This is a genomic window from Aquabacterium sp. A3, assembly GCF_038069945.1.
GTDB lineage: Bacteria > Pseudomonadota > Gammaproteobacteria > Burkholderiales > Burkholderiaceae_C > Aquabacterium.
This window is the reverse complement of sequence record NZ_JBBPEV010000004.1, coordinates 112,170-169,627: the sequence shown is the minus strand read 5'-3', so window position 1 is coordinate 169,627 and position 57,458 is coordinate 112,170. Positions and strand designations below refer to the sequence as shown.

Genomic DNA, 57,458 nt, shown 5'->3' with positions numbered 1-57,458 from the left:
CACCTCGCCCACCTGGGCGTGTTGCACGAGGTGGGTGCTCAGCGCACCACCCTCCACCCGTTTGACGGTGATGCTGATCGTGTCTTGAGAGGGCAGGCTGGTCAGGCTGTAGCTGCGCGTGACCTTGCGGCCACGCACTTCGGCCGACACATTCACGTGTTGACCAGGCAGGTAGGTGCCCACGTGCCGATTGGGCCTGAGCACCAAGGTCACGGTGTCCAGCGCCTCGATGCGGCGCGAGACGATGCGCGCCAGCGGGCGCGACCACGACCAGGTCGGGTTGACGTGGCTGGCCCAGAAATCGAACACCGACGGATCGACCATGGGCTCAAGCCAGCGCTTCAAAAGCGGCGCAGAGGAGGTGGAGAGGTTCGACGACATGCGATCAGTATACGCACATCAACACAATTGTCTATACACTTGTGCATTAATGTGGGCGCGTTATGATGTGCCCTGACCTGACAGAGGCCAGCCGGCAACGGCCTGTTCACCACTGCGGGTTTCGATGTCATGCACACCTCACCCCACGATCTTCACGCACAGCGCACCGATGCGTCGCATCGCGCGGCTGGCGCCGCCTCGCCTGGTCGCAAGGCGGTGATCTCGCGAGAAGACATCATTGCCGCGGCGCTGACCTTGCTGGGGCCCCACCGCAGTGTGTCCACCCTCAGCCTGCGTGAGGTGGCCCGCGAGGCGGGCATCGCCCCCAACAGTTTTTACCGCCAGTTCAGAGACATGGACGAACTGGCCGTGGCCCTGATCGATCGGGCGGGGCAGTCACTTCGGCGCATCATCGGTGAGGCACGTCAGCGGGCCACCGTGGAGCGCAGCGTGGTGCGTGCCTCGGTCGAGGCCTTCATGGATCAACTGCGCAGCGATGACAAGCTGCTGCACATCCTGTTGCGAGAGGGCTTGGTAGGCTCGGATGCCTTCAAGCAGGCGGTGGACCGTCAGCTGTCGTATTTCGAAGACGAGCTTCGGCAAGACCTGATCAGGCTGGCCCAGGCCCATCAGACCGGGCTGTACGAGCCGGCCCTCACCGCCAAGGCCATCACCCGCCTGGTGTTCACCATGGGCGCCACGGCCATGAACCTGCCGGCTCAGCAGCATGCCGAGTTCACGGAGCAGGTGGTCTTGATGGTGCGCATGATCGTGGCGGGCACCCAGACCATGGCGGCGGTGGCGCCTGAATTGCTGACGAGGTGAGACCCCGTTTGGTGGCGTCGCCACCGCGATGGTGGCCGTGTCACATGGCGCAGGCACGATGACCCTCGTTGTGCACCAACTTGGCCCATAACTTGCTCGTGCTCCTGTCAGTGTCCGAGCCAGCCCCGGGCCCACCTCAGCGGAGATCCGAGTGTCCATTCACGTTGCCCTCAACCACGTCACCCATTACCGTTACGACCGTCCGGTCAACCTGTCGCCCCAGGTGATCCGACTTCGTCCCGCGCCGCATTGCCGCACGCGCATCCTGTCGTACTCGATGCGTGTCGACCCGGTGGTGCACTTCATCAATTGGCAGCAAGACCCGTTTTCCAACCACCTGGCCCGCCTGGTGTTTCCAGAGCAGACGACCGAGTTCAAGATCACGGTCGATCTGGTGGCCGAGATGGCCGTCTACAACCCCTTTGACTTTTTTCTTGAGCCGCACGCCGAGAACTATCCCTTCCAGTACGACGAGGCCTCGCTACACGATCTGCAGCCCTACCTGGCCAAGGCCGAGCTGACCCCGGCGTTCAAGGCCTTTGTGGACAGCATTGACCGCACCGAGGTGCGCACCATCGACTTCCTGGTGGCCCTCAACCAGCGGCTGCAACGCGACATCAGCTACACCATCCGCATGGAGCCTGGCGTGCAGACGCCCGAGCAAACGCTCACGCTGAAGTCCGGTTCATGCCGGGATACGGGCTGGTTGCTGGTGCAGGCCCTGCGTCACATGGGCCTGGCAGCCCGGTTTGTGTCGGGCTACCTCATCCAGCTCAAGGCCGATGTGGCCTCGCTGGACGGCCCGTCGGGCACCGAGGTCGATTTCACCGACCTGCACGCCTGGTGCGAGGTGTTCCTGCCCGGTGCAGGCTGGATCGGGCTGGACCCCACCTCCGGCCTGCTGGCCGGCGAGGGCCACATTCCCGTGGCTTGTACCCCTGACCCCACGGGGGCGGCCCCGGTGACGGGTGCGGTGGACGAGTGCGAGTGCGAGTTTGATCACCACATGGCCATCACGCGCATCTACGAAAGCCCGCGCGTGACCAAGCCCTACACCGACGAGCAGTGGCAGGCCATCGACGCCCTGGGCCGAGAGGTTGATGCGCAACTGGTGCAAGGTGATGTGCGCCTGACCATGGGGGGCGAGCCCACCTTCGTGTCGGTGGACGACCGCGACGGCGCCGAGTGGAACACCGACGCCCTGGGCCCCACCAAGCGTGGCCTGGCCACCACCTTGGTGCACAAACTGCGTGCCCGCTACGGCGAGGGCGGCTTTCTGCACTTTGGGCAAGGCAAATGGTACCCAGGCGAGCAATTGCCACGCTGGGCGCTGTCGATTTTCTGGCGCACCGATGGCCAGCCCTGCTGGCACGACCCCTCGCTGTTCGCCGACGAGCGCAACAGCGTGCACTACACCACCGACGACGCCAAGCTGTTCATCGACACGCTGGCCACCAAGCTGGGGGTGGGCAGCGCCCACGTGCAAACCGGTTATGAAGACACCTGGTACTACCTGTGGCGCGAACGTCGCCTGCCCGTGAATGTGGATCCGATGGACTCGCGTCTGGATGACGAGCTGGAGCGCGTGCGATTGCGTCGGGTGTTTGATCAAGGGCTGGACCATCGGGTGGGCTACGCCTTGCCGCTCAAGCGCGAGCAGGCCCTGGGCCTGAGCGGCCCGCGCTGGATCACGGGCCCGTGGTTCTTTCGTGACGAACGCATGTACCTGATCCCGGGCGACTCCCCCATGGGCTACCGGTTGCCGCTGGATTCTCTGCCCTGGGTGACCGCGTCTCAATACCCCTTCCTGCACGAGCACGACCCCTTCGCGCCCAAGGATGCGCTGGCCGACGCGGCGGTGCTGCGCGCCCAGTACGGCGCGCACCAGGTAGGGGGCGGTGTGGCCGAAGGTGGGGTCGTGGGTGTGCAAAACCTGGGCGTCGCTGGTGCCGCTGGCGCTGGGCTCAATGGGGAATGGGGGCAACTGCCGGCCAATCCTCGTGCGGCCCGTGGGCCGGGGGCGCCCACTGCCTCGGTGGACCCCAGCCGCGTGCCCAGCCGCTTCGAGTCGGCCCACTGGATCACCCGCACCGCCCTGTGCGTGGAAGTGCGCAACCCCGACCGCGCCAGCGGCCCCAGGGTCGAGACCGAAGGGCAGGGCGGTGGTGTGATGTACGTGTTCATGCCACCGCTGGCCAGCCTGGACGACTACCTGGACCTGGTGGCCGCCGTGGAGGCCACGGCGGCCGATCTGGGCATGCACATCGTGCTGGAGGGCTACCCGCCACCGCGCGATTCGCGCCTGAAGGTGCTGCAGGTCACCCCCGACCCAGGCGTCATCGAAGTCAACATCCACCCTGCACATGACTGGGACGAGCTGGTGGACCACACCGAGTTCCTGTACCAGGCCGCACATGAAACCCGCTTGTCCACCGAGAAGTTCATGGTCGATGGCCGCCACACCGGCACCGGCGGGGGCAACCACTTCGTGCTGGGCGGCGCCACCCCGGCCGACAGCCCCTTCCTGCGTCGCCCGGATCTGCTGTCGTCACTGCTGACCTTCTGGCACAACCACCCGTCCCTGTCGTATCTGTTCTCGGGGCTGTTCATCGGGCCCACCAGCCAGGCGCCGCGGGTGGACGAGGCCCGCACCGACCAGGTCTACGAGGTCGAGCTGGGCCTGCAAGAGATCGAGCGCCAGCTGGCCATCTGGGGCCAATGCCCGCCCTGGATGATCGACCGCACGCTGCGCAACCTGCTGATCGACGCCACCGGCAACACCCATCGCAGCGAGTTCTGCATCGACAAGCTGTACTCGCCCGACGGTCCCACCGGCCGCCTGGGCCTGCTGGAGCTGCGCGCCTTCGAGATGCCCCCGCACTCGAAGATGAGCCTGGTGCAGCAACTGCTGCTGCGCGCCTTGCTGGCCTGGTTCTGGAAAGAGCCTTACACCGGCCATGGCGCCCAACGCCTGACCCGCTGGGGCACGGGCCTGCACGATCGCTTCTTGCTGCCCACCTTCGTGGAGCAGGATTTTGCCGATGTGCTGGCCGAGCTCAACCAGGCCGGCTACGACTTCCTGCCTGAGTGGTTTGCGCCGCACTTCGAGTTCCGGTTCCCGTTCGTGGGGGATGTGGCCGCAGGCGGTCTGCGGCTGACCTTGCGCACGGCCCTGGAGCCCTGGCATGTGATGGGCGAAGAGGGGGCCCCTGGCGGCACCGTGCGCTATGTGGATTCGTCCATGGAGCGCATGGAGGTGCGCGTGACCGGCCTGAACGGCAACCGACACGTTGTCACCGTCAATGGCCATGTGCTGCCCTTGCACCCCACCGGGCGCGTGGGCGAGTACGTGGCCGGCGTGCGCTACCGTGCCTGGCAGCCGCCTTCGTGCCTGCACCCCACCATCGGGGTCGATGCACCGCTCACCTTCGATGTGGTCGACAGCTGGTTGCAGCGTTCGCTGGGCGGGTGCCAATACCACGTGGCGCACCCGGGTGGCCGCAATTACGACACGTTCCCCATCAATGCGTACGAGGCCGAAAGCCGTCGCCTGGCGCGTTTCTTCCGCATGGGGCACACGCCGGGCAAGATGGTGGTCAAACCCTTGATGCCCGGCATCGAGCATCCGCTTACACTCGACCTGCGTCGGGCCAAAACCGCGTGATGCCCGTGAGTGACGGCCTGACCATGAAGCGATTGCTCCCACCCCATGTCCTCGTCCCTGCAGCTGTTTGACGATCCGGTGTCACCGTCCCTGGTGGCCCAGGATCTGCTGCGCCGGGCTCGCTCAGCCGATGCGGGCCACCACGACGAACTGCGCGACGACGAAGGGGCGATCAAGCCGGCCTGGGCCGACTTCGCATCCCACCTGGGCGCGCCGTTGGACGACCTGGAGCGTCGCCGCGAAATCCTGGCACGCCAGATTCGCGAAGATGGCGTCACCTACAACGTTTACGGTGGCGAGCAGGGCATGGCCCGCCCCTGGTCGCTGGAGGTCTTGCCGCGCATCGTCGCTGCCGACGAATGGCGCCAGCTTGAGCGTGGCGTGGCCCAGCGCGCCCGCCTGCTCAACCAGATCCTGCTGGACGCCTATGGCGATCAGCACCTGCTGAAGAAAGCCATGCTGCCGGCGGCCCTGGTGCTGGGTCATCCGGGTTACCTGCGGGGCCTGCAGGGTGTGCGTCCCCTGGGAGACATCTACCTGCATGTCATGGCCTTTGACCTCGTCCGTGGGCCCGATGGTGCCTGGTGGGTGGTGTCTCAACGCACCCAGGCCCCATCGGGGCTGGGTTATGTGATGCAGAACCGGCTCATCGTCTCGCGCCTGTTTCCAGAGGCCTATCGGCAGATGAGTGTGCAGCACCTGGCCAGCAGCTATCGGCGCATGGTTGAAACCGTGTCAGAGCTGGCAAGCCCCTGTGCAGGAGGCGACACCCCCCGCCTGGCCTTGCTCACGCCAGGCCCTTACAACGAAACCTATTTCGAGCATGCCTACCTGGCCCGTTACCTCGGACTGCCCCTCGTCGAAGGGGGCGACCTGGTCGTGCGTGACGAGCGTGTCTTCATCAAGACCGTGCAGGGCCTGGAGCCCATCCATGGGCTCTTGCGTCGCCTGGATGACGACTTCTGTGATCCGCTGGAGTTGCGCTCCGATTCCACCCTGGGCGTGCCGGGGTTGATGCAGGCCGTGCGTGCCGGCCATGTCGTGCTGGCCAATGCCCTGGGTACCGGCTTTCTGGAGTCGCCAGCCGTGCACGGATTTCTGCCCGCCCTGTCCAGGCACTTGCTTGGTGAAGAGCTGGCCTTGCCCTCGCTGCCCACCTGGTGGTGTGGCGAAGGCGCTGTGTGGGATGCCGTGCGCCCCGAGCTGGCAGAGCACGTCATCCGCCCGAGCTTTCCGCACATGGGCACGCCCGGGTTTGGCAGCCACACCCAGCGCCTGGATTTCGACACGGTGGTGGCGCGCACGCTCACGGCCCCGGCGCTGGCCGCCTGGCGAGATCGCATTGACCGGCGTCCGGCCGACTACACCCTGCAGCGCTTCCAGCCCTATGCCCAGACGCCCGTGTGGGACGCTGGCATGGTGCGGTTGCGCAGCGCCTCGTTGCGCGTGTATGCCCTGGCCGACGGGCGGGGACAGTGGCATGTGCTGCCCGGTGGCATGACCCGGATCGCCACCCGAGATGCCGGCCCGGTGTCCATGCAACTGGGCGGCTCCAGCCTGGACACCTGGGTGCTGACCCAAGGCCCGGTGGACACCTTCTCGATGCTGCCCTCCGCGGTGCGCCTGGACGAACTGGTGCAGCGGCAACGGCCGGTGGCCAGCCGCACGGGCGAAAACCTGTTCTGGATGGGGCGTTACACCGAGCGTGCCGAGCTGCAGTTGCGCCTGGTGCAGTCCCTCCTGGATTTGCGCGCCAGTGACGACGATCTGGTGCCGGCCCCCCTGCACGCCGTCTCTCAACTGGCCGAGTTCAATGGCCTGGTGCCGCCGGCGGTGCCCTCGCTGGTGAAATCGCCGCGCGTGTTCGAGCGGGCCATGCTGGAAGCCCTGGGCGACGGGCGCGCCTCTCAGGGAGCCTGCAGCCTGGGCTACAACCTGGTGGCCATCGAGCGCACGGCGCAAGCCCTGCGTGACCGACTCTCGCCCGCCCATGCGCGCCTGCTCAGGCAGATGTCGCGAGACTTTGAGTCGGCCTTGCGCCCTCCTGACGACTCGGTAGACGCCTTGAGCCTGGACGCACAAGCCGAACGCGCGCAGGCGGCCCTGGATCACCTGGCGGTGCAACTGGCGGCTGCCACCGGCGCCCAGACCGACCGCATGACGCGAGATGCCGGCTGGCGCCTGTTGTCGGTGGGGCGCCTGATCGAGCGCCTGTCCGGGCACGTCAGCATGCTCAAATCGTTCTGGAGCGCCGATGCGCTGGCGCACCCGCAAGGAGGCGATCTCTTGCTGGACCTCTTTGACAGCGCCATCACCTTCCGCGCCCGCTTTCAGCGGCGGCTGGAGCAGGGGCCCTTGCTGGCCCTGCTGGTCATGGACGAGGCCAACCCCCGGTCTCTGGCCTGCGTGCTGCGCCGTTTGCGCACCGAGTTGGGCAAGTTGCCCGACCGTGGCAGCGGCACCACCGACCTGCTGGCCCTGCTGCCGCACCAGGGCGTGGGCGCCACGTTGCAAGAGCTCTGTGATCCCGAGCACGGGCATGAGGCGGTGCTCAACCTCCTCAACCGGCTGCTGGACGCCAGTTGGCGCCTGTCTGACGAGGTGGGGCGGCTGTACTTCGCCCACGCCGAGCCTGAAGATGCGATGGTGAGTGCATGAGCACACCGATCGAGTCCCCATCGCTGCTGCACGAAGCGATCACCGCCGCCCGAGACCCTGACTGGTCGCAGGATTGGGCCCGGTTGTCGGTCGAGCACGAAACCCTGTACGACTACGCCTCGGCGGTGGACCACGCCCAGCACATCGCCTGCCTGCGGCCGCTCACCGACCAGGGCCAGACCCTGTTGCAGTTCGAGATGGACGTGCGCCCCGCGCCGGCACAGCACAGCGTGCGCCGCGATGCACATGGCAACAGCCGCGCCTATTTCGCACTCAATGCGCCGCACCACGAACTGCGGGTGGTGGCGCGCAGCCAGGTGCTGGTGCGCCGTCGCCATGCCTCACTGGACCCCACTCAAAGCCTGAGCTGTGCCGCCTTGCGCGACCACCTCACCTACCGTGCCAAGGCCCCCTTCGAGCCAGCCAGCGAGTTCCTGTTTGCCTCACCGTTCGTGCCACTGCATGCCGACCTCAAGCGCTACGCCGAGGTCTCCTTGCGTCCGGATCGCCCCGTCGCCGAGGCGGCCATCGACCTGATGCGGCGCATCCACACCGACTTCGAGTACGCCCCGGCGTCCACCGACATTTCCACGCCCGTCATCGAAGTGCTGCGTCAGCGCAAAGGCGTCTGCCAGGATTTTGCCCACCTCATGATCGCCTGCCTGCGCTCATGCGGCCTGGCTGCGCGGTATGTCAGTGGCTATTTGCTCACCCGCCCGCCGCCGGGGCAGGCGCCCCTGGTGGGTGCGGACGCCTCGCACGCCTGGCTGAGCCTGTGGGTGCCTGGTTTGAGCCCGGACGGGCAGGACGACTGGCTGGATCTGGACCCCACCAACAACTGTGTGCCAGCCTTGCACCATGTCAGGGTGGCGCAAGGGCGTGACTTTGGCGACGTCACCCCCCTGCGGGGCGTGATCCGAGGTGGCGGTGAGCACACCTTGGTGGTGCGCGTGACCACCCGCCTGCTGGACGAATCCGCCCAATCTGGGGGCTAAGGCGCCATCTTGGTGCGATCATGTGCCTTCATGTGGCAAGCTGTGCTGGATGTGCCCGAAATCTGTGCCCAACGGCCGATGCCCGGGACAAAGCTGGCACAGTCCATGCATCTGCTGAGTAAACGCAGCAACCACACCCTTCACGGGGACCATCGATGCGATTTTTCGACGAGATGCACGCTGGCGGCACCGAGGTGCGCGACCACTACAAAACCTACGATCGCTGGCTGAACCGACAGCCCACCGATCAGATGCGCTCTCGGCGTGAAGAAGCCGAGATGATCTTTCGGCGGGTGGGCATCACGTTCGCGGTGTATGGCGACAAGGACGAGGATGGTTCGGGCACCGAGCGCCTCATTCCTTTCGACCTGATTCCCCGCATCATCCCGGCGGCCGAATGGCGCGAGATGGAAAAGGGCCTCAAGCAGCGGGTGACCGCGTTGAACCGGTTCCTGGAAGACGTCTACCACGACCAGGAAATTCTCAAGGCGGGCGTGATCCCGTCAGAGCCCGTGCTGCACAACGCCCAGTTCCGCAAGGAGATGATGGGCCTGAATGTGCCTGGTGGCATCTACTCCATCATCTCGGGCATCGACATCGTGCGGGCCTGCAACCCCGATGGCAGTGGCACCTACTACGTGCTGGAAGACAATCTGCGCGTGCCCAGCGGCGTGAGCTACATGCTCGAGAACCGCAAGATGAGCATGCGCCTCTTCCCGGAGCTGTTCTCGGAGCACCGGGTGGCGCCTGTCGCGCACTATCCTGACTTGCTGCTGGACACCCTGCACGCCATGTCACCCGCAGGGGTCAACGACCCGGTCGCGGTCGTGCTCACCCCGGGCATGTACAACTCAGCCTATTTCGAGCACGCCTTCCTGGCCCAGCAAATGGGCATCGAACTGGTGGAGGGGCAAGACCTCTTCGTCAAGGACGACTTCGTCTACATGCGCACCACGCGCGGACCGCAGCGTGTGGACGTGATCTATCGCCGCGTGGACGACGATTTCATGGACCCGGAGGTCTTCCGCAAGGACTCGACCCTGGGCGTGGCCGGCCTGCTGCGTGCTTACCGTGCGGGCAACGTCACGCTGGCCAACGCGTTTGGCACCGGCATTGCCGATGACAAGTCCATCTATCCGTACGTGCCGCGCATGATCGAGTTCTACCTGGGCGAAAAACCCATTCTGCAGAACGTGCCCACCTACATCTGCCGCGAAGCCGACGACCTCAAGTACACCCTGGACAACCTGTCCGAGCTGGTGGTCAAGGAAGTGCACGGCGCGGGCGGCTACGGCATGCTGGTGGGGCCTGCGGCCACCAAGGCCGAGGTCGAGACCTTCCGCAAGGTGCTGCTGGCCAACCCGAGCAACTACATCGCTCAGCCGACGCTGTCGCTGTCCACCTGTCCCACCTTCGTGGACAGCGGCATCGCGCCGCGCCACATTGATTTGCGCCCCTTTGTGCTGTCGAGCAGCAAGGAAGTGCGCATGGTGCCGGGGGGGCTGACCCGTGTGGCGCTCAAGGAGGGCTCCCTGGTGGTCAACAGCTCGCAAGGCGGGGGCACCAAGGACACCTGGGTGCTGGAAAGCTGAACACCATCGCCATCAAAGGGGAGGCCACATGCTCAATGAACGCATCGAACACCATCTGCCCCGGCACCTGCTGACACACACACCGGGCCGCGCTCGCCGCCGTGCCGCCCATCTGGAGACCAAACCCATGCTCTCGCGCACCGCCGACCATTTGTTCTGGATGGCCCGCTACATGGAGCGCGCCGAAAACACCGCGCGCCTGCTGGACGTGAATTACCAGACGTCCTTGCTGCCGCAATCCAGCGAGGCGGCGCAGGCCGGCTGGCGTGGCTTGCTGGGCATCAGCGAGCTGACGGCCGAATACCTCAAAAAGCACGACTCCATCAATGCCCGTGAGGTCATGGAGTTCATGGTGGTCGACCCGGGCAACCCGTCCAGCATCGTCAACTGCCTGCGTGCCGCCCGAGAAAACGCCCGTGCGGTGCGTGGCGCCCTGACCACCGAAGTCTGGGAAACCATGAACCAGACCTGGCTCGAGTTCCATCGCCTGATCAAATCAGGCGCCATGGCGCGGGACCCGGCCGATGTGTTCGAGTGGGTGAAGTTTCGCTCGCACCTGTCGCGTGGTGTCACGCTGGGCACCATGCTGCAAGACGAGTCTTTCCACTTCCAGCGCATTGGCACCTTCCTGGAGCGGGCCGACAACACGGCGCGCCTGCTGGATGTGAAGTTCCATGCCCGCAACACCGAGTACTTCGGCACCGGCATCGGCAACGAGGCCAAAGAGGTGGATTTTTACCACTGGTCGGCCGTGCTGCGCTCGGTCTCGGCCTTCGAGGTGTACCGCAAGGTCTACCGCAACGTGATCCGCCCCGAAAAGGTGGCCGAGTTGCTGATCTTGCGCCCCGACATGCCGCGCTCACTGCTGGCCTGCGTCAACGAGGTGGTCTCCAACCTCGAGGCCGTGGCCAATGACCACAGCGACGACACCCTGCGCCGCGCAGGCCGCCTGCGCGCCGATTTGCAGTTTGGTCGCATCGACGAAATCGTGGCCACCGGGCTGCACGCCTACCTGACGCAGTTCCTGGACCGCGTCAGTGACCTGGGCTATGGCATCAGCCGCGACTTCCTGATGCCCGCCTGACAGGCTCGTGCTCAGGCCTGATCAGGCCGACGGGGGCACGTAGCCCTGCACCTGCTCGGCCCCGTCGCCAAAGAAGAACTGCTCCATCTGGCGGGCCAGGTACTGGCGCGCGCGCGAGTCGGCCAGGTTCAGGCGGTTTTCATTCACCAGCATGGTCTGGTGCTTCATCCACAGTTGCCAGGCTTCCTTGCTGATCTCGTTGTAGATGCGCTTGCCCAACTCGCCCGGGTACGGCGGGAAGTCCATGCCCTCGGCTTCTTTGTTGAGGTGCTTGCAATGAATGGTGCGTGCCATGGTGTGTCCAGGTCTCGGTTATTTCAAGGGTTTGACCAGCACTTGTGATCGCCGGTCCCATTTGTAATGACGTTTTCGGGCCTCGGGCAACCAGCCCGGGTCCACCGGGGCGAACCCCCGTTTGATGAACCAGTGCATGGTACGCGTGGTCAATACAAACAGTGTGGACAGGCCCATTGCCCGAGCGCGTTGCTCGATGCGCTTGAGGATGCGCTCGCCGTCGCCCTGGCCCTGCACCGCCGGTGAGATCGTCAGGGCGGCCATCTCGGCCGTGCCGGCCTCTGGGTAGGCGTGCAGGGCCGCGCAGCCAAAGATCACGCCATCGTGCTCGATCACCGTGTACTGGGCAATGTCACGTTCAATCTCGGTGCGGCTGCGTTTGACCAGGGTGCCGTCTTGTTCGAAGGGCTCAATCAGTTGCAGGATGCCGCCCACATCGTCCGGGGTGGCCTCGCGCAGGCTTTCCAGTTTCTCGTCGACGATCATGGTGCCCACCCCGTCGTGGGTGAACACCTCCATCAACAGGGCCCCATCCACCTTGAAGGGGATGATGTGCACGCGCTCCACGCCGCCCTCGCTGGCCTTGACCGCGTGCTGCAGGTAGTAGGCGGTGTCGGTGGGCTCGGTGGGGTTGGGCAGGGCGCCCAGCAGGCGCTTGGCGTCGGCCAGGGCCAGTTCCTGGTCGATTTCTTCATCAGGGTCGTGCTGCCGCGCCTCCAGTTCCACCGCGCGCAGTGGCTCGGCCACGATGCTTTGCAGGATGCCGCGCACTTCCGTCACGAACACCAGCTTGTCGGCCTTCAGGGCGATCGCGGCGCTGGTGGCCACGTCTTCCATGCTGAGGTTGAAGGCCTCGCCAGTGTGCGAAAAGCCGAATGGCGAGAGCATCACCAGCGCACCGGTGTCCAGGGCCCGGCGCACCGCCATGGCGTCGATTTTGCGCACCAGGCCCGTGTGCATGAAGTCCACGCCATCCACGATGCCCACCGGACGTGCCGTGACGAAATTGCCCGAGATCACGCTGATCGAGGCGCCGGCCATGGGCGTGTTGGGCAACCCTTGAGAAAAGGCAGCCTCGATTTCATAGCGCAGTTGCCCGGCAGCCTCTTGTGCGCAGTCCAGGGCCAGCTCATCGGTGATGCGCATGCCGTGACTGAACTTCGAGCTGTGGCCTTTGGCGCGCAGCTGTTCTTCCAGTTGGGGCCGAAAGCCATGGGCCAGCACGATGCGGATGCCCATGGCATGCATCAGCGCCAGGTCTTGCACGAAGGCCGCCAGCTTGCCGGCGGCCACCAGCTCGCCGGTCAGGCCCACGACGAAGGTTTTGCCACGGTGAGCGTGGATGTGGGGCGCCACCGAGCGAAACCAGGGCACGAAGAGATGGGGAAAGACCAGGTCCATGCAGGCTGCAGACAAGACAATGCAAAAAAGCCGGCGCAACCTCTGCACCGGCCAGACAGTTCTCAGCCGTGATGTTACGGGATCACGACCCCGTGTGCAGCGCCGGGCGACGCTCAAACCAGGGTTGAGCCTGTTCCAGTTGGGCGGCCAGCCGCAGCAGCAGCCCTTCGCCATCCAGTGGCGCCACGAACTGCACGCCCAGCGGCAGGTTCTGTGATGTCCAGTACAGCGGTACCGACATGGCCGGTCTCCCTGTCAGGTTGGCCAGTTGGGTGTAGGGCGTCCACCCCAGGTTTTGCAGCACGGTGTTTTTGAAGCTGCTGGTGTGGCGCATCACGCCGGCCAGGCCCATTCGCCTGGCCACATCGCTCAGTTGCGCCAGGAGCCAGGGGGTGTCCATCGAGCCGATGGTCACGGGGGGCGCGGCCACGGTGGGGGTCAGCCAGAGGTCGTGGTGCGCATGAAAACGCGCCACGTCGTGGATGTGCGTGTTCCAGCGTGCCTCGCAGGCCAGCAGTTCCACCGCCGAGATGCTGCGCCCCACGGCGGCCATCAACAGGCTGTCGGGCTCGAACTGGTCGTCGCTGGCGCCGGTCTGGGCCTTGACGGTGTCGATGATCAAGGCTTGCGCACAGAACCAGGCCAGCAGAAAGTCCTCTGCCAGTTGCACACCATTGACCGGGCTGGCAACTTCTTCCACATGGTGTCCGAGTTGCGTCAGCAGGCGGGCCGCGTGCTCCACCGCGCGCACCGCCTCGGCATCCACGGGCGTGCCGATGGGCGATGCCGTGGTGAATCCGATTCGCAGCGGCCCCGGTGGGGTGTGAATCTGCTCGGCATAGGGTGTGGTGGGCGCCGGCATGAAGTAGGGGGCGTGAGGCTCAGGGCCTTGCAGCACGTCCATCATGGTGGCGCTGTCGCGCACGCTGCGCGAGACGATGCCCTGCACGGCGATGCCGTTGAGGCCTTCGGCCATCAGGGGGCCCATGGAGATGCGCCCCCGTCCAGGCTTGAGGCCGAACAGGCCGCAGGCCGACGCCGGGATGCGGATGGACCCCCCGCCGTCGTTGGCACCCGCCATGGGCACGATGCCGGCGGCCACGGCGGCGGCCGATCCCCCAGACGATCCGCCAGGGGTGCGGCTCGGATCCCACGGGTTGCGCGCCGGCCCCCAGGCTTGGGGCTCGGTCACGTTGCGTGCGCCGAACTCAGGTGTGTTGGTTTTGCCAAAAATCACCAGGCCAGCGCGCTTCCAGCGTTTGACGACGTCGCTGTCTTCGGCCGCCGGCACCTGGCGCAGGGCCTGGTTGCCACAAGAAGAGGGCAGGCCGCCGATGTCTTGAAACAAGTCCTTGGCCAGAAATGGCACGCCGGCAAACGGAGCATCAGACGGCGGCGGGACCTGCGCAGCCGCACGCGCCATGTCGTCCATTCGGCGCACGATCGCGTTCAGCGATTGGCATTCATCAGCACGGCTGAGCGCCGCCGTGAGCAACTCGTCCGGATGCACCTCACCTTGCCGTACCAGCTGAGCCAGACCGACCGCATCGTGGCGCACGTAGTCATCAAATCGCATGGTGAAATTCCGCTTTGAAGAACACAGCGCCGGATAATGCGGCACTTTTCGCTCATTCGGCCCCCCGTTGTTTCCCGTGTTGCCAGCCATCACCTTTCCCGAATCCTTGCCTGTCTCTGGCAAACGCCACGAGATCGAAGTCGCCCTGCGCGAGCACCAGGTCATCATCGTGTGTGGCGAGACGGGCTCGGGCAAGACGACGCAGTTGCCCAAGATTGCGCTGTCGCTGGGGCGGGGCGGTTGGGGGCAGCCGCGCGAGCATGGCAAACGCCCGAAGCTGATTGGCCACACGCAGCCTCGCCGCATTGCGGCCTCCAGTGTGGCCAAGCGCATTGCCGAAGAGCTCAATACCCCTTTGGGCGAGGTGGTGGGCTACAAGGTGCGCTTCCAGGACCGGCTGCAGCCCGGCTCATCGGTCAAGCTGATGACCGACGGCATCTTGCTGGCCGAAACCCAGGGTGATCCGGACCTCAAGGCCTACGACACCATCATCATCGACGAGGCCCACGAGCGCAGCCTGAACATCGACTTCCTGCTGGGCTACCTGCGGCAGTTGCTGCCGCGCCGGCCGGATCTGAAGGTCATCGTCACCTCGGCCACCATCGACGCCGAGCGTTTTGCCAAGCACTTCGAATCCGCCAAGGGGCCGGCGCCGATCATCCTGGTGTCGGGGCGCCTTTTTCCCGTCGAGCAGCGCTACCGGCCGTTTGAAGAAAGCCGCGAGTACGGCCTGAACGAAGCCATCGCCGATGGGGTGGACGAACTGTGGCGCGAGGGGTCGGGCGACATCCTCGTCTTTTTGCCTGGTGAGCGCGAGATCCGCGAAGCCGCCGACCACCTGCGCAAGCACCTGGCCCACGGCCGCATCGTGGCCGAGGTGCTGCCGCTGTTCGCGCGCCTGAGCCAGCAAGAGCAAGACCGCGTCTTCCAGACCGGCAACGGCCGGCGCATCGTGCTGGCCACCAACGTGGCCGAAACCTCGCTGACGGTGCCGGGTATCCGCTACGTGATCGACAGCGGCAGCGCGCGCGTCAAGCGCTACTCGTTCCGCAACAAGGTCGAGCAACTGCAGGTCGAGCCCATCAGCCAGGCGGCGGCCAACCAGCGCGCGGGCCGCTGCGGCCGGGTGGCCAACGGCATCTGCATCCGCCTGTACGACGAGAAGGACTTCAACGCGCGCCCGCGCTTCACCGACCCCGAGATCCTGCGCTCGTCGCTGGCGGGGGTGATCCTGCGGATGAAGTCGCTGCACCTGGGACATGTGGAGGACTTTCCCTTCATCGAGCCGCCGCTGCGCAAGGCGATTGCCGACGGCTACCAGCTGCTCAATGAGCTGGGCGCGGTGGATGACGACAATCAGATCACCAAGCTGGGCACCGAGCTGGCGCGCCTGCCGCTGGACCCGCGCGTGGGCCGCATGATCCTGGAGGCCAAAGACCGTCAGGCCCTGGCCGAGGTGCTGGTGATCGCCGCGAGCTTGAGCGTGCAGGACGTGCGCGACCGGCCCATCGATCAGCAACAGCAGGCCGACACCAAGCACAAGCAATTCGACGACGAGAAGTCGGAGTTCATGGGCACGCTCAAGCTGTGGAAGTGGCTGGATGAATCGCGTGGTGGGCATGGGCACCATGAGCCTGGCGCCCCCGAGAAACACAAGCTCAGCCACCGCAAGTACGAAGCCCTGCTGCGCGAGAACTTCATCAACCCGCGCCGCGTGCGCGAGTGGAAGGACGTGCACACGCAACTGCACACCGTCGTGGCCGAGCACAACTGGCGCTTGAACGGCTCGCCCGCCACCTACGAGCAGGTGCACCTGTCGCTGCTGTCGGGCCTGCTGGGCAACGTGGGTTGCAAGAGCGATGACGAAGAGTGGTACCTGGGCGCACGGGGCATCAAGTTCTGGAAGCACCCGGGCGCCAACCTGAGCAAGAAGCCCGGGCGCTGGATCCTGGCGGCCGAGCTGGTCGAAACCACCAAGCTGTATGGTCGTGGCGTGGCCAACATCGACCCGCAGTGGCTGGTGTTCATGGGGCAGCACCTGCTCAAAAAGCAGCTGCTGGAGCCGCACTGGGAAAAGAAGGCCGCCGAGGTGGTTGCCCTGGAGCGTGCGACGTTGTATGGCCTGGTCGTCTACAACAACAAGCGCGTCAACTTCGGCCTGGTCAACGCCCGCGAGGCCCGCGAGGTCTTCATCCGCGAGGCCCTGGTGGGGCAGGAGTGGGAGACCCGTCTGCCCTTCCTGGCGCACAACCGCAAGCTGATCGCCCAGGTGGAGCAGCTGGAGCACAAATCCCGCCGGCAAGACGTGCTGGTGGACGACGAGCTGATCCACGCCTTCTACGACGCGCAGGTGCCGCCCGATGTCATGAGCGGCGCCACCTTCGAGCGTTGGTACAAGCACGCCAGCCGCGAGAACCCCAAGCTGCTCTACCTGAGCAAAGAAGAGTTGATGCGCCACGAGGCGGCGGGCATCACCAGCGCGGCCTTCCCGAAGTACATCCGTCTGGGCGGTGTGGACTGTGCGGCCGCCTACCTGCACGAGCCCGGCGATGCCCGCGATGGCGTGACGGTGACGGTGCCCATCTACGCGCTCAACCAGGTCAGCGAAGAGCGCGGCGAGTGGCTGGTGCCGGGCATGCTCAAAGACAAGGTGCTGGCCCTGGTGAAGAGCCTGCACCAAAAGCCACGCGCGCGCCTGGTGCCCTTGCCCGATTACGCCGAAGGCTTTGTGCAGTCGGCCGAATTTGGGCAGGGCAGCCTGATGGAGGCCTTGCTCAAGGCCGTGCGCGACAAGACCCAGCTGGACGTGAAGCGCAACGACTTCAAGCTGGACATGCTGTCGCCACACCTGTTCATGAACTACCGCGTGGTGGATGAGCACGGCCGCCAGTTGGGCATGGGCCGCAACCTGCCGGCGCTCAAGGCCGAGCTGGGCTCGCTGGCCCGTGGGGCCTTCCAGGCGCTGGCGGCGCTCAAGGCCAAAGAGGTGGTGCAGGGGGGCGATGCCCAGCCCGATGCGGGCAAGGTGGTCCAGGCGGTCAAAGCCGCGCCTGCACGAGCGCCCGGCACCGCGGTGGCCACCAAGACCCAGCCCCCCGCTGCGTCAGCCAGCACGCCCTTGACCGACTGGACCTTCGGCGAGCTGCCCGAGCTGATGGAGATCCAGCGCGGCGGCCACACCCTGATCGGCTTTCCTGCCTTGATCGACAAGGGCACGCACGTCGAGATCGACATCTTCGACGAGCCCGATGTGGCCGCCGCCAAGCACCGCGCGGGTCTGCGCCGCTTGGTGGCCCTGCAGATCAAGGAGCCCCTGAAGTACCTGGAAAAGAACATCCCGGGCCTGCAGAAGATGGCCATGGTCTACATGCCGCTGGGCACGGCCGACGAGCTGCGCGACCAGATCATCGAGGTGGCGCTGGACCGCGCCTACCTGGCCGACCCCCTGCCCAGTGATGCGGCCAGCTTCAAGGCCCGGGTGGAGGAGGGGCGCACGCGCCTGAACCTGATTGCGCAGGAGGTGGCCCGGCTGGCGTCGGGCATCCTGACCGAGTACGCGGCGGCGGCGCGCAAGCTCAAAGACGCCAAGCCACCCAAGGATGTGGCCGATGACGTGAACGCTCAACTGCAGCGCCTGATGCCCAAGCGCTTCATCGCACAGGCGCCCTATGCTCAACTGCAGCACTTCTCACGCTACCTGAAGGGCATCACCCTGCGCCTGGACAAGCTGCGCGGTGACCCTGCGCGCGACAACCAGCGCATGGCCGAGCTGCGGCCGCTGGACCAGCGCTACACCCGCCGTCTGGCCGAGCTGAAGGGCACCCACGACGCGCGGCTGGACGAGTTCCGCTGGCTGCTGGAAGAGCTGCGCATCAGCCTGTTTGCGCAAGAGCTGCGCACCCCGCAGCCCGTCAGCCTCAAGCGCCTGGAGAAGGTGTGGGCGCAGATGTCGGCGTGAGCGGAGACGCGGGCGGCGGACTGACGTTCAACACCTTGACCAGGGACTCGGCCAAGGCCTTGTTCATGCGGGCCAGGGCGGCCACCTGGGCCTCAGGCGTGTCGCCATCGATGGCTTGACGGTGTTGCCATTGGCCTTGCAGCCCTCCACCCTCAGGCACGCGGGGCCCTGGCGGTTGGATTTGCCACTGCACCACGGCCACCACCTCGCCTGCCGCGCGTTGAATCTCCAGACTTTGGTAGCTCACCTGCACGGTGCCCGCGCCGGGGGCGCTGCAAGGCGCTTCGCACCAGCGCCAGTCTGGCTGCAGCGCCTGCAGGCTTTGCGCCAGGTGGCGCGTCAGGTTCACTTCCACACGTTCTGCCCAGCGCGCCTGGGGCCATTCGGCAAAGCTGTTGAGGCCATCCCGATAGCGCAGGGCGGTGGTCTGCAGGTACTCCGGCACGCGCAGCCGTTGCACCACGACCCACGGCGTTGTGGCCGAGGTGCTGTCGCTGTGGTCGGCGGCGGACGTGACCGCAGGCAATGCCAGCCAGGTTGTGGGCGTTGGCGGGGCAGAGCCGCAACCAATCAGGCTGGTGGCGGCCAGCAGCAGCCCCCACCGGATCGACGTGTTGATGCCATTCATGGGGCCTTGCCTCCAAAGAGCAGGGTGCTGGGGTGCCGGTCAAGCTGATCGGCAAACGAACGCAGGCTGCGCGAGGTTTGCGACAAATCGGCCAGGGCGCTTTCCAGGTCGGCCCGCATCGGGGCGCCCGGGGCGCTGAGCTCGGCGATGCGGCTCATGGCCAGTTGCGCCGCGTCGGCCGCTTGGCGCGTGTGCAGCAGGGTTTGGGCGATGTCAGGCTGGGCTTGGGTCACTGTCTTGGTCGAGGCCTCTGCCAGCGTCTGCACCGACACCAGCGTGGCCTGGGTCTGGGTCCGCACATCTTTGAGCACCTCCGACACGGTGCCCAGCGTGGCGCGCGTCTGTGCGGCGGTGGCATTGATTTCCCGGCCACTGGTTTGCAGCGTGCGCTGTGTCACCAGCAGGGTCTGGTCCAGGGTGTCGAGCGTGCGCAGCAGCTTGGCCATCAGGTCCGCCACAGGCAGGTCTTGCACCTGCGCGATCAGTGCGTCCAGCTTGTCTTGGGTGGTGGGGATTTCAGGCAGTTTGTTGCGGCCTCCGCCCAGCAAGGCCGGCGGGGTGTCTGCCCTGAAGTCCAGCTCAACGCCCATCTGCCCGGTCACGAAACTTTGCAGGCTCAGTCGGGCCCGCAGACCTCGCTGCACAAAGTCGGCGATGTCCAGTTCACCATCGCGGCTTCCGTTGGACTGGATGCGCAGCGCAGTGCCGGTTTGCAAAGCGATTTCCACGGGGATGCGTGTGTCCAGGCTGTCGCCATCCACCACCAGGCCGATGCGACGAACCTCGCCTACCTTCACGCCCCGAAAGCTCACCGGCGCCCCCACGTACAGGCCTTTGACGCTGCCGTCGAAGTACACCACCGCGTCATGTTGCTGGTTGAACAGGCCGGTTTGCCCCACGGCCAGGATGCCGCCGACGATCAGGGCCAGCGCGGCCATCACGAAGGTGCCTACCCAGAATCCAGCGCGTTTCATGGTGTCAAGATCTCCTGTCGGCGCATGAAGGCCTGCACCGTCGGGTGCATCACCTCCTCGCGCAATTGTCGTGGGCTGCCCTTGCCTATCGGTTGCTTGCTGTCGGCATCCAGGAAGAGCGCATCATCCACGATGCCATCGATGCTGGCCAATTCATGCGTCACGATGATGATGGCCGCCTGCGTGCGCTCGCGCACCGCCAGGATGAGTTGGTCCAGACGCACCGAGCTGATCGGGTCCAGCCCGGCCGAAGGTTCGTCCAGAAACAGCAGGCGCGGTTGGGCCACGATCGCTCGGGCCAGGCCCACCCGCTTCTTCATGCCGCCGCTCAGCTCGGCGGGCAGCCGGTGCGCGGCCTCGGCCATGCCCACCCAACCCAGGGTTTCCAGCGCCACTTCGCGACAACGTGCCTCGGGCCAGCCCTTCAATTGGGCCAGCGGCAGCATGACGTTTTCCAGCGTGGTCATGGATGACCACAGGGCTGCGCTTTGAAACAACACCCCCATCTGCGCACGCAGGGCCTGTTGCCTGTCAGGTGATGCCGCCCAGAAGTCATCACCATCGATGCACACCTGGCCGCCGCTCGGACGATGCAGGCCCATCAGGCTGCGCAGCAGCGTGCTCTTGCCGCAACCACTGCCCCCCAGCACGCCAAAGATGGTGCCTGGCGCCACGTCGAACGACACGTTCTCCTGGATGAGGCGCTCGCCATGGCGAAGCGCCAGTTGGTGCACGATCAACAATGCCATGCTCACACTCCCAGCGCGTTGGCGCACACCGCGAACACCGCGTCGATGGCGATCACCCCCACGATGCCAGCCACCACGGCGCGGGTGGTGGCCTGGCCCACGCCAGCCGCATCACGATCGGCCTGCAGGCCGTGGTGACAGCCCGCCAGCGCCACCAGCAGACCAAACGCAAAGCACTTGCTGAAACCCAAGCCCAGGTGGGCCAGGCTCAGTGCCTCGATGCTGCGGTTGGTGTAGACGACAGGCGGCAGGTCCAGCAAGCTGGCACTGACGGCGTAGCCGCCAGCAAGACCTGCCACGCAGGCGAAGCCGTACAACAAGGGCAGCATCAGCAAGAGTGCCAGCACACGCGGCACCACCAGATAGGCCACGGGCTGAATGCCCAGCACCTCCAGTGCGTCGATCTCTTCGTTGGCCTTCATGCTGGCCAGCTCGGCCGCGAAGGCGGCACCCGTGCGGCCTGCCATCACCACGGCGGTGATCACGGCCGCCATCTCGCGCGACACCGCAATCGCCACCAGATCCGCCACGAACACGCCCGCGCCAAACTTCAGCAACTGCACGGCGCCCACGAAGGCGATGATCGCCCCCACCAGCAGGTTGACGACCAGCACGATCGGCAGGGCCTGGGCGCTGGACGCCAGCAACACGCGCACAAAATCGGCACGCCGGAAGCGCCAGCCGTGGCCCAGGCCTTTGATGAGGGCCAGACCCACATCGCCCAGCAGGGTGATGGACTGGGCCAGGCCGTGGTGCAGCGTCATCGATCGCATGAGGCCCGAGTGTGCACCGAATGTCGGGTGTTGCCGACACGGGGCTGTCATGCAGTCATCCCCGCGCGGCATGATCAGCCGGGCGATGTACAATCTCAGTCTTCGGGGTGTAGCGCAGCCTGGTAGCGCATCTGCTTTGGGAGCAGAGGGTCGTGAGTTCGAATCCCACCACCCCGACCAATCAAACAACGGGTTGGCTCTTCTTGAGCCAGCCCGTTTTTTTTTAAATATCAACGCCCTTTTTGATGGCGCGCGGCTTTGCTTCCATCTTCGCTGCTTTCAGCGCCTCAACTGTGCGTTGTCCTGGAACGGCACGCTGAGTGGTCTTGGCCCCGCCGTGGTGAAACAAGTCAACCCAATGCCTGTGGCTGTTTGGTCTCGCAGTGCGCATTGCGCTGATGCGGGTGGCTGTGCATGGCTTTGGACTTCACTTTGCAAAAGTGCACAGCGTGAGCTTGTCTGGCCTGAACTCAGTGGACCAGCCAGGTCCGGAAGTCACGCAGGTCAACACAGATCCACCCCTGCTGTTGTAGTGCGGTGCGTTGCAAGTCAGTGAAGCGAGGGGCATACAAGGCACGTTCCTGTTTCCATCCTTTGAAGCGCTTGCCGTTGCTGGTGGACAGAAAGTCCTGGATGTGTTGATGAGTTTTGGCAAGTGAGGCGCGGTCGTGTTTGGTCTCTGAGCGTTTGCAACTCCCAAAGCGCACGGTTTGCTCGGTTTCGTTGAGGGCCACGATGTCGATTTCAACGAGGCGAGAGGCATCGTGTGGCCGGTTCCAGTAGCCGGTGACCATGTCGGTCAGGGCAAAGTCGCCCACAGCTCGCCGAGAGGCTTCGGCCATGAGCTTTCTGATCATCCGCTCGAACACATGCCCCTCGTGGGTCGCGAGCTTGTGCGCGGTGATGTCGAGTGCGCGAGACAAGGGCTGTACTCGCGCAGCTTGCACACCGGGCTCGATGGCGGCCAACCAGGCCGCCAGGAAGTTGTCGCTGATTTGATAGCGTGCCTGACGGCTGCCGCTGGCTTTGGCAAAGACGGGTTGCTGCCGTTCGACCAGGCGGTATCGGTCAATCAAGGTATTGAGGTAGTTGGCAATGGGCTTGTCGTCACCCGTACTTTGCTGGTAAGCGTCACTGAGTTGCTGGTGTGCGCAGGGCTGTTGTTGGGCCAACAGGCGCAAGATCGAGACACTGGCGCCGCGTAACTCACGCATGAACCAGGTTCCAGCTTCCTCAGCCAATGGGGCGGAGGTAGAGAAAAACAAGGCCTCTGCTGCACGCATGCCCAGGTTATCCATGGGGGCGGAAAGGCCCGGGTTGATCGGCACAAAAACGCCCTGGTTGGCGCAATCGCGGTAGAACTTGGGCACGCCTTCAAACAGTCCCCACAGGCTGAGCCAGTCTTCAGGTTCGGTCACACCATGGTCATCAAACACCTGAAACAGGGTGTGGAAGTCCCAGTGGTCGAGCGCCATGCGGTCAGTGACCCGGGCGTAAAGGGGTGAGCTGCGATCTTCGAGCAGCGCGGTCATCTCGGTGTGGATGGAGCCCAGCACAAAGATGCCCCCACAGGCGCTTCCTGTGAGTTGATCAACCTCGGCCTGCAGCAACGAGGTGAAGGCCGACAGCGATTTGCGATTGAAGTACTGGAATTCGTCGAGGATGACGACCCAGCCCGCATGGCACAAGGTGCCGATGGCTTTGGCCATGTCCGAGAATCGGCGCAAGCTGTCGGGGTGCAGGGTGGCTGGCAGCCCCATGGGGCTGGCCGCTTTGAGGGCGTCAGCAAACACGGCCACCACGTCACGCTCGTCACTGTCAGGCACTTGCAGGTACACGGCCTTTGCGGCCTGGGGCAGCGCCTGGAGCGCTTCGCGGATGAGCGAGGTCTTGCCGATGCGACGTCGGCCACTGATGGCGCAGAAGAACCAACGCTGACGCGACAGCAGTCTGTGCATGCTGTCGAGTTCGTCGCTGCGGCCGTAGAATTTCCAGGACATCGCTTAAGGTGATTTGTTTATTGCTATTCAATTTTTGCTCAAATCACCAATAAATTCAATGATTTATTGGTGAGTTGATCTGCTGTTTGCCAAGGCTCCAGCAGTGGCCGTTTCACAAGAGTGATGGTCGGTGAAGGGGCGTTGTTGCATCTCGGCGCGGTCACGGTCTCGCGCCCGCGTCACCTCGGCAATCGATACTTAACACACGGCTTGATCCAGCACTTGAATCCGCTCCATCGCGCCCAGGGCTCAGCGGCGCAGATCTTGGTTGGTGCGGACCCGGCATCCTGACACCTGGTGCGACGCAGAGTATGAGCGGTTGGGGCAATACCTCGCGCTGCCAGGTCGTGTTGCGCGAGCCAGTGTGGTTCGCGGACGCCAAGCGTTGGCGGTTCAGCAGGCTTTCGATTTTGACGAGTCGATCAGTCTGTGCAATCACCTCGCCCCAGGGGCGGTGTCATCTGGTGCCGCAGGCATGGGGTGATAGAGTGATTTGCATCCGTGTGCTCAGGGAGGGCGACGGATCGGCCAAATACCCGATTGCATTCATGAGATCTGCCCTGTTTGTTGACTTTGACAATGTGTTTTCCGGGCTGATGCGCCTGGGCCCCGACTATGCGGAGGCCTTTGCACGCAACCCCTCGCGCTGGTTGAACTGGCTGATCGAGTCGCTGGAGGCGCCCGATGGCGCTGAAGACCAAGCCAAGAGGCGCGTGCTGGTGCGGCGCTGCTACCTCAACCCTGAGCCGTACAAGCGCTTTCGGATTGGGTTCAGCCGCGCAGGCTTCGAAATCGTGGACTGTCCACCCATGACGGCGGCCGGCAAGACCAGCACCGACATCCACATGGTGCTGGACATGGTGGACGTGCTGCAAAGCGCCACGCGCTACGACGAGTTCATCGTGTTCTCGGCCGACGCCGACTTCACGCCGCTGCTGCGCAAGCTTCGACGTGAAGACCGTCGCACCACCATTTTTGCGGCCGGGGCCACCTCGGCGTCGTACGACGCCTCTGCCGATCTGATCATCGACCCGGAAGCCTTCATCATCGGCGCCTTGGGCTTTGACGAAGAAGAGGCCACACCCACACCGCCCAACCTGGACACCTTGATTGCCCAGGCCGAAGCACTGGTGTGGCGCACGGTAGACCACGCCAACCAACCCGTGCCGTTGCCGGCCATGACCAAGATCCTGGCCACACAGGTGCCTGGGCTGGTGCAGACCAACTGGGCAGGCAAGGGCACCTTTTACGGGTTGCTGACATCCCTTCCGCTGGAGCCCCTGCGAATCGACCGCAACATCAACGCATTGGTAGACCCCAGACGTCTGGCCTCAGAAGCCCGTGCTGACCGGCAAACCACCCACGCCAATCCTGGCGTGACACCTCACAGCAGGCCTGCACCGGCTGCCCCAGACACCGCCACGCCAGAGCTTGCGCAGGCGTTGGGAGCTGAGCCGGTAGAGGAGGGCAGGGACATCGACCCTGCTGACGTGGGCGCCATGCTGGCCCGCGAGTTGGCCGAGTCGGACCGCCCCATCGCCGTGGCCCGCCTGGCGCAGCTTGCTCGTGGTCAGTTTCCAGGGATTGAGAAGTCGTGGCTGGGGTGCGGCACCTGGAAGAAGCTGCTGGATCAGCTTCAAGGCCCGAAGCTGCAGGTGGTGTGGGAGAGCCAGGTGGGATATGCCCTGGACCCCGCCCGACACACCATGCACATTGCTGAGGTGCCGCCTGTGCTGGAGGACACGGTAGGCGCAGCCAAGTGTTCACCTGAGGTGATGACCTGGCTTGCGGCAGCCGGCCTGCCCACGCTGGAGCGTGGTCGTTATCGCATCCTCGTGGAAGGCTTGTCGAACGCCATGGGCGTTGAGCCGTTCTCACTGGCCGCTGTGACCAAGCTGGCCCGAGACCGAAGCGTGGCTGCCGGTAAGCCCGTGAATCGTCAGCACGCCAACACAGTGATGCGCGGCTTGCTGTTCAACGGCTTTGACCTCACTCGTGATGGCCACAGTACTGACGACTTGGTGGCCTATCTGTGCGGCATGGTGGTGTCCGCCTGTCGCCGCGAGGGCGTCAAGATGAGCGACCAAGACAAACTTGTTTTGGTGGAGTGGGTGGGGGCCTGAGGCGGCTTGTCGCTTGAGGGCGCGGAGCGTCACAAACTCTTGAGTTTTCATGATTGGCTAGCGACCGACAGGTTCGGCAGGCGCACAGCCCATCTTTAACGGATATTCAACGACTCGGCGTTGACTATCTGGGCCGCAGGCTGGTCACACAGGTAACAAAGAATGTGTTGAGAGTAGGTGCCATGACTGGGCAGCAATTACCCATTGCCACACTGATCGCTTCAAAGCCAAAGCACCCAGATTTGCTGCGCCGCGCACTGACCTCTGTCGTCAAACAGCAGTGTCGTCCAGACTTTTTGTTGCTCGCGTTTGACAGCCGATTGCCAGACCCCGGCGTGTTGGATGAATCGATCAGCCACTCGTTGATCAAAGAGGCTGTTGTTCTGTTGAACCAACGCAGGCCGGGGGCAGCTGGCGCGTGGAACACTGGCTTGTCGTGGCTTCGGTCGCATGGTTTTGATGGCTACGTGGCGATACTCGATGACGACGACGAATGGGACCCCGATCACCTGAGCCAATGTGAACTCGCAGGTACGTTGGACGACGCCGACGTGGTCTTGTCCGGCCTTCGTGTGATGAAGGACGGTGTTGAGATTCCGCGTTCGCCGTTGTCCTCTGTCTCTAGGGATGACTTCCTGGCTGGCAACCCCGGGTGGCAAGGCAGCAATACCTTTGTCAAGTTGGAAGCCTTGATGCGTGTTGGTGGCTTCACTGATGGTTTGCCCAGCACCAATGACCGAGACTTGGCTGTGCGTTTACTCGGCCTGCCAGACTTGAAAGTGGCGTTCACCCATCGCATGACAGCAACCTGGCACATTGACAGCCAGGCAGATGCTTTATCTCGCCCCGGCAGCCCCCAGAAGCGGGCAGGCCTGCTCCAGTTCCTGGCCATGCATGGTCACCTGATGTCGCCTGATGTTATGACCAAGTTCAAGTCTCGTGCCCGTGATCTCTTTGGCATTGATTTGCCATGATCGGACACCTGCATGAGCAGCCTTGCCTGCCAGATTGGTCGGAGCCGAGACTACCCAAGATACGACTGACACATCGGAACATCCACTTTCTGAAGTCGCCCAGCGAGGCGGCATTGCAAGCCTCGGTCATTGTGGGTTTGTCACACCGCAACCATCCTGAGGGCTTGATGGAGGCCTTGAGGAGCGCCATGGCGCAAAGCCTGGCCGAGGAAATCGCGTTCCTGGTGTTGGACGACAGCTCTGACGAAGGGTGGGTGCAGCAGCTGGACGCTGATCTTTTGTCTGATCCTCGGGTGGTGGTGGCAGCAGGGCGCTTTGGCTCGCCTCCGCAGGCCAGGAACGGTCTCCTCGATCTGGTGGACCAATGCTTTCCTCGCGCAAAATGGGTTGCACGCATGGATGCCGACGATCGTTTCGCAGAGACCGACAGCCTGCGAGCATTGGTTCAGGCTGGCAATCTGAGCGACAGCTTGTACGTCATCGGCAGCAATCGCCTGTGTGTCGACGGGGAGGTCCTGTCCGCAGTGAACTGGGCCTTGGGTGAGACTTTGCTGAATCGAAGTCGGCTCAACGCCTTCATTCAAGCTTTTTGCCGGCAGCAGGTTGCCAATGAGTTGCCCTCATGCAACCTCTTGCTCCGCGCGAGGTCAGGCATACGGTATCCCAATGCCAATAGTGCCGAGGATCATTGGCTGGTTGCCGGCTTGTTGATGCACCGACCGCAGGATGGCTGTGTGGTGACCGAGCCTGCGTATGCTGTTTATGCGCTGGGTGGTGCCGTGACACAGGTCAATCAGAGATCGGATGCATGGGCAAAGTCCAGGCTGGCGTTGGCTCAGGCCGCCGAAGCATGGCATGCAGCACTGATGTTGTCGGGTGCCACGGTACTTGGATGGGGGCAAGAAGGCGTGGTTTGGCGCGAATCCGCTGGCGTCTTCAAACGCTTCTATCCCTACTCGCTCAGAACGGATGAACTTCGCCAGATCAAACAGCTTGTCGCTTGCGCTGGCCATGCCGTCATTTCATTTGACATATACGATGCCCCCTCCCCGGGAGCGCTGATCAAGTTGGGCGCAGAACCCTTGCGGGAGGTCGGGCAACGATGGCCATTGGCTTTGTCTCGTCGCTTCTTGCAGGCGATTTACCGCGCCGGTGTGGTGACCAGCAACGTCAAGCGGGACAACCTGCGCATCACCAGCTCGGGTGAACTGCAGTACATCGACATCGGGCGAGACATCGTGCGGTTGAGCGCTTCGCGCTTCCTGGATTGCGCTGCTCGGCTGTATGCCGTTGGGGAGTTGGGCTGGTCTGATCATGAATTGGCGAGACGAAAAACCTCTGAGCGATCGGTTGAGGCCTTGGACGCTCTGGCTGGCTTCGATGCCTTCTATGCCGAGGTGATGCGATCACTGCATCCTGCTTGCCTGCTGGATGCAAGCGAAGCTCTGCCGATTCCAGTGCATCCACATCATCCTGATGTCACGCTACTGATCAAGTGTTGCCCCCAGGATGTGAGTTCAGCCACCCTGCAGGTACAGCATTTGGTCAGCGAGTTGGAGGTGCGTGCGCGTTTCGCGAAGAAGGTTCTTCTGATTGACCCCTTCGAAGGTCCTTACCTTCGGCAATACGCCAAGGGCGATCTTCCCCTGCTGCTTGTTGCGGCCGATCAATGGATCCACGCTGGACTGGTGGATGAGGTGTGGGTGGCGCCCACCGAGCGGGTCGAGATTCGTGAGATCAACCAGCGATGGTTTGCTGCTCCGCAAGTTGATGCATCGCACACGGCCGAAGGGGCGCCTGTGGCTTCCCAGCTGTGGGCATTTGACCGTGTGGACACGGCATTTGTCCTTCAGATGGACATTGATGTGCTGATCGGTGGCACAGATGTGCGCCACGACGTCATCGCGGACATGAAGCGTGCGTGTACTGAGCCAGGCGTCTGGTGCGTCGGTTTCAACATCCCTCAACCGGATGTGGGCTTCAAGGCCTACACAGGTGAACCTGACCAGTTCGCACCGGAGGTTCGCTGTGGCTTGCTGAACCTGGAAAGGATCAAGGCGCGTCGGCCGTTCGCGAATCCAATCAGCGGTTCAAAGCTGACGTGGATGTGGCATCGAGCGTTGAAGCAATCCCAGCCGGAAAAGGGCATGCGCAGCGTCAGAGGTGGCGACTGTCGCAGCTTCTACATCCATCCTCGGAACGAAGACAAATGTGTGGTGCCCATGGGTCGCGTGCGTGATCTGGTGGGGCAGGGTCGAGTTCCTGCTGAGCAGCGAGGCGAATGGGATCTCATGGGCTCGGCGAATTGGGCATACCCGCGCCGAAGCGAAGACATGGTTTTCCTGCTGTTTGGCCGAGAGACGCCAGCAGGCAAGCTGGATCGTTGTCTGGCTTCACTGCGCGCACAGTCTTGTCAGGACTTCGGCGTGATCATGATTGACGACGGTGGATGTCCACGGCGTGCCGTCGAATTGCCTGATCGATTGGGTTCGATGAGTGGTCGGGTGACCTTGATCAGACGGACGGATCGAGTTGGGTACATGGAAAACTTTCGCGAGTCAGTTGAGCGCATTTGTGTGAACCCTGACACCCTGCTGGTTGTGCTGGACCAGGATGATGCCCTCATGCATGTGAATGCGGTTCAGGCGTTGATGGACGCTTGGCATTCCGGTGCGGATCTCATCAACGGACCGATGTTCAGGCCAGACAAACCCCTGACGCTCTACGAGATCAGTCATGACTCTCCGCGCAAGTGTGGGGGCGGCAATGTCTGGGCCCACCTGCGAGCATTCAGGAAGTCTCTTTTCGACCGCGTACCGGCAGCGGTATGGGACACCGCGCCTGACCACGACTGCTTGAGTGATTTCCTGACCATGGTTCCCATGACGGAATTGGCTCACAAGCCGGTTTATCTGGATGGGCCTTACCTTTACTGGCATGAGCGATCGCCGTACACGGCCGAGCGAAAGGTGCGAGAGCAGGCCATGAAGACCTGGCTGTTCAGTCAGCCGCCTTTGGCTTCAAGGCAGCTTGGCTGAACGCCAAGTATTGGGCATGCCTCAAGCGCTCTGCTATCTGCTCGATCACCGTTGAGGCATGGGTGTCGTACAGCCACCAGTTTTTCGTATTGGACTGCGAACGATGAAGGTGGAACATTTGCTCCAGTTGAATCGTCTTATCCGATGCCTGCAGAAGCTCTGGTGAGGGTTCAATGCTGGCTTGGGTGATTTCTTCAAGCTCGTGCATTTCTCCAGTTCTTGTTGACCTGAGCATCGCGTCCAATAGCTGGGTGTGGTGGATGCGTCCTTGGGGAGCGGCTGTACCGGCTTGCGCGTCTTGGGGGGTATGTCCATTAATCAAAGGCCATGACCAGTCGATCGGCGGCTTGGTCAGCCAGCGCTGAAATGTGGTGCGGCGCTCGCCAAGCCAGTTGTGAAAGGCTTGAGGTAGTGGCTTGCGTTGACCCAGATCAGCGGGCCTGGTCAGGCTTGGGTTGAACCAGATGCCGTCAACCATCACGTCTTCATGGCTGGACCACAGTCCGTGGACCAAAGCGTAGCCCGACGAAGGCAGACATCCCAGAGTTTGGGCATGCTCATCAAGCATCTGGTTCAGTCGATGCTCTAGGTCTGCCAATCCATCTGGGTTGCCTGAAGACCTCAGCACCAATTGATGTCGTCCGTGGGCATCTCGCGTCATCTGGACATTGACTTCCTGGCTCCTTGCGTCAACAGCGCCCAGGCCGTTGAAGATGAACGTCACGTCAGGGGTTCCGGTTTCAGTCTCGTAGCGGAGCCCGTTGCCCAGGATGAGCAGGTTTCTTTCTGGGTGTCGGCGCGGCAGCGTGTAGGAGGAGCACATTATCAGTCCCGATTCAAAATTAACCACCAGGGATGCGGCAGAAAACTTGGGCTGGTTAAACCCCTTTCATAGGCTACTGCAATATCTGATCGTGCTTCGGGCCTTGGCCAGCGCCTCGTTTTGCCATTGGATTTAGACGGCACAGCAGGCAATGAATTCGTCGATGGCCGCGTCCAGCATCGCGTTGGCCGACTCGGTATTTGGTCGTGTACAGATGACCACCTCACGATCAGGCCATCAAGGCAGTCGATCATCGGCCATGGGTATGCCTTGGCTGCCTGAAATTGGAGCTCAGTGATGTCATTGAGCCACTTCTAGTTCGGTGCACCGGCGTTGAATGCGCCTTTGAGAAGGTTGTCCTGAGCGAAGCAGCGCTTACCTATGTATGAGCCGTATCGACGACGCTTTTGGGTGCTAAGGGCCCTCGCTTCATCTGACGCCGATTACCCCGCCTGACGCCTTCGTCGACCACTTGGTCAGTGAGCCGAGAGTCCTCAGGGACCCTTGGTACTTGGCGTTGCACAAAAAGATGTCGGTCATGACTTGGCGCAAGTTGGCGTACTTGTCGGCGACCTTAAGCGGGGCCTAATTGTAAAAGTAGGGCCTGCGTGGCAGTTTCAGGCCGCAGAGTCGGTCCGACACGGTGTAGGTTAACTTTCAGGGCACCAGCCTGCAGCGTCTTCTTCCGACTCGTCTGATTCGCTGATCGATGCCCAGTTTTTTGCCTGGCGCAAGCGTGTGGAACCTGGGCGACACCAGGTCCTTCATGGCTCATGCATCACCCGGTTCTGCGGGGTGGATCGTGACGTCGTGCACGGGCAGAATTGGCAACATGCGGTTGGGCTTCAAGACACGGACACAGTGCCGGAGCCCTCGTTCATGACCAGGGAGTTCTGCATGCTGCTTCGCCGTCGCCCGTGTTCTCGTCGCACCCAAGGTGGTTGGTCCTTGGTGGAGGTGCTCAGCACCGTCACGATCATGGGTGTGGTGTCCGCGTCGGCGTTGCCCCGCCTGACGGAATGGACCCAGCACGCGCGAACGGCTTCCATCGAGCACCTGGCGGGCACGCTGCAGGTGGCTGGCACCATGGCCCGCATGCGCTGCGCCATCGAGAAGGGCTGCGACATGTACGCGGGCGTGTCCCAGATCCGGTATGACGGCCAGCAGGTGCGCTTGCTTCGAGGCTACCCGCAAGGTGGCACGCCGGAGGGGATCGCGCGGGTGGTGGACACCAAAGGCTGGGTGGCGGTGCATGAAAGCAATCGCACCATGTTCCATCTGCCCGGCACCGCTCCCAATCAGGCGTGCCGGGTGGTCTACCAGGCGCCTGATCGTGAGGGCGCCCCCCCGGTCATCCAGGCCCAGGTGGACGATTGCTGAGCTGCCGAATCAGAAACGGCACCACGGCCTGCGCCACGCCTTCGGGGTCGTCGGCAAAGGGGAAATGACCGCTGTCCGGTAGTCGGTGAATTTCAGCCCGAGTAAAGAACTGGCGCTGATCATCCGCCAGGCGGGCGGGCAGGTAAGGATCAGCCTCGCCCCAGACCACCAGGGTGCTCGGGTTCAGTGGTTTGAGCATGCGCCCCAGCATGTCGCTGCGTTGAGCGACGTCGCTGGTGGCCCGATACAGCTTGAGGATGGCCCGTTTGGTGCCCGCATCCAGATCGTCGTACATCCGGTCCACAAACTCGCGTGGCAAGGGCTTGCGCTGCCCCACGTTCAACGCCCAGCGAAAGCCGCGTCGGGTGGTCAGCATCTGTTGCAATTCGCCCAGCACCGGTGTGCGCCAGATGCGGGCCATGAGGTGCCAGCGGTAGTTCAACATCAGGCCAGTGTTGACCAGGGTCAGGCTGGCCAGCCCCATGGGGTTCATGGCGGCCCAGGCCAGGCCCCAGGGCCCCCCGAAGTCGTGTAACACCAGGTGGGCTCGCCACACGCCCAGTCGCTGCAAGGCCTCGCCCAGGAAGGTGGCGCCCGCTTCGACCGAATAGGGACAGTCTGCCGGCTTGTCGGCCCGGCCGAATCCGGGCATGTCCATCGCGATCACGCGCCCGTGCGGTGCAACGCGCGCCATCAGGGCGCGCCAGTCCTCACTGGAGCCCGGATTGCCGTGGACAAAGACCACGGCCTCTGTGGCACGGTCGTTTGCGCCACCCTGCAGCACGCGGGTGCTGATGCCGCAGGCTGTCAAGCGTTGCTCAGAGATCGGCCATGGGGTGTTCATGGTGTGCGGGTGCCGTGGTGCGCGAGCACAGACTCATGCCTGGACGACATAACCTTCTTCTTCAATCAGATGGGCCACGGTGTCACGAGCCAATGTCGTGGTCACGCGGGTCAGCCCCTGAGGAAGCTCGACTTCAACGATGGCCGACGGGTCTTCACCCTGGATGGCCTTGGTGATGGCCTTCACGCAGTGTTGGCAGCTCATGCCAGAGACGGTCAGATCATGGATTTGAGTGCTCATGGTGTGGTCCTCGGTCAACGTGAGGGCTTCAGTGTGAACCTTGCCATCATGTCAGACTTGTCGGTGGCTCCCGCGACATCGTGTTCAGTGAGCGCATCATGATGGACATGCCCGCCTCCTCGTCGACCACAACATCTTCTGACCCTGCCGACCGCATCGATCTGGCCGTTCGGGGCATGACCTGTGCTGCGTGTGTGGGACGGGTCGAGCGTGCGTTGCGCAAGCAGCCCAATGTGAGCGATGTGCAGGTGAATTTCGCGACCGAGGTGGCCACGGTGCACCTTGTTCAGGCACCCGGCGATCAGCGCTCAGCGGTGCTGACGACGCTGACGGACACCGTGCACGATGCTGGGTACGAGGCCCATGTGATTGAAGCCGACGCCCCCGTGACGGACGACGTGCCGTCGTGGTGGTCGGTGTGGGGGGCAGTCACGCTGGGGCTGGCGGCCGCCGTGCCGTTGATGCTGCCCATGCTCTGGGGCGACCATCACTTCTGGCCCCCCTGGGTGCAGTTCGCGCTGGCCACGCCCGTGCAATTCATTCTGGGGGCTCGCTTTTACCGGGCGGCCTGGTCGGCCTTGAAGGCTCGTGCCGGCAACATGGATCAACTGGTGGCCTTGGGCACCACGGCCGCCTGGGGCCTGTCGATGTGGCTGTGGTGGCGCCACGACCCCGGGCAAGGCGCACATGCCGCTCATGCGGCGCATGATGCTGGTCCTGCCTTGTACTTCGAGTCGTCGGCGGTGGTGATTGCGTTGGTTCTGCTGGGCAAGGCGCTGGAGGCGCGTGCCAAGCGGGCCACCTCGGCCGCCATCCGTGCCTTGCAGGCCTTGAGGCCCGACACGGTGTTGCGCCTGGGGCCTCAAGGAGAGGTGGAGGTGCCGCTGAAGCAGGTCACCGTGGGCGATCGCCTGGTGGTGCGGCCGGGCGAGCGTGTGCCCACCGACGGACGTGTTCTGGAGGGCAGCAGCCACGTGGACGAGTCGCTGCTGACCGGCGAACCCTTGCCGGTCTCCAAGCAGGCAGGGGATGGGCTCACGGGCGGCGCCGTGAACGCCGAGGGGCGCCTGGTGATGGCGGTGGAGGCCGTGGGCGGTCAGACCCTGCTGGCCCAGATCATCCGCCGTGTGTCAGACGCCCAGGCTACCAAACCGCCCATCCAGCGCCTGGTGGACAAGGTGTCGGCCGTGTTCGTGCCGGTGGTGCTGGTGTTGGCCATCGCCACCGGGCTGGGGTGGATGTGGGCGGGTTTGCCGGGTGAAGACGCGCTGATCCGTGCCGTGGCCGTGCTGGTGATCGCCTGCCCATGTGCCTTGGGCCTGGCCACGCCAGCGGCCATCATGGCCGGCACGGGGGCGGCTGCCCGACATGGCATCCTGATCAAGGATCCCGAAGCGCTGGAGGTGGCGCATCGAGTCTCCGTGGTCGCTTTTGACAAGACAGGCACCCTCACCGAGGGGCATCCGACCTTGCGGGAATGGCAGGTGCCGCCGGGCAGCGGTTTGTCGTCCGCAGACGCCCTGCGGTGGGCAGCAGCCCTGCAGGCCGGCAGTGAGCATCCACTGGCCCGCGCCGTGCGTGAGGCGACCCGCTCGCCGATGCCCGAGACCACCTCTGCCGCCGCCACCGATGCGGTGGCGCTGCGTGATGTGCACGCCGTGCCGGGCCGAGGCATTCAGGCGTCCCTGGCCTGGCAAGGGCGCGGCGGGCAGCTGTGCCTGGGCAGTCGTTTGTGGGCCGTCGACGCCCTGGGCGAGTCGGCTTTGCGTGACAGCATTCCTCAGGCGGACGCATGGTCTGCCCAGGGCAGCAGCGTGTCGTGGATGTGGTGGCAGCCGTCGGAGAGCATCCCGGGGGCGGGGGAGGCGAGGGTGTTGGCCGCCATGGCCTTTTCCGATCCGATCAAACCCCATGCGCCGGCCGCCGTGCGCGCCTTGCAAGCCTTGGGCGTGCAGACCGTGATGATCTCAGGCGACAACCGTGGCGCGGCCCAGGCCATTGCGCGTCAGGTGGGCATCCAGGACGTGGTGGCCGAGGTATTGCCGGGTGACAAGGCCGACCACGTGCACCGTCTTCAGGCCGGGGGGCGTGAAACCGTGGCCATGGTGGGTGACGGGCTGAACGATGCGCCTGCCCTGGCCGCCGCCGATGTGGGCATGGCCATGGCCCACCCCGATGGCGGCACCGACGTGGCCATGCAGGCCGCAGGCATCACCCTCATGCGAGGTGATCCACTGATGGTGCCCGCTGCGCTGGACGTGGCCCGCCGCACCTCGGCCAAAATTCGGCAGAACCTGGTGTGGGCCTTTGGCTACAACCTGCTGGGCATTCCCCTGGCGGCCATGGGCGAACTCAGCCCCATGGTGGCCGGCGCAGCCATGGCCTTCAGCAGCGTTTGTGTCGTCACCAACGCCCTGTGGTTGTCGCGCTGGCGACCGATGACACCGGGCATATCTGAAGATCGGGCCTCAGGGGCTTGACGTACACTCCGGCGCACAGGCTGTCCGTAGCTCAACTGGATAGAGCAACTGCCTTCTAAGCAGTAGGTCGGGGGTTCGAGTCCCTCCGGACAGGCCAGAAACCGCAGCCCCGATGTGTGGCTGCCCGCTGGAGGCCTTCACACGCATGTTCGCTTCACTGAAACGCTTGATGGGGTCTGGTCGCGGCCTGGCAGACCAGGGCGATGTGCTGGCCGATTGGGCCAAAGAAGAAGGCCATGTCCTCAAGCGCGTCAAGGGCAAGACGGGCATGGGCTACGTCGTTGAGGCCCAGGCTGGCTGGCGGGTCGAGTGGGGCGATTCACAGCGCCCGTACGTGATCGGCAAAGAACTGCGGTTTCGTGCCGACACCGGCGTGCCCGGGGATGTGCAGATGGTCATGCTGACACGCGTGCTGGCGCAGACGCTGGAGTCCGACGTCTTCAGTCGGTTCACCAACGCCATGCAGACCCAGATCGACAACACCTTGCCGGATGAAATGCGCTGGCTGGCCATGCACCCCAAGGTCAGCCTGCAGGATTCGGCGGTGCTGCACCGCCGGTTCGTGTTGTTGTGCAACGCCGAAGGCACCGCCAAGGCCTGGCTCGCGCGCAGCGCGCCATTGCTGGAAGAGGCCGCGTCTCAGTGGTGGACGGACAGCCTCGTCTTTGTCGTCACGCTCAACCGGGGCATGCTCACCGCCCGCATGGCAGGCCAACCGCTGCAGGTCACCCAGTTGCGACTGGTCGGTGCATTGTTTGCCCAATTGGCCGCCAAGGCCAAAGAAGTGTCTTCACTGGCGCCGGCGACGCGCCAGGAATGAGTCGATGGCCGCGCCTGCATCACCTTGTTGAAGGGTGTGCATGAAATGGTTCAACTCACTGTCCAGCTGTGCACTGAGACCCGCCTCGGCCTGGTTGAGTAACTCTTTGAGGCTGGAAAGCGCGCAGGGCGCCTGCTGCGCCAGTTGGTCGGCCAGCGCCAGCGCACTGGCCAGGGCCTGCCCGGGCTCACACAAGCTGTGCACCAGCCCCGCCGCAGCCCACGACCCGGCTTCATGAGTTTCACCCAAGGCCAGCGCGGCCCAGGCGCGCTGGCGTCCCAGGGCATTGGTGAGGGCCCAGGTCAATCCGCCATCAGGGCTCAGCCCCGCACGGATGTGGCTGAGCCCGAAGCGGGCTTCGCTGGACGCCACGATCAGGTCGCAGGCCAGGGCGAGCGATACGCCGGCGCCCGCCGCGTGGCCCTCCACCGCAGCCAGCACGGGTTTGGGGAAGGTGCGCATGGCCACGATCCAGTCGTGGAAAGACTGCACGGCAGCCCGTTGGGCCGGCAGGTCGTGCTGACGGTTGTGGTGCAGGCGCTGAAGGTCGCCGCCGGCGCAGAAATGCCGTGCTGCTCCGGTGATCACCACAGCCTGCACATCCGGGCTGGATTCGGCCATGTTCAGGGCCTCAACGCCCGCCGCGTAAACCTGCGGAGACAGCACGTTTCGGTGGGCCGCCCCGCTCAGGGTCATGACAAGGGTTTTCCCTTGAGTGTGTGTCAGCAGTTCTGTGGTCATCCAGCGCAATCCATGCAAAGGGGCGGGCAGTTTCGGGGATTCCCGCTCAAGGCTTCATGCTAGAGTGAAATCTCAGGCCTCATGATGCACCTTATGAATCAGATATCGCGGGTGTCGGCCGCTGCCTTGGTTGGCGCGACGTTGATGTTGACATCCTTGTCGTCGCACGGTCTGGGTTTCGGGCGCCCCATCAGTCAAGCCACCCTGGGAGAGTCGCTGACGCTGACGGTTCCGCTTCGCGTTGAGGCCAGCGAAGACCTCACCCAGGACTGCGTTGGCGCTGAGGTCTTCTTCGGCGATGAGCGGCTCAGTGATTCGTCGGTCCAGGTGAGTTTGTTGGGCGCCCAGTCGGGCGTTCAGTCCAACCTGGCCGATCAAGGTGGGCACCGCCTGCGCGTCACCACGTCCCGGCTCATTCATGAGCCCATCATCACCGTGCGCATCAAGGCAGGTTGCCTGGCCTCGATGACACGCCAGTTTGTGGTGCTGGCCGACCCGCCTGTGGTGGCGGCCCCGGCGGCCCCAGTGTCATCTGCCGCGCCAATGACCCCACCGCGCGCCACATCCGGCGCGTCAGGCTCTGCTTCTGCCTCGCCAGTGGTGCCCGCCGCGTCCGCTCGATCGGTGGCGCCGCGATCGGTTGCACAGACCACCGCGCGCACCAACACACCGGTTGCCGCCCCTGTTCAGCGACGCGCCCGCACCGAGGCTCGTCGCTCGGCAGCGACACCACCGGCCACACCAACCGGGTCGCCGCCCGCCGAATCGCAGCCGCGCCTCATGCTGGACCCCGCGGGCATGGACGCCGCGCTGGTGCCTGAGCTTCGCTTGAGCAGCACGCTGGATCAGGGCATGCAGGCCGAGCAGGCCAGCCCCGAGGTGCTGGCCCGGCGCGAGGCGGCTGCAGCCTTGTGGCGTGCCATGAACGCGGCGCCCGACGAAGTGGTGCGCGATCAGCAGCGGGTTCGCGAACTGGAGCAGCGTCTTGCACAGCTTCAAGACGACAGCCAGAAGGCGGGCGAAGCGGTGGGCACCTTGCGTGCGCGGCTGCAAGAGCTGGAGTCTCAGCGGTCTCATTCCATCTGGCTGTACGTGCTGGCGCTGGTGGCGTTGGCAGCGCTGGTGGCAGCGGTTTACTTCCACCGGCAGTGGCGCCGTGTGAAGGCCGGGCGCGAGGCGGCCTGGTGGCAATCCCAGATCGATGAAAGCGCCGTGGGCGCGGTGGCCAGCGCCGACACAGACCTCAGTCACACCTCGGCCGATTTTGTCCATCACCGTGCGGAGCCTGAATCTCACGATGAGGCCGAGCATTTGGCCGCCGCTTCGGTGTCCATGGCGTCGCCAGCAGTGCCCCCGGCACCGCCCGCTGTGGCGCCTTCCGTGACCTCCCCCATGGCGCCCACGCCGGAGCCCAAGGTCCGGGTCGACGCGCCACCGCCGCCAATCATGGCGCCCACCGCCGAGCTCAGTCGCGCCGTGACCGTCGAAGAGCTGATCGACCTGGAACAGCAAGCCGACTTCTTCGTGGTGCTGGGCCAGGATGACGCTGCCATCGACCTCCTTGAAAACCACGTGGATGGTGCCACGGCCGCCAGCCCGCTGCCCTACCTGAAGCTGCTGGAGATCTACCAGCGCCTGGGTCGCCGCGACGATTACGAACGTGTGCAGCAGGCCTTCAACCTGCGCTTCAACGGCTATGCGCCTGCCTGGGAGGCCGATCTTCAGCAGGGCCACCGACTGGATGAATACCCTGGCGTGATCGAGCGCCTGCAGGGCCTGTGGACCACGCCATCCCAGGCGATGGAGGTGCTGGAGCGCTCGCTCACGCGTCCTGAAGAGCAGTCCGAGACATTCGATCTTCCGGCCTACCGCGAGTTGCTGTTCTTGTATGCCGTGGCCAGAGATCTGGCAGAGCGCGAGCAGCACCAGCCGCCGGTGGACTTGTTGCTGAGCGCTAGCACCCCGGAGGGGGTGGCCCCGCTGATGGCCACGCGACCGATCAAGGCCCAGCCTGAGGCACGCCCTGACTTCACGCTCGATTTGCACCTTGACGAACTGGAGTTGTCCGGCAAGTCCGGGCCGTTCACCACCGCACCGCTGGGTGGGTCGCCAGACCATGAGCACATTGACTTGCCCGATGTGTCTTTGAGCGATCCTCGGCGTTGAGCCGCTTCACAGGCCGTAGTCTGGCGGCGACTCGCCGCCGGCGGGCGCTTTCAGCGCCTGGGTGATGGCTTCGCTGCTCAGTCGGTCTGACACCAGCTCGGCGAATGTCAGCACGAACTGACGCAGGTAGGCCCCGCGCTTGAACGCGATGCGGGCCAGGTTGGGGCCAAACAGGTGCCCCACCGGGCGCCACACCAGTTCGGCGTCAGGATGCCCCATCATCGGGTCGTCGCGCACCGCCATTTCGGCCACCAGGCCGATGCCCAGGCCCAGTCGGGTGTAGGTCTTGATCACATCGGCATCGATGGCTTCGAGCACCACGTCGGGGGTCAGGCCACGCTGCGCAAACGCGGTGTCGATGCGTTTGCGACCCGTGAAGGACGGGTGGTAGGAGATCAGCGGTTCGCTGGCCAATTGCTCCAGGGTGAGCCGCGAGACACTGGCCAGCGGATGGGCGGCCGGCAGCACCGCCACGTGCTGCCACTCGTAACAGGGCAGGGTGACCAGATCGGCGAAATCGCTGAGCGATTCGGTGGCCAGGCCGATGTCGGCGGTGCCGTCCAGCACCATGCGGGCCACCTGCTCGGGCGTGCCCTGGTGCAGGCTCACGGCCACCTTGGGATGTTTTTTGCGCAACGCGGCCACGGGCGCGGGCAGCACGTAACGCGCCTGGGTGTGGGTGGTGGCGATCGACAGGGTGCCGGCGTCTTGCTTGGCGTATTCATCACCGATGCGCCGCAGGTTGGCCAGCTCTCGCAAAATGATGTCCACCGACTGCAGCACCTGGTGACCCGGTTCGGTGATCTGCTTGAGTCGCTTGCCGTGGCGCACAAAAATGTCCACGCCCAACTCTTCTTCCAGCTCCAGGATGGCCTTGGAAATGCCTGGCTGAGACGTGTGCAGCGCCTTGGCTGTTTCGGTCAGGTTGAGGTTGCGGCGCGCCGCTTCGTGCACGAAGCGAAACTGGTGCAGGTTCATGCCAGCCCCTCGTCAGGTGTCCGTGGTGGTCGTCTGGGGTTGTGCCAGCGTCCAGGCGGCATCCGCCAGGGCCTGGATGAGTGTGTCGGTTTCGCCCACGGCAGCGCTCAGCTGCCAGGACACCTGCGGGTGCTGTGCCTGGAGCTCACCCATCAACCGCGGAAGGTCTTTGCGCACGTGCCCGCCAGCGCCCAGGAACAAGGGCACCACGGTGACGGACCGGCATCCGGCCTGCACCAGCGTGTGGCCGGCGGTCAGCAGGTCGGGCGTCATGAACTCCAGAAATGCGAGCTCAACCACATGCGGTGTGTGCTCGCCTGCCGGCGCGCGTGCGCGCAGCAGTGAGGCCGCGCGTTCAAATGGCTGCGCCCAGGCCGGGTCGCGGGCGCCATGGGCGAACAGCAGGATGCCTTGAGGTGAGGTGGACATGGGGGGTCTCAGCGGTAACGAACCAGCCAGGCAAAGGCACCCAGCGAGATCAACAGGTAGAGGAGGCTGGGCAAGGTGGCCGCCAGCCAGGGCTCCCACTGATGCAGCAGCCCCAGGTGGCTGGCGATGTGGTTGACCAGCACGAAACTGATGCCCAGCACGATGCCCCCGAAGATCTTCAGGCTCATGCCCCCCGATCGGGCATGCAGGTAGGCAAATGGCAGGGACAGGCCCACCATCACCAGGCAGACCAGGGGGTACAGCGCCTTCTTCCAGAATTCGATTTCGTACTTCTGGGCGGCCTGGGCGTTGAGCGACAGGTGGTCGGCGTAGCGACGCAGGTCCCAGGCGGACATGGTTTCTGGCGGCAACACCGACGCCGACACGACCACGGGCGTGAGGCTGCTGGACCACGCAAGGCTGTCCAGGCGCCGCTCTCGCACCAAGGGGCGCCCCAACTGCTCCATGCCAGAGCCCGTGGCACTGGCCAGCGACTGGCTGAGCCAGACCGTTTCCTGCACCCCCTTGAGCATCCACACCGAGCCCTCCTGGGCGGCGCCATCGGGCAGTGCCGTGACCGTGGCGCTGCTGGCCGCGAGGCGTCTGAGCAGGTGCCCTTCGCCGTCAAACTCGAAGATGCGCACCCGTTCGAAGCGGCCCTGGTCGCTGGCCGCCCCGACGTTCACGGTGACCACCTGCCGGCTGCCGTCTGCCAGGGTGCGTTGCTCGCGCAGCCAGGTGCCGCCTTCGCCCAGGCTCAAGCTGCCACCGCCGCGGAACTGAGCCCGATGCAGGGTCAGTTCGGCTTCGGCCCGTGGCACCAGCCAGTTGCCAGACAAGGCGCTGATCAAGGCCGCTGCCAGCCCCAGCCCACCCAGCAGGCCCAAGGCGCGCCCTGGCCCCAAGCCCCCGGTTCTGAGGATGGTGAACTCGGAGGTTTGCGCCATGCGCGCCAGCGCCAGGATGGCGCCAATCAGCAAGGCGATCGGAAACAGGTTGTAGAAGTGCCCGCCCTGCATCAGGATGCAGGTCCACACGGCATCGATGGTGGTGTAGCCATTGCGGCCAATGCGTTTGGCCTGATCGACAAAGTCGATGAAAAAAAACAGGCCGGAGAAGGCCAGGATGACCAGCACCACGTGGCGCAGCACCGCACGGTAGACCAGCTTGCGCACGGTCTTCATGATCGACCTCCGGTGCGCGTCAGGGTCAACTGCCAGGGCCATCGCCGGAACGGGGCGTCCTTGAGTTTTACCAGGGCCAGCATCAGCAGGGTGACGCCACCATGCAGGGCCAGCAGACTGGTCCACAGCTCCATGCGGCCCTTGCTCACCCACGTCTGGTGCAGGCCCATGACGTTGAAATACACCACGAACACCAGCAGGGCGGCCACGATGTTCCAACTGCTGTGGCGGCGTGTGTTGCCCGTGGACAGCACCAGACCGGCCAGCACCAGGTTCAGCGCCGCCCAGATGAAGCCCCAGCGCCAGGCCATTTCGCCCCGTGCGTCTGCCGCAGGCAAGGGCCACAAGGCCATGGTGCTGAGGCCTCGTGTGTCTTGGGTGTCTTCAGGGGGCGGTGGTGCTTCGCCCACCAGAATCCGGGCTGTTTCAAAGCGTGCGTGGGTTTTGACGCCTGTCACCAGGTCGGTTTCGCTGCGTTCCCCCTGGCTGAGCACCAGGTAGCGGTGGTCGTCGTCCAGTTGCAACTGACCTTCGCGGGCCGTCACCACGGCCTCGCTTTGCTCATTGCTGAGCACCATGAACACGTTGCGGCCTCGCTCCTGCCCGTCGCTGTGGCTGTCAATGAAGAACACCCGCTGACCATCGGCCGAACTCTGAAACTGTCCCGGGGCCACGCGGGCCATGTCCGAGCGTTTTTCGTAGCGGTACTTCAGCAACTCGGTCTGGTTGTAGGCCCAGGGCTTGGCCACCAGCGAGCACAGGGCCACCAGCGCGATCACGGGCCAGGCCATGCGCAGCAGCGGCCGCACGAAGCGCCACTGCGCCAGGCCGCTGGACTGCCAGACCACCATCTCGCTGTCTCGCCACATGCGGCTCAGCACCGTGACGATGGCAATGAACAAGGCCAGCGCCAGCAGCACCGGCAATTGGCCAACCACCGCGTAGCTCAGGATCAGGCTCACATCGGCGGGCGCAAACGAGCCCTTGGTGGCCTGACCGAGCACGCGGATCAACACCATGGTCAACACCACGGTCAACAGAATCACCAGCGTGCCCACAAAGCTGCGCCAGAGTTCTCGACGGAGAGAGGAATCGAATAACATTGCCTGCACTGGATCAATCTGTCCATTATGGACGCACGTCGCATGGAACACCGCTTCATCGAGGCCCCAGGGGCCGCTCTGTCTGGCGTCAAGGCCGATGCCTTGCTGGTGGTGCTCACCACCGAACATCACCACACGGGCGACAAGGCCGTGGACGCGCTCATCGACGACGCTGTCAAACACGGCGATCTGGCGCTCAAGGCCGGCCGCAGCCTGTTTTGCCGCCGCCCCATGGGGGCCGGCAAGCCGCACCTGGTGCTGGTCGTGGCTGCGCAAGATGGCGCCAAGGCGTTCAAATCTGCGGTGGCCAAGGGCCTGGCGTCCGTGAAAGACCTGGCCGTGGCCCACGTGGCCGTGGTCGCGGCCGACGGGCTTGCGCTTCAATCGGCCCATGCCCGGGCGCTGGTGCAAGCCGCTGACGAAGCCACCTACGTTTATCGTCAGACCAAGCCCTCGGCCCCCGCGGCAGGCAAGCTTCGCAAGGTGAGCCTGGTGGGGCCCAAAGCCAGCGCGAGTGCTCTGGGCGCGGCCCTCAAGCAGGCGCAGGCGCAGGTGGCCGGCGTGGCCCTGGCGCGCGAGCTGGGCAACCTGCCGGGCAACCACTGCACGCCGAGCCATCTGGCCGTCGAAGCCCGCAAACTGGCGCGCGAGTACAAGCACATCTCTGCGCAGGTGCTGGAGCGCCCCGCCCTTGAGAAACTGGGCATGGGCTCGTTCCTGTCGGTCACCAACGGCTCGGCCCAGCCGCCCAAGTTCATCATCCTGCGCTACGAGGGTGCTGCTGCCAGCCAGGCCCCCGTGGTGCTGGTCGGCAAAGGCATCACCTTCGACACGGGCGGCATCTCGCTGAAGCCGGGCGCCGGCATGGACGAAATGAAGTTCGACATGGGTGGGGCCGCCAGCGTGCTGGGCACCTTCCGTGCCCTGGCCGAACTCAAGCCCCGCATCAATGTCGTGGGCCTGGTGCCCACCTGCGAAAACATGCCCTCGGGCACGGCCACCAAGCCGGGTGATGTGGTCACCAGCATGTCGGGCCAGACGATCGAGATCCTCAACACCGATGCCGAGGGCCGACTCATCCTGTGTGATGCGCTCACCTACGCCGAGCGCCTCAAGCCCGCCGTGGTGGTGGACATCGCCACCCTGACCGGCGCCTGCGTGATTGCCCTGGGTGGCATCCACAGCGGCTTGTTCTCGCGCGATGACGAACTGGCCCAGGCCCTGCTGTCGGCCGGCCAGGACAGCGGTGACACCGCCTGGCGCATGCCCCTGGATGAAGAATACGGCGACGCACTCAAGAGCAACTTTGCCGACATCGCCAACGTGGGCGGTCGTGAAGCGGGTTCGGTGACGGCCGCATGCTTCCTGGCCAAGTTCACCCAGGCCTACCGCTGGGCGCACCTGGACATCGCCGGCACCGCCTGGAAGTCGGGTGGCACCAAGGGGGGCACGGGCCGTCCGGTGATGTTGCTCAGCCAGTTCATCCTGGACCAGGCCGCTGCTGGCAAGCAGGCGCTGGCGCCTCAGGCCAAACCTGCACGCAAGCCCACGCGTGCTCCGAAGGCCTGAGTGGGTCGGGATGGTGCTTTGATGACAAGCAAGGGCACGGTCGAGTTTCACCACGGTGTGGGCGACAAGCTGTTGTACGCCCACCGCCTGGTGCGCAAGGCCTACCGCCAGGGCGCTCGACTGGTGGTCACGGGGGAGTTGTCGGATCTGCGTCGGCTGGATCAGCAACTCTGGACCGCCGACGAGCAGGATTTCATCGCGCATGTGCTGGACACTGACGGGGCTTTGCCGCCACGCCTGCAGGACACGCCCGTGTGGTTGACGCCGCGCCCTGACCAGGTGCCACCGGGGCATGAGGTGCTGGTGAACCTGGGCCATACCGTGCCGGAGGGCCTGTCGGCCTATCGCCGGCTGTTTGACATCGTCTCGCAATCGCCGGACGATCGCCACAGCGGGCGCACCCGCTGGAAAACCTACCAGGCCATGGGGTGGGACGTTCGCCCCCACGAGGTCACATCAACATGACGGCTGCAGTACCGCCCCGTCCGCGACCGGCCCAGGTGCCGGTGCTGACGGAAGTCATCGAAATTCAGGCGCCCGCGGTGGCGCCGGCCCCCGAATTGCCCAGCGAGCAGCAGATTGCCCAGCGGGTGATGCAGGATGTCCAGCGCCAGATTGACGGCATGCTGGATTTTCGTTTGCGCGAGGCGCTGGCCCCGGTGCTGGCGCGGCACACCGACGCACTGGTGCAGGACTTGCGACAAGAGCTGTCCCGCACCCTGATCGACGTGGTCAACCGGGCCGTGTCGCAAGAGCTGGCCAAATTGCGCCAGCGTTGAACGTGTTCAACCCATCAAGAGAGGTCAATCCATGAAGTTTGATGTACGTTTCACGGTTCGGGCCGGCGTTTGCCTGAGCATGCTGCTGGCCGGCCTGAGCACCGTCAGCACCGTGCAGGCCCAGACGGTGGTGCGCATCGGTCACGTGGGTCCGGTGTCCGGACCGCAGGCCCACTACGGGCGTGACAACGAAAACGGCGCCCGCATGGCCGTTGAAGAACTCAACACCCAAGGCGTGACCATCGGCGGACAGAAGGTGCGCTTTGAGCTGGTGGCCGAAGACGACGCGGCCGACCCCAAGCAGGGCACGGCGGCGGCCCAAAAGCTGTGTGACGCCAAGGTCAATGGCGTGGTGGGGCACCTCAACTCGGGCACCACCATTCCGGCCGCCCGCGTGTACAACCAGTGTGGCCTGCCGATGATCTCGCCTTCGGCCACCAACCCCCAACTGACCCAACTGGGTTACGACAACGTGTACCGCCTGCTGGCCAATGACAACGCCCTGGGCGCGGGGCTGGCGCAGTACGCGTTCAGCACCCTCAAGCTCAAGCGCGTGGCCATCATCGATGACCGCACGGCCTACGGCAAGGGCGTGGCCGAGGTGTTTGCCAAAACCGCGCGCGAACTGGGCATGCAGGTCGTCAGCCAGCAGTACACCAATGACAAGGCGGTGGATTTTTCGTCCATCCTGACCCGCATCAAGAGCGCCAAGCCCGATGGCATCTTTTTTGGTGGCATGGACCCGCAGGCCGGCCCCATGTTGCGCCAGATGCAGCAGCTCGGTTTGAACAAGGTGTACCTGTTTGGCGGTGATGGCATCTGCACCGACAAACTGATGGAGCTGTCCAGCGGTGCCCGCACCCTGGCCAACGTGGTGTGTGCCGTGGGCGGCGCCTCGCTGGACAAGCTGCCCAGCGGCAAGGCCTGGCGTGGTCGCTACGATGCGCGGTTTCCCAAGCAGTTCCAGGTCTACTCGCCCTACACCTACGACGCCACGATGGTGCTGGTGGACGCCATGAAGCGCGCCAACTCGACCGACCCCAAGGTGTACGGCCCCAAGCTGCGCGACACGCAGTACCAGGGCGTGACCGCCAAGGTGTCGTTCGAGCCCAACGGCGAACTGCGCAACCCGGCCCTGACGCTGTACGCCTACAAGGGCGGCAAGAAGGTGCCGCTGAACTGAGCCGCTTTCAGGCTACAATCGTGGGCTACACGGAGAGGTGGATGAGCGGTTTAAGTCGCACGCCTGGAAAGCGTGTGTAGGTTAATAGCCTACCGCGGGTTCGAATCCCGCCCTCTCCGCCAGAATCAGGTGTCATGAGGTCTCACTGAGACTCAGATGCCACGCGAAAGCCCCGTAAGTCACTGAACTCGCGGGGTTTTTTCGTTTTGGCGTCCCATGGCGTCCTTTGACAGCCCGGGCAGGTTGGGGGACTGTTTGGAGACTTGTCCGCAGTCCCCCAGCTGTGCCAGCCAAAAGTCCCCCAAATGCCCCTGACCGACGCCACGTGCAAGAATGCGCGTTGCCCTGAAGGCAAGGCCCGTGAACGCTATGCCGACAGCGGCGGCCTCTACTTGGAGGCCTTGTCAGCTGGGGGCAAGCATTGGCGCTGGAAGTACCGCATCGGCGGCAAAGAAAAGCGCCAGGCCATTGGCACCTATCCGGCGGTCACGCTGGCACAGGCCCGCGCCAAGCCCGCGACGATGCCCGCAAGAAGCTGCTTGATGGTGTGGACCCTGTTCAGTCCAAGCTCGATGCCAGGCTGGCCGTGCGTGTGCGCAAGGGTACAACCTTTGAAGCCGTGACACGGGCCTGGTTTGAGCACTGACGCGGCCCGAAGACGGCGCGCCATGCCGAGTACGTGATGCGGCGCCTGGAGGCCGATGTGTTCCCTGCGCTGGGCAATAAGCCGATTGCCGACATCACGGCGCCGCAACTGCTGGCGAACCTCTGTGTTTTTGCGGAATGTACCGCGTCCTCGGCGCATCTTGCAGTTCATATCCATTTGGATATAATTTCGCCATGAAACCAGTGCGATTCTTGGGTGATCGCCCTCAAGTCCCTGCGAGACTTTCCAGAAGATGCCAAGCAGGACGCGGGCTACCAGCTCGACAAGGTCCAGCGCGGCGAACAGCCTGATGATTTCAAGCCCATGCCGTCGATCGGCAAGGGCGTGGAAGAGATCAGGATCTGGGACGACTCCGGCACCTATTGGGTGGTCTACACGGCTCGCCTGGCTGACGCGGTCTATGTCCTTCATGCGTTCCAGAAGAAAACACAGACCACGTCCAAGCGCGACATCGACACCGCCAAGGAACGCTTTGCCCAACTCACGAAAGGCCGGAAATGAGCAAGACCGAAACCTACGCCAGCGTATGGGATGCCCTGGCGGACACGCCCGAACAAGCGGCCAACCTGCGTGCCCGCGCTGAACTCATGCAGAAGATCGCCGCCATCGTGAAAGCCAGTGATTGGACGCAGGCCGATGCGGCCAAGCAGTGTGGCGTCACGCAACCCCGCATGAACGACTTGCTGAGAGGCCGCGTGTCGCGTTTTTCTCTGGATGCCTTGGTCAACATCGCCACGGCCATCGGCCAGCGCGTGCATCTCGAATTGGAGCCTGTCTGAGCTGGGGGACTTGCGTCAATCCAGACGCCTCACAGCCCATGATCTGAACGACACCCTCTCCGCCACATTCGCCTCACAAAATCCCTTCCTGGATGCCCCCTCGGAGGGATTTCTCATTGATGCGCCCTGCGCGGCACCGATTCATTGTTCACCACCTGCCAATAGCGAGAAAACGACCGGCACCGCTGCCCCGGATCGGGCCACAGCACGGCGTCCGCGCACAGCGCCGCATCGGGCCACCCTGGCAGTGCCGCGTGCAGGTGCGGGTTGTCAATGCAGAAGCTGGTGTCTGGTGGCGGCGCTTCCAGCCAGACGATCTCGTCGCACAGGGGGTGCATCAAGGCGTGCACGAAATGCCAGCGTTGTGCGCTCCAGGGCCAGGTGTGATGGAAGGGCGCCAGCAACACGCCGATGCGGCGCCCCGAGCGCGTTGATGTGCGCTGCACCGCGAGGTCATCAGCGGCTCTCAGCGACCAGGGGTGCACCAGCCACGCGCCGGCCAGATCATCCTGTTGCGCTGTGCGAAGTGGGAATGGTGGGGTGCTCAGCAATGGGGGCTCGGGCGCATGGGCTGACGTGGTGTGCCCGGCCCGCCTTTCAGCCGCATCGACCGCTGGTGCCACGGGCTCGCGCTGGCTGGCCCAGGCCAGCAGCGTGTCGTGGTCGGTGTCCAGCCAGCCGCCAGTGACGTGCCAATCGGGTGGCGCAAAGCGGGCCACGTTCTCGGCGTTGAACAGGTAAGGCTTGTGGCTGCCGGTGCCGGCCACCCATTGCCACGACAGGTGGTTGCTGGCCAGGTCGCCGTCCAGCAGGTGGCCGTACAGCCAGTCGGCCCCGGCGCGCCAGTGCACCTTGCGCAAGTGCACGGTGTAAGACGCCAGCCACAGGCGGGCGTGGTTGTGCAGGTAGCCGGTGCGGTAGAGGGTGCGCACGGCCTGGTCGATCACGGCCAGGCCGGTGCGGGCTTCTCGAAGGTCGGCGGGCACTTCAGGGGCATAGGCCTCGTCGGGCAAGACGCCGGTGTGCAGGCTGCGGAAGATGCCATCGCCTTCATGGCGCCACACGTGCTGGAAGTAGGCGCGCCAACCCAATTCGTACATCAGCTTGTGGGCCGGGTCGATCTGGTGAACCTGGCGCAGATGCTCGGCCACCTGGGGCAGGGTGAGCACCCCGTGGGTGATGTAGGGCGACAGGCCCGTCACGGCGCCCTGAAGGTGGTTGCGCGTGCGGGCGTAATCGGTCGGCCGCACGGCCTGAAGGTGGTCCAGCGCCGCGTGGGGATCGAAGAAGCGTTCCATGGGCCGATGTTAGGCGGGGGCGCTCAGGCCGCCTGCCCTGGCCCGGCAACGGGCCCGCGACAAATCAGGCTCAGTGCGCAGGTGGGCGCGCCCCGCGCCGGCGCTTCAGGGCCGTGCGCATGCCCACCACGCCCAGTCCGGCCAGCAGCAGGCCCACGGTGGTGGGTTCGGGCACGGCAGGGATGGGGGTGCCCCAGGCCACTGCCGAGGTGTTGATCCGGGTGAAGTCGTCGGACACCGACCAGGTCAGGCTCGCGAAGGCCTCGGTGCTGCCCGCGCCCGAGCGGGCGTTGATCGAGGCGTCCACGCCCACGCTGAAGATGCACGGCACCCAGTTCAGGCTGGGGTTGCCGATGGCGCCCAGGCAGGTCTGGCCGCCAATGTTCAGCAGGTCGCTGAGTTCGTAGCGCAGGGTGTAAACCGACACCCCGCTGCCCAGCTCGGTGATCGTGTAGGACTGATCAATGTCCAGGGTCGGGTCCAGTCCGCCCGCGCTGAGATTGACTTCCAGGCTCGGGGTTTCGTACGTTTCGCTGTTGAATGCGTCGTTGGCGATGAGGCGGTGTTGCACCGTCAGTTCAAGGTCCAGGTAGGGCTTGTATTCGTCCAGGGCCAGCGCGGTGGCGCGGTCGATCGTGAGCGCAAACGAGCCGGTGATCACCGACGACGCGCTGGTGATGACGCCCATGGTTTCGGCCCCGCCTGTGGTCTGACCCAATTGCCTGAGGCCCTGCGCGCTGGCGCTGAGCACGCCGTGGGTGGCGTTGGCGTAGCTGTTGGCGCTGCGTTCATAGGGCGTCACGCCCGTGGCGAAGTTGTTGGTGCCGGTGAGGGTGAGGTTGGCGCCCACATGATCGATGATGACCGGGCGGGGCAGTCCGCTGAAGGGGTCGATGCCATCGGCTTGAACCGTGCGCTGCAGCCACGTGCTGGCCGACCAGGGGGTGGTGCCTCCACCGATGGTTTGATCAGGGTTCACCGTGCCCCCCGTGGCGGTGGGCAGTACGGTGGGGGCCCCCACGTTGTCAAAGGCCCAGGCCGAGCCGAACACACTGGCTTGTTGAAAGCTGTTGCTCATGGACACGATCTCGGCCGCGGCGTGCGCCGTGGTGCACACGGATGACAGGGCCAGCGGCAGCAGCAGTGCCGAGTTGCGCAGCATTGAGGTCGACGGGAAGCGTTGGGATGACAGCATGGTGGTCCTGCTCGGTGAACATGAGATGTCGGCACCGTAACAGCGGCACGGCCAAAATGCCATCCCCAAAATAAAGCGCCCCCGAAGGGGCGCTTTGGTGTCACCGCGGTCCGGGTGGGTCCGCAGTGTAGGGCCGCAGTGTGGTGCTGCAGGCAGGGCTCAGCGATTGCTTTCGCGCACGATGTACCACTGGCCTTCTTCGCTCGCCTTCCAGGTCAATGCCTTGGTGCTGACGTCATTGAAGTTGCTGGAGCGGTAGGTTTGCTTGAACCGGGTGACCACGGTGTCGCCTTGCACGCTGGTCTTCACGTCAGACACCTTGACATCGATGCTGCCGGGCTTGCTCAGCAAGCGACGACGCTCGGCCTGCCAGCGCGCGTTCGTGTAGCGGGCCGGGGCGAAGTCTTTGGCATAAAAGCCCATGTAGCTGTCCACGTCCTTGGCCGACCAGGCCTGTGCCCAGCCTTGCAGGCGCTCGTTCACGCTGGCGGCTGCCGGGGGCACCGGCGTGGGTGCGGTGGCCGTTTCCGTCACGGCCGGAGCGGCCAGGGCGGTGCTCATGGCCGGGGTGGCCAGCTTGCGCGCGCGGTCGTTGAGCTCTTCCAGGCTGGCCGCAGCGGGGTCCACCACCACCACGGGGCAGCGCTGGGCAGCGTCGCTGGCAGCCTGCCAGTTTTCGGCGGCATCGGCACCGGTCGTGTCCTGGCTCAGGCCCAGGGTGCGGCTGAGGGTTTGCTGGGCGGCGTGGGTGCGGGCGTAAGCGATCTGCAGATCGTGTTCTGCGTTGGCGTAAGCGCGCTTGGCAGTGTAGAGCTCGTTTTCGGCGTTCAGCAGGTCCAGCAAGCTCCGTTGCCCGATGTCGAACTGCTGACGGTAGGCGTCGCGGGCCTTCTCGATGGCCAGCACGTTGCGGTCCAGCGCGGCCAGTTGGTCCTTGAGCTTGCGGATGTCGTTGTGGGCGATGGCCACGGTCTGGCGCACGTCGCGGCAGGCCTTGTCACGCAGGTCCTGGGCCTGGGCCAGTTGATCAGCGAATTGACGCACCCGAGCCTGGTCAGAGCCACCGTTGTACAGGTTCCAGTTCAGCAGCACTTCCACCGAGGTGTCGCGCTTCTGGTCCACCACGCCGTCGAAGTTTTTGCCCACACCTGTGCGAGCGCGTGCTTCAACACGCGGCTGGAAGGCGCTGTCTTGCACCTTGCCCTCGGATTCGGCCGCCCGCACGTTTTCGATCGCTGCGCTGATGCTGGAGTTTTGGGCCAGGGCCAGGCTCATGCTGTCGCCATAGGTGGCGGGCAGACCGCTGTCCAGGCCGCTGGGGGCGGCCAAGGTGCGGCCGGGGGCTTCGCCCACGATCCGCAGGAAGCGGGCGCTCACGTCGTGCAGATTGGCCACCTCGGTGCTGAGGTTGGACTGGGCCAGTGCCAGTCGCGCGTTGGCCTGTTCGGAGTCCACGCCACGGCCGACGCCAGCCTTGAACTTGCTCTGCAGCTGGTCGAACACGTATTTGTGCTGGACGTAGTTTTCTTCTGCCAGCTCGACCATGCGCTGGAATCGCAGCACATCCACGTAGGCGCGAGCGGCTTCAAGCGCGGCTTCTTCGGTGGCCCCGAGGAACTCGAAATAGCGCACCAGGCGGGCATGCCCCAGGCGCTCGACTTCGTTGCGGGTGGCCTGTCCGTTCCACAGCAACTGGGTGGCGCTGAGGGCCAGGCCGTTGCGTGTCAGGCTTTGAGAGTTGGGGTCGCGGCTGGTGATGCGGTCGCTGTCGCGGCCAATGCTGGCGCTCAGGTCCACGCGCGGCCGGTAGGCCCCGCTGGCCACGTCAATTTCGTTGGCGGCGGCGCGCAACGCGTTCAGTCGAGCGGTGACTTCCGGGTTCTGGGCGATGGCCTTCTGGGCGGCAGCAGCCATGCCCGTCAGTGCCACGGGGGCTGTGCCCTGGGCCAGGGCCAGGGTGCTCAGGCTGGCCAGGGCCAGGGCAGACAGGCTGGTTTTCAGCAATGGACTCATGTGGTTGAACCTCGTGCAGCGCAGACGCAGCTTTAGTTATCGGGTCTAACTTCTGATTCTGTCACCAAAAATTACCGCGATGTGGATAAATGGGCCCCCTGGGTGAATGGGTGCCATCGCTGGCGGATGAGGCGTGGCGCGCATCGCTCATCAAGTTTGCGGTCCGCATGCCGAAAAAATCGCGTGATCCCCGGATTTGTCCTCGTCCACAAGGCCCGCAACGGGTCTGGGCCATCAGGCCTGCTGCGCTCCGCCACGTCAGTGGGGGGCAGGGGGTGTTGCGTCCTGCCAACGCGTCGGTGGTGGGTGAGGGCGCGGGCCTGGGGCCTGGCCGCTTTGTTGATGCTGGGTGGCGTGCAAGCCTGGCAATCGCCCCAGTTGATGCAGCGGGCCACGCAGATGGGCCCCGGGGCACATGCGCGCGCGCAGATGCTGGTGGACCTGATCGCCGAGGCGGCCTCGCAGCCCGAGGCCAACCGACTCAAATCCATCAACACCCACTTCAATCGACAGGTGTTGTTCACGGACGACCGGCAGGCCTGGGGGGTGGTCGATTATTGGGCCTCGCCCCTGGAAACCCTGGCCAAGGGCCGGGGTGATTGCGAAGACTACGCCATAGGCAAGTACTTTTCCCTGCTTGCGGCCGGGGTGCCAGGTGTGAAGATGCGACTGGTGTATGTGCGCGCCGAGGTGTCTGGCAGCCTGCAGGCGCACATGGTGCTGGCGTATTACCCCGAGCCTGAGGCCGAACCCTTGATTCTTGACAACCTGATCACGGACATCCGGCCGGCCTCGCGGCGACCTGACCTCACGCCCGTGTTCAGTTTCAATGCAGAAGGTTTGTGGCAAGGTGTGGGGCCGGCCACGGCAGGAGATCCGACCACGCGCTTGTCGCGCTGGCGGGATGTGCTGTCCAAGGCCCGTGCCGAGGGATGGTGGTGACATGCCAGACAGGATGAGTGAACAATGTCTTTGATTCGTCAGATCTGGTCACTGCTGTTGGCGACGCTCTTGATGGCTTTCGTCGGCAGCTTTGCCGTGTGGATGTTTTCGGCCCGGGGTTACCTGGAGACGCAGTTGCGCCTCAAGAACGCCGACAACGCCCAGGCGCTGGCCCTGAACCTGTCTCAGCTCAAGGGCGACACCACGGCCATGGAGTTGACCGTGTCGGCCATGTTCGACACCGGCTTTTACCAGCGCATCACCTTGAGGGATGCGGGGGGGCGCGTGGTGGTGGACCGTGAAATGGACACCCGTACCTTGCCCAGGCAGTCGCCTGCCTGGTTCGTGCAAGCCATGCCGGTGCAGTCGGTGCCCGGGGTGGCGCAGGTGTCCAACGGCTGGCGTGCGGTCGGCTCTGTCGAGGTGGTCAGTCATGCGGGGTTTGCGCACGCCCAGTTGTGGCAGGGTGCGGTCAACACGGCAGGCTGGTTGTCGGTGCTGGGGGCCTTGTCGGGCCTGGTGGCGTGGTGGGGCGTGTCGCGCATCCGCCGGCCACTGGACGGCGTGGTGGAGCAGGCCCAGGCCCTCATGGACCGCCGTTTCATGACCTTGCCCGAACCCAAGGTACCTGAGCTGGCCCGCGTGGGCGAGGCCATGAACACCATGGTGTTGCGCCTGAAGGCGGTGTTTGACGAACAGGTCGTTCAGGTGGAGGCCTTGCGTCAGCAGGCCCATTGTGATGCCTTGACCGGCCTGGCGCACCGGCGTCATTTCATGGCGCAGCTCGCCGCGATGCTCGACAGCGAAGAACAGGCCGCACAGGGCACCTTGTTCCTCATCCGGGTGCTCGACCTGGGGTCCATCAACCGTGCGCTGGGACACCGCCACACCGATGCCTTGCTGCAGCGCGTGGCGCAGGTGCTGGCCGAGGTGTCGGTGGGCGTGGGGGCCAAGGCCTTGGGGCGGCTCAATGGCGGTGATTTTGCCGTCTGCCTGGGTGGGGGCGATGTGCCTTTGCCCGAGGCCCAGTACTACGCTGACGCGCTCAAGCGCGCCTTTTCGGAACATGGGGCTCAAGGTGGCGTGGTCGTGGGCGCGGTGGGCTGGCGGCGCGGCATGCGCATCCATCAACTGCTGGCCGCTGCCGATTCGGCCCTGGCCCTGGCGGAAAGCAAGGGTGCGTACGCGGTGGAGCTGGGCCAGACCCCCGAGCAGGCACAGGCCGTGCGTGGCGAAGACGATTGGCGACGCGTGCTGGGCCAGGCCCTGATGGAGCGCCGCGCCGAGTTGGGTGGCTTTCCGGTCGTGGATGCACAAGGCCACTTGCTGCACCACGAGTGCCCCATGCGGCTGATGCTTGACGGCGATCTGCCCACGCCTGCCGCACATTGGCTGCCGATGGCCATGCGCACGGGCTTGATCTCTCAGATCGATGAAATGGCCGTGGTGCTGGCACTGGAGCAGGTGGCGCTGGACGGCGTGGCAAGAGGTGTGAACCTGTCACCGGCATCCTTGCTGGACAGCGGGTTTGTGCCGCGCCTGAAGGCGCACCTGTCGGAATCGCCCTCGCTGGCCGCTCGCCTGTGGGTGGAGGTGGCCGAGGCCGCGGCCGTGGATCACCCCGATCTGATCCATGCCTTGTGCGAACAGCTGCGCCCGCTGGGCGTGCGTGTGGGGCTGGAGCATGCGGGTGAACGTCTTGCTGGCATCAAGGCGCTGTTCAGCCTGGGCTTGGACTATGTGAAGCTCGACGCCTCGGTGGTGCAGGGGGTGGCGCAAGACAACTCACGCGCTGCTCATGTGACCGCGACGGTGAGCATGCTGCGGGGCCTGGGCTTGCAGGTCATGGCCGAGGGCGTCAACGACGCGGGCGACCTCCAGGTGCTGTGGCAATGTGGGGTTCATGGCGTGACTGGCCCCGCCGTGCGGCTCGCCCACTGAGCACCACCCCGGGGTGGTGGCCGCTCAGCGCTCGGTCAAGGCCCGTTGGTGGGCGCGCAACACCGGTTTGAGCAAATAGCCCAGCACGGTCTTCTGGCCCGTGAGCACATCCACCTCGGCGGTCATGCCGGGCATGATGGGCATGTTGTCGTGCCCTTGTGGCTGGGTGGTGCGCACGCGAACCACGTAGTAGGTGTTGGTGCCACGTTCGTCGGTGACGGTGTCCGGGCTGATGTTTTCCACCACGGCGTCCATGCCGCCATAAATCGAGAAGTCGTAGGCGGTGAACTTGACCGTGGCGGCCTGACCGGGATGGATGAAGGCGATGTCGCGCGGCTGGATTTTCGCTTCCAGCACAAGCGCATCGTCCAGGGGCACGATTTCGACGATGTCACGGCCAGGCGAGACCACGCCCCCCACGGTGTTGGCCAGCAGCCGCTGGACGCGACCGCGAACCGGGGACTTGACCTGAGACTTGTCGACCTTGTCGGCCAGCGCCACCGCGCCTTCGGTGAGGGCGTTCAGGCGCGCCAGCACGTCCGAGAGTTCCTTGCGGGCTTCGTTGCGAAACGACAGGTCGGTTTCCTGGATTTTGCGGCTGGCTTCGTTGATGGCGGCCTGGGCGCGCGCACTCTGGGCGCTGGCTTGTTCCATGTCGCCCCGGGCGCGACTGACCTCGCGCTCAAGCCGCAGCACCTCGACCTCGGAGACGGCGCCTGTGGTCAGCAGCGGGCGGGTCTTGCTGAGCTCTTGTTGCGACAGGTCCAGGCTGCGTGCCGCCGAATTGCGCCGGGCCTGGGCTTCACTCAGCTCCTGGCGCCGTTGTGCCAGCTGTTGTTCGTTGATGGACAGCATGGCCGAGAGCTCCGAGCGCCTGGCGTCGTAGAGCTGGCGCTCCTCATCCAGAATGCGGGCTTCTTCATCATTGCCTTCCTGGCCTGCGGGGGGCGCGAAGTCGGCGCCTTCGGCCAGCGCCTTGAGCCGCGCGGCCTTCACCCGCAGCGAAAACGCCTGCGCCGCGCTTTCACGCACACCCGAGGTGGCCCGGGTCTCATCGATCTTCAGCAAGAGCTGCCCGGCGTCGACCACCTGGCCTTCCTTGACCAGGATCTCCGAGACCACCCCGCCATCCAGCGACTGGATGACCTGTAACTGCCGTGATGGAATCACCTTGGCCTCGCCCTTGGTGACCTCATCGATCTGCGCCAGGCTGGACCACACCAGCAGCACCACCGTCACCACCACGGCGCTGCGCACCAGGGTCTGGGCGCGGTGGGTGCTGGCCGTGCTCATGATGGCCTCGGCATCTTGCTCGAAGCCGCGCATGCCGGCCTGGGCTGCGGCTTGTGGGTCGACCCGCGGCCCGGCCAATTTGTCCAGCAGCCGGTCGCTGACGGGGGCCAGGCCGCGCCTCAGCGACTCCAGCACGTCCAGCGTGCCCTGACCGATTTTGTGCAATGCCATGGACGGCGCTCCTTTGCTCACGAGGCCCGCGCAATGCGGCCCGCTGCCAGGGCCTGCATGATGCGCTCGCGCGGACCATCGGCCACCACACGGCCCTGGTCGATCACGATGACGCGATCGACAAAACTCAGCATCGAGGTGCGGTGCGTCACCAGCACCACGGTCTTGTCCTGGGCAAACCGTTGCAGGTTGTGGGTCACCTGGGCTTCGGTCGAGAAATCCATGGCGCTGGTGGGCTCGTCCATCAGCAAGATGGGCGCGTTGTGCAGCACGGCGCGCGCAATGCCCACGCTCTGGCGCTGACCGCCGGACAAGAGCTCCCCGCGCTCGCCCACGGGCATGTCGAAGCCTTGCGGATGCCGGGCCACAAAATCAGTGAGCCCGGCCACCTCGGCCGCCGCCATGATGGCGTCATCTCGGGCATGGGGCATGCCGAAGGCGATGTTGTCGCGCATGCTGCCAAAAAACAGATGCACGTCCTGGGCCACGTGCGCCATGTTGCGTCGCACATCGGCAGGATCAAGCTGGCGCAGGTCGATGCCGTCCAGCAGCACGGCGCCCTCTTTGGGTTGATACAGCCCCAGGATGAGCTTTTGCAAGGTGGTCTTGCCCGAGCCCACCTTGCCGATCAGCGCGACCTTTTCGCCAGGCTGGATCTTGAAGCTGATGTCGTTCAATGAGGCGTCGTTGCGGCCTGGATAGGCAAACGAGACATGGCGGAATTCGATGGCGCCCTTCAGTTCGGAGCGCTCC

46 protein-coding genes and 3 tRNA genes (2 of these 49 cut by a window edge) are annotated in these 57,458 nt (G+C 64.7%); 27 read left to right on the top strand and 22 right to left on the bottom strand.

Annotated features, from left to right (window positions below; genetic code table 11):
• Positions 1–381 carry the 5' portion of a ferredoxin reductase gene (locus WNB94_RS13875; RefSeq protein WP_341391006.1) on the bottom strand. 738 nt of this gene lie to the left of the window's left edge, so the window shows 381 of its 1,119 coding nt (coding positions 1–381); its start codon is at positions 379–381; its stop codon lies off the left edge, out of view.
• A gap of 129 nt (positions 382–510) precedes the next feature.
• Here WNB94_RS13875 and fabR point away from each other — a divergent pair, with 129 nt between their 5' ends.
• The 6 genes from fabR to WNB94_RS13845 all read left to right on the top strand — a co-directional run bounded on the left by fabR (position 511) and on the right by WNB94_RS13845 (position 11,199).
• A complete protein-coding gene (gene fabR / locus WNB94_RS13870; RefSeq protein ID WP_341391005.1) occupies positions 511–1,206 on the top strand; it encodes an HTH-type transcriptional repressor FabR in 696 nt (231 codons plus the stop codon).
• A 151-nt stretch (positions 1,207–1,357) separates the two neighbouring features.
• On the top strand, positions 1,358–4,870 hold the full coding sequence (locus WNB94_RS13865; protein ID WP_341391004.1) for a transglutaminase family protein: 3,513 nt from the start codon (positions 1,358–1,360) through the stop codon (positions 4,868–4,870).
• Between the two features lie 45 nt (positions 4,871–4,915).
• On the top strand, positions 4,916–7,528 hold the full coding sequence (locus WNB94_RS13860; protein WP_341391003.1) for a circularly permuted type 2 ATP-grasp protein: 2,613 nt from the start codon (positions 4,916–4,918) through the stop codon (positions 7,526–7,528).
• The gene (locus tag WNB94_RS13855) at positions 7,525–8,523 is read left to right on the top strand and encodes a transglutaminase family protein (RefSeq protein ID WP_341391002.1); all 999 of its coding nucleotides are present in this window, start codon (positions 7,525–7,527) and stop codon (positions 8,521–8,523) included. Before WNB94_RS13860 ends, WNB94_RS13855 begins: the two co-directional genes overlap by 4 nt.
• Before the next feature lie 155 nt (positions 8,524–8,678).
• On the top strand, positions 8,679–10,115 hold the full coding sequence (locus WNB94_RS13850) for a circularly permuted type 2 ATP-grasp protein (RefSeq protein ID WP_341391001.1): 1,437 nt from the start codon (positions 8,679–8,681) through the stop codon (positions 10,113–10,115).
• Positions 10,116–10,242: 127 nt separating this feature from the next.
• Positions 10,243–11,199, top strand: coding sequence for an alpha-E domain-containing protein (locus WNB94_RS13845; protein ID WP_341391126.1), 957 nt, complete (start codon positions 10,243–10,245; stop codon positions 11,197–11,199).
• Positions 11,200–11,220: 21 nt separating this feature from the next.
• On the opposite strand, the gene WNB94_RS13840 is transcribed toward WNB94_RS13845, so the two are convergent.
• From WNB94_RS13840 to WNB94_RS13830, 3 genes are all read right to left on the bottom strand, one after another.
• The gene (locus tag WNB94_RS13840) at positions 11,221–11,493 is read right to left on the bottom strand and encodes an oxidative damage protection protein (RefSeq protein WP_341391000.1); all 273 of its coding nucleotides are present in this window, start codon (positions 11,491–11,493) and stop codon (positions 11,221–11,223) included.
• An 18-nt stretch (positions 11,494–11,511) separates the two neighbouring features.
• Positions 11,512–12,894 (bottom strand): amino-acid N-acetyltransferase, encoded by a 1,383-nt coding sequence (gene argA, locus WNB94_RS13835; RefSeq protein WP_341390999.1) that lies wholly within the window; start codon positions 12,892–12,894, stop codon positions 11,512–11,514.
• An 82-nt stretch (positions 12,895–12,976) separates the two neighbouring features.
• A complete protein-coding gene (locus WNB94_RS13830) occupies positions 12,977–14,470 on the bottom strand; it encodes an amidase (RefSeq protein WP_341390998.1) in 1,494 nt (497 codons plus the stop codon).
• 76 nt (positions 14,471–14,546) lie between these two features.
• On the opposite strand from WNB94_RS13830, the gene hrpA reads away from it, so the two are divergent.
• Positions 14,547–18,428, top strand: coding sequence for an ATP-dependent RNA helicase HrpA (hrpA, locus tag WNB94_RS13825; RefSeq protein ID WP_341390997.1), 3,882 nt, complete (start codon positions 14,547–14,549; stop codon positions 18,426–18,428).
• Here the strand turns inward: hrpA and WNB94_RS13820 are convergent.
• From WNB94_RS13820 to WNB94_RS13805, 4 genes are read right to left on the bottom strand one after another with little or no spacing between them, the layout of a single operon-like run.
• Positions 18,388–19,056: a PqiC family protein gene (locus WNB94_RS13820; protein WP_341390996.1), complete on the bottom strand. Its 669-nt coding sequence runs from the start codon at positions 19,054–19,056 to the stop codon at positions 18,388–18,390. The genes hrpA and WNB94_RS13820 overlap by 41 nt on opposite strands.
• On the bottom strand, positions 19,053–20,030 hold the full coding sequence (locus WNB94_RS13815; protein ID WP_341390995.1) for an MlaD family protein: 978 nt from the start codon (positions 20,028–20,030) through the stop codon (positions 19,053–19,055). The genes WNB94_RS13820 and WNB94_RS13815 overlap by 4 nt, the downstream gene beginning before the upstream one ends.
• Positions 20,027–20,779 carry an ABC transporter ATP-binding protein gene (locus tag WNB94_RS13810; RefSeq protein WP_341390994.1) on the bottom strand — a complete coding sequence of 251 codons (753 nt, stop codon included), beginning with the start codon at positions 20,777–20,779 and terminating at the stop codon, positions 20,027–20,029. Before WNB94_RS13810 ends, WNB94_RS13815 begins: the two co-directional genes overlap by 4 nt.
• Before the next feature lie 2 nt (positions 20,780–20,781).
• The gene (locus WNB94_RS13805) at positions 20,782–21,543 is read right to left on the bottom strand and encodes an MlaE family ABC transporter permease (protein WP_341390993.1); all 762 of its coding nucleotides are present in this window, start codon (positions 21,541–21,543) and stop codon (positions 20,782–20,784) included.
• A gap of 112 nt (positions 21,544–21,655) precedes the next feature.
• On the opposite strand from WNB94_RS13805, the gene WNB94_RS13800 reads away from it, so the two are divergent.
• A tRNA-Pro gene (locus WNB94_RS13800) sits at positions 21,656–21,732 on the top strand.
• 290 nt (positions 21,733–22,022) lie between these two features.
• On the opposite strand, the gene WNB94_RS13795 is transcribed toward WNB94_RS13800, so the two are convergent.
• A complete protein-coding gene (locus tag WNB94_RS13795; RefSeq protein ID WP_341390992.1) occupies positions 22,023–23,552 on the bottom strand; it encodes an ATP-binding protein in 1,530 nt (509 codons plus the stop codon).
• A 548-nt stretch (positions 23,553–24,100) separates the two neighbouring features.
• Between WNB94_RS13795 and WNB94_RS13790 the strand changes: the two genes are divergently transcribed.
• The 3 genes from WNB94_RS13790 to WNB94_RS13780 all read left to right on the top strand — a co-directional run bounded on the left by WNB94_RS13790 (position 24,101) and on the right by WNB94_RS13780 (position 29,687).
• Positions 24,101–25,675: an NYN domain-containing protein gene (locus WNB94_RS13790; protein ID WP_341390991.1), complete on the top strand. Its 1,575-nt coding sequence runs from the start codon at positions 24,101–24,103 to the stop codon at positions 25,673–25,675.
• A 182-nt stretch (positions 25,676–25,857) separates the two neighbouring features.
• Complete coding sequence (locus WNB94_RS13785) at positions 25,858–26,649, top strand: glycosyltransferase (RefSeq protein WP_341390990.1); 792 nt, start codon at positions 25,858–25,860, stop codon at positions 26,647–26,649.
• The gene (locus tag WNB94_RS13780; RefSeq protein ID WP_341390989.1) at positions 26,646–29,687 is read left to right on the top strand and encodes a glycosyltransferase family 2 protein; all 3,042 of its coding nucleotides are present in this window, start codon (positions 26,646–26,648) and stop codon (positions 29,685–29,687) included. Before WNB94_RS13785 ends, WNB94_RS13780 begins: the two co-directional genes overlap by 4 nt.
• Here the strand turns inward: WNB94_RS13780 and WNB94_RS13775 are convergent.
• A complete protein-coding gene (locus WNB94_RS13775) occupies positions 29,650–30,510 on the bottom strand; it encodes a hypothetical protein (RefSeq protein ID WP_341390988.1) in 861 nt (286 codons plus the stop codon). The genes WNB94_RS13780 and WNB94_RS13775 overlap by 38 nt on opposite strands.
• A gap of 897 nt (positions 30,511–31,407) precedes the next feature.
• On the opposite strand from WNB94_RS13775, the gene WNB94_RS13770 reads away from it, so the two are divergent.
• Entirely contained in the window at positions 31,408–31,890 is a 483-nt protein-coding gene (locus WNB94_RS13770) for a pilus assembly FimT family protein (protein WP_341390987.1), read from the top strand.
• Here WNB94_RS13770 and WNB94_RS13765 read toward each other — a convergent pair.
• Entirely contained in the window at positions 31,862–32,734 is an 873-nt protein-coding gene (locus WNB94_RS13765) for an alpha/beta fold hydrolase (protein WP_341390986.1), read from the bottom strand. The genes WNB94_RS13770 and WNB94_RS13765 overlap by 29 nt on opposite strands.
• A gap of 33 nt (positions 32,735–32,767) precedes the next feature.
• On the bottom strand, positions 32,768–32,974 hold the full coding sequence (locus tag WNB94_RS13760; protein ID WP_341390985.1) for a heavy-metal-associated domain-containing protein: 207 nt from the start codon (positions 32,972–32,974) through the stop codon (positions 32,768–32,770).
• A 98-nt stretch (positions 32,975–33,072) separates the two neighbouring features.
• Here WNB94_RS13760 and WNB94_RS13755 point away from each other — a divergent pair, with 98 nt between their 5' ends.
• From WNB94_RS13755 to WNB94_RS13745, 3 genes are all read left to right on the top strand, one after another.
• A complete protein-coding gene (locus tag WNB94_RS13755; RefSeq protein WP_445819078.1) occupies positions 33,073–35,454 on the top strand; it encodes a heavy metal translocating P-type ATPase in 2,382 nt (793 codons plus the stop codon).
• Between the two features lie 20 nt (positions 35,455–35,474).
• Positions 35,475–35,551, top strand: a tRNA-Arg gene (locus tag WNB94_RS13750).
• Between the two features lie 48 nt (positions 35,552–35,599).
• On the top strand, positions 35,600–36,274 hold the full coding sequence (locus tag WNB94_RS13745) for a hypothetical protein (RefSeq protein WP_341390984.1): 675 nt from the start codon (positions 35,600–35,602) through the stop codon (positions 36,272–36,274).
• Here WNB94_RS13745 and WNB94_RS13740 read toward each other — a convergent pair.
• The gene (locus WNB94_RS13740; protein WP_341390983.1) at positions 36,245–36,970 is read right to left on the bottom strand and encodes an enoyl-CoA hydratase-related protein; all 726 of its coding nucleotides are present in this window, start codon (positions 36,968–36,970) and stop codon (positions 36,245–36,247) included. The two genes, WNB94_RS13745 and WNB94_RS13740, sit on opposite strands and share 30 nt — an antisense overlap.
• A 138-nt stretch (positions 36,971–37,108) precedes the next feature.
• Between WNB94_RS13740 and WNB94_RS13735 the strand changes: the two genes are divergently transcribed.
• Positions 37,109–39,181 (top strand): type IV pilus assembly protein FimV, encoded by a 2,073-nt coding sequence (locus tag WNB94_RS13735; protein ID WP_341390982.1) that lies wholly within the window; start codon positions 37,109–37,111, stop codon positions 39,179–39,181.
• Positions 39,182–39,187: 6 nt separating this feature from the next.
• Here WNB94_RS13735 and WNB94_RS13730 read toward each other — a convergent pair whose 3' ends face one another.
• The 4 genes from WNB94_RS13730 to lptF are packed head-to-tail and all read right to left on the bottom strand — an operon-like array spanning position 39,188 to position 42,875.
• A complete protein-coding gene (locus WNB94_RS13730; RefSeq protein WP_341390981.1) occupies positions 39,188–40,159 on the bottom strand; it encodes a CysB family HTH-type transcriptional regulator in 972 nt (323 codons plus the stop codon).
• Between the two features lie 12 nt (positions 40,160–40,171).
• Positions 40,172–40,588: a sirohydrochlorin chelatase gene (locus tag WNB94_RS13725; RefSeq protein WP_341390980.1), complete on the bottom strand. Its 417-nt coding sequence runs from the start codon at positions 40,586–40,588 to the stop codon at positions 40,172–40,174.
• A gap of 8 nt (positions 40,589–40,596) precedes the next feature.
• On the bottom strand, positions 40,597–41,772 hold the full coding sequence (gene lptG / locus WNB94_RS13720; protein ID WP_341390979.1) for an LPS export ABC transporter permease LptG: 1,176 nt from the start codon (positions 41,770–41,772) through the stop codon (positions 40,597–40,599).
• A complete protein-coding gene (gene lptF, locus WNB94_RS13715) occupies positions 41,769–42,875 on the bottom strand; it encodes an LPS export ABC transporter permease LptF (RefSeq protein ID WP_341390978.1) in 1,107 nt (368 codons plus the stop codon). Before lptF ends, lptG begins: the two co-directional genes overlap by 4 nt.
• Before the next feature lie 42 nt (positions 42,876–42,917).
• On the opposite strand from lptF, the gene WNB94_RS13710 reads away from it, so the two are divergent.
• The 9 genes from WNB94_RS13710 to WNB94_RS13675 all read left to right on the top strand — a co-directional run bounded on the left by WNB94_RS13710 (position 42,918) and on the right by WNB94_RS13675 (position 47,852).
• The gene (locus WNB94_RS13710; protein WP_341390977.1) at positions 42,918–44,444 is read left to right on the top strand and encodes a leucyl aminopeptidase; all 1,527 of its coding nucleotides are present in this window, start codon (positions 42,918–42,920) and stop codon (positions 44,442–44,444) included.
• Positions 44,445–44,465: 21 nt separating this feature from the next.
• Positions 44,466–44,909: a DNA polymerase III subunit chi gene (locus tag WNB94_RS13705; protein WP_341390976.1), complete on the top strand. Its 444-nt coding sequence runs from the start codon at positions 44,466–44,468 to the stop codon at positions 44,907–44,909.
• Entirely contained in the window at positions 44,906–45,223 is a 318-nt protein-coding gene (locus tag WNB94_RS13700) for a hypothetical protein (protein WP_341390975.1), read from the top strand. Before WNB94_RS13705 ends, WNB94_RS13700 begins: the two co-directional genes overlap by 4 nt.
• Positions 45,224–45,302: 79 nt before the next feature.
• Positions 45,303–46,406, top strand: coding sequence for a branched-chain amino acid ABC transporter substrate-binding protein (locus WNB94_RS13695; RefSeq protein WP_445819084.1), 1,104 nt, complete (start codon positions 45,303–45,305; stop codon positions 46,404–46,406).
• Positions 46,407–46,437: 31 nt separating this feature from the next.
• A tRNA-Ser gene (locus WNB94_RS13690) sits at positions 46,438–46,528 on the top strand.
• A 183-nt stretch (positions 46,529–46,711) separates the two neighbouring features.
• Positions 46,712–47,029 (top strand): Arm DNA-binding domain-containing protein, encoded by a 318-nt coding sequence (locus WNB94_RS13685; RefSeq protein ID WP_341390973.1) that lies wholly within the window; start codon positions 46,712–46,714, stop codon positions 47,027–47,029.
• A gap of 59 nt (positions 47,030–47,088) precedes the next feature.
• Entirely contained in the window at positions 47,089–47,250 is a 162-nt protein-coding gene (locus WNB94_RS17205; protein ID WP_445819077.1) for a phage integrase central domain-containing protein, read from the top strand.
• 18 nt (positions 47,251–47,268) lie between these two features.
• Complete coding sequence (locus WNB94_RS13680) at positions 47,269–47,574, top strand: type II toxin-antitoxin system RelE/ParE family toxin (RefSeq protein ID WP_341390972.1); 306 nt, start codon at positions 47,269–47,271, stop codon at positions 47,572–47,574.
• Entirely contained in the window at positions 47,571–47,852 is a 282-nt protein-coding gene (locus WNB94_RS13675; RefSeq protein WP_341390971.1) for a helix-turn-helix domain-containing protein, read from the top strand. Before WNB94_RS13680 ends, WNB94_RS13675 begins: the two co-directional genes overlap by 4 nt.
• A 113-nt stretch (positions 47,853–47,965) precedes the next feature.
• On the opposite strand, the gene WNB94_RS13670 is transcribed toward WNB94_RS13675, so the two are convergent.
• The 3 genes from WNB94_RS13670 to WNB94_RS13660 all read right to left on the bottom strand — a co-directional run bounded on the left by WNB94_RS13670 (position 47,966) and on the right by WNB94_RS13660 (position 52,358).
• The gene (locus WNB94_RS13670; protein ID WP_341390970.1) at positions 47,966–49,150 is read right to left on the bottom strand and encodes an FAD-binding domain-containing protein; all 1,185 of its coding nucleotides are present in this window, start codon (positions 49,148–49,150) and stop codon (positions 47,966–47,968) included.
• Between the two features lie 70 nt (positions 49,151–49,220).
• Entirely contained in the window at positions 49,221–50,345 is a 1,125-nt protein-coding gene (locus WNB94_RS13665) for a PEP-CTERM sorting domain-containing protein (RefSeq protein WP_341390969.1), read from the bottom strand.
• Positions 50,346–50,504: 159 nt separating this feature from the next.
• A complete protein-coding gene (locus WNB94_RS13660; protein WP_341390967.1) occupies positions 50,505–52,358 on the bottom strand; it encodes a TolC family outer membrane protein in 1,854 nt (617 codons plus the stop codon).
• A gap of 354 nt (positions 52,359–52,712) precedes the next feature.
• Between WNB94_RS13660 and WNB94_RS13655 the strand changes: the two genes are divergently transcribed.
• Both WNB94_RS13655 and WNB94_RS13650 read left to right on the top strand, forming a co-directional pair.
• Positions 52,713–53,300, top strand: coding sequence for a transglutaminase-like cysteine peptidase (locus WNB94_RS13655; RefSeq protein WP_341390966.1), 588 nt, complete (start codon positions 52,713–52,715; stop codon positions 53,298–53,300).
• A gap of 24 nt (positions 53,301–53,324) precedes the next feature.
• On the top strand, positions 53,325–55,241 hold the full coding sequence (locus WNB94_RS13650; RefSeq protein ID WP_341390965.1) for an EAL domain-containing protein: 1,917 nt from the start codon (positions 53,325–53,327) through the stop codon (positions 55,239–55,241).
• Between the two features lie 24 nt (positions 55,242–55,265).
• Here WNB94_RS13650 and WNB94_RS13645 read toward each other — a convergent pair whose 3' ends face one another.
• Both WNB94_RS13645 and WNB94_RS13640 read right to left on the bottom strand, forming a co-directional pair.
• Complete coding sequence (locus WNB94_RS13645) at positions 55,266–56,705, bottom strand: HlyD family type I secretion periplasmic adaptor subunit (RefSeq protein WP_341390964.1); 1,440 nt, start codon at positions 56,703–56,705, stop codon at positions 55,266–55,268.
• A 17-nt stretch (positions 56,706–56,722) separates the two neighbouring features.
• Positions 56,723–57,458 carry the 3' portion of a type I secretion system permease/ATPase gene (locus tag WNB94_RS13640; protein ID WP_341390963.1) on the bottom strand. It continues 1,481 nt past the right edge of the window, so 736 of the gene's 2,217 nt are visible here — the last part of the coding sequence; its start codon lies off the right edge, out of view; its stop codon occupies positions 56,723–56,725.

Excerpts from the sequence above, each read along its gene's own strand:
- fabR (WP_341391005.1), top strand. The coding sequence starts at position 511 with ATGCACACCTCACCCCACGATCTTCACGCACAGCGCACCGATGCGTCG.
- WNB94_RS13860 (WP_341391003.1), top strand. The coding sequence starts at position 4,916 with ATGTCCTCGTCCCTGCAGCTGTTTGACGATCCGGTGTCACCGTCCCTG.
- WNB94_RS13855 (WP_341391002.1), top strand. The coding sequence starts at position 7,525 with ATGAGCACACCGATCGAGTCCCCATCGCTGCTGCACGAAGCGATCACC.
- WNB94_RS13850 (WP_341391001.1), top strand. The coding sequence starts at position 8,679 with ATGCGATTTTTCGACGAGATGCACGCTGGCGGCACCGAGGTGCGCGAC.
- WNB94_RS13845 (WP_341391126.1), top strand. The coding sequence starts at position 10,243 with ATGCTCTCGCGCACCGCCGACCATTTGTTCTGGATGGCCCGCTACATG.
- WNB94_RS13840 (WP_341391000.1), bottom strand. The coding sequence starts at position 11,493 with ATGGCACGCACCATTCATTGCAAGCACCTCAACAAAGAAGCCGAGGGC.
- argA (WP_341390999.1), bottom strand. The coding sequence starts at position 12,894 with ATGGACCTGGTCTTTCCCCATCTCTTCGTGCCCTGGTTTCGCTCGGTG.
- WNB94_RS13830 (WP_341390998.1), bottom strand. The coding sequence starts at position 14,470 with ATGCGATTTGATGACTACGTGCGCCACGATGCGGTCGGTCTGGCTCAG.
- WNB94_RS13820 (WP_341390996.1), bottom strand. The coding sequence starts at position 19,056 with ATGAATGGCATCAACACGTCGATCCGGTGGGGGCTGCTGCTGGCCGCC.
- WNB94_RS13815 (WP_341390995.1), bottom strand. The coding sequence starts at position 20,030 with ATGAAACGCGCTGGATTCTGGGTAGGCACCTTCGTGATGGCCGCGCTG.
- WNB94_RS13810 (WP_341390994.1), bottom strand. The coding sequence starts at position 20,779 with ATGGCATTGTTGATCGTGCACCAACTGGCGCTTCGCCATGGCGAGCGC.
- WNB94_RS13805 (WP_341390993.1), bottom strand. The coding sequence starts at position 21,543 with ATGACGCTGCACCACGGCCTGGCCCAGTCCATCACCCTGCTGGGCGAT.
- WNB94_RS13795 (WP_341390992.1), bottom strand. The coding sequence starts at position 23,552 with ATGTCCTGGAAATTCTACGGCCGCAGCGACGAACTCGACAGCATGCAC.
- WNB94_RS13790 (WP_341390991.1), top strand. The coding sequence starts at position 24,101 with ATGAGATCTGCCCTGTTTGTTGACTTTGACAATGTGTTTTCCGGGCTG.
- WNB94_RS13785 (WP_341390990.1), top strand. The coding sequence starts at position 25,858 with ATGACTGGGCAGCAATTACCCATTGCCACACTGATCGCTTCAAAGCCA.
- WNB94_RS13780 (WP_341390989.1), top strand. The coding sequence starts at position 26,646 with ATGATCGGACACCTGCATGAGCAGCCTTGCCTGCCAGATTGGTCGGAG.
- WNB94_RS13775 (WP_341390988.1), bottom strand. The coding sequence starts at position 30,510 with ATGTGCTCCTCCTACACGCTGCCGCGCCGACACCCAGAAAGAAACCTG.
- WNB94_RS13770 (WP_341390987.1), top strand. The coding sequence starts at position 31,408 with ATGCTGCTTCGCCGTCGCCCGTGTTCTCGTCGCACCCAAGGTGGTTGG.
- WNB94_RS13765 (WP_341390986.1), bottom strand. The coding sequence starts at position 32,734 with ATGAACACCCCATGGCCGATCTCTGAGCAACGCTTGACAGCCTGCGGC.
- WNB94_RS13760 (WP_341390985.1), bottom strand. The coding sequence starts at position 32,974 with ATGAGCACTCAAATCCATGATCTGACCGTCTCTGGCATGAGCTGCCAA.
- WNB94_RS13755 (WP_445819078.1), top strand. The coding sequence starts at position 33,073 with ATGATGGACATGCCCGCCTCCTCGTCGACCACAACATCTTCTGACCCT.
- WNB94_RS13745 (WP_341390984.1), top strand. The coding sequence starts at position 35,600 with ATGTTCGCTTCACTGAAACGCTTGATGGGGTCTGGTCGCGGCCTGGCA.
- WNB94_RS13740 (WP_341390983.1), bottom strand. The coding sequence starts at position 36,970 with ATGACCCTGAGCGGGGCGGCCCACCGAAACGTGCTGTCTCCGCAGGTT.
- WNB94_RS13735 (WP_341390982.1), top strand. The coding sequence starts at position 37,109 with ATGAATCAGATATCGCGGGTGTCGGCCGCTGCCTTGGTTGGCGCGACG.
- WNB94_RS13730 (WP_341390981.1), bottom strand. The coding sequence starts at position 40,159 with ATGAACCTGCACCAGTTTCGCTTCGTGCACGAAGCGGCGCGCCGCAAC.
- WNB94_RS13725 (WP_341390980.1), bottom strand. The coding sequence starts at position 40,588 with ATGTCCACCTCACCTCAAGGCATCCTGCTGTTCGCCCATGGCGCCCGC.
- lptG (WP_341390979.1), bottom strand. The coding sequence starts at position 41,772 with ATGAAGACCGTGCGCAAGCTGGTCTACCGTGCGGTGCTGCGCCACGTG.
- lptF (WP_341390978.1), bottom strand. The coding sequence starts at position 42,875 with ATGTTATTCGATTCCTCTCTCCGTCGAGAACTCTGGCGCAGCTTTGTG.
- WNB94_RS13710 (WP_341390977.1), top strand. The coding sequence starts at position 42,918 with ATGGAACACCGCTTCATCGAGGCCCCAGGGGCCGCTCTGTCTGGCGTC.
- WNB94_RS13705 (WP_341390976.1), top strand. The coding sequence starts at position 44,466 with ATGACAAGCAAGGGCACGGTCGAGTTTCACCACGGTGTGGGCGACAAG.
- WNB94_RS13700 (WP_341390975.1), top strand. The coding sequence starts at position 44,906 with ATGACGGCTGCAGTACCGCCCCGTCCGCGACCGGCCCAGGTGCCGGTG.
- WNB94_RS13695 (WP_445819084.1), top strand. The coding sequence starts at position 45,303 with ATGCTGCTGGCCGGCCTGAGCACCGTCAGCACCGTGCAGGCCCAGACG.
- WNB94_RS13685 (WP_341390973.1), top strand. The coding sequence starts at position 46,712 with ATGCCCCTGACCGACGCCACGTGCAAGAATGCGCGTTGCCCTGAAGGC.
- WNB94_RS17205 (WP_445819077.1), top strand. The coding sequence starts at position 47,089 with ATGCGGCGCCTGGAGGCCGATGTGTTCCCTGCGCTGGGCAATAAGCCG.
- WNB94_RS13675 (WP_341390971.1), top strand. The coding sequence starts at position 47,571 with ATGAGCAAGACCGAAACCTACGCCAGCGTATGGGATGCCCTGGCGGAC.
- WNB94_RS13670 (WP_341390970.1), bottom strand. The coding sequence starts at position 49,150 with ATGGAACGCTTCTTCGATCCCCACGCGGCGCTGGACCACCTTCAGGCC.
- WNB94_RS13665 (WP_341390969.1), bottom strand. The coding sequence starts at position 50,345 with ATGCTGTCATCCCAACGCTTCCCGTCGACCTCAATGCTGCGCAACTCG.
- WNB94_RS13660 (WP_341390967.1), bottom strand. The coding sequence starts at position 52,358 with ATGAGTCCATTGCTGAAAACCAGCCTGTCTGCCCTGGCCCTGGCCAGC.
- WNB94_RS13650 (WP_341390965.1), top strand. The coding sequence starts at position 53,325 with ATGTCTTTGATTCGTCAGATCTGGTCACTGCTGTTGGCGACGCTCTTG.
- WNB94_RS13645 (WP_341390964.1), bottom strand. The coding sequence starts at position 56,705 with ATGGCATTGCACAAAATCGGTCAGGGCACGCTGGACGTGCTGGAGTCG.